Annotated in this window: 46 protein-coding genes and 3 pseudogenes; 28 read left to right on the plus strand and 21 right to left on the minus strand. The window is 71.7% G+C overall.

Annotated elements, in window-relative coordinates:
• A partial coding sequence (locus Cco03nite_RS30280; RefSeq protein WP_203696290.1) for a phosphoenolpyruvate carboxykinase (GTP) occupies window positions 1-1,143 on the minus strand: 1,143 nt, incomplete at its 3' end.
• Window positions 1,144-1,236: 93 nt separating this feature from the next.
• Here Cco03nite_RS30280 and Cco03nite_RS30285 point away from each other — a divergent pair.
• The 5 genes and pseudogenes from Cco03nite_RS30285 to Cco03nite_RS30305 form a co-directional block, all read left to right on the plus strand.
• A complete protein-coding gene (locus Cco03nite_RS30285) occupies window positions 1,237-1,500 on the plus strand; it encodes an ArsR/SmtB family transcription factor (protein ID WP_275412087.1) in 264 nt (87 codons plus the stop codon).
• 337 nt (window positions 1,501-1,837) lie between these two features.
• Window positions 1,838-2,065, plus strand: a complete 228-nt coding sequence (locus tag Cco03nite_RS30290) for an SHOCT domain-containing protein (protein WP_203696378.1) — start codon at window positions 1,838-1,840, stop codon at window positions 2,063-2,065.
• Window positions 2,062-3,546, plus strand: a complete 1,485-nt coding sequence (locus tag Cco03nite_RS30295; RefSeq protein ID WP_203696292.1) for a multicopper oxidase family protein — start codon at window positions 2,062-2,064, stop codon at window positions 3,544-3,546. The genes Cco03nite_RS30290 and Cco03nite_RS30295 overlap by 4 nt, the downstream gene beginning before the upstream one ends.
• 124 nt (window positions 3,547-3,670) lie before the next feature.
• A pseudogene (locus Cco03nite_RS30300) lies at window positions 3,671-3,763 on the plus strand (universal stress protein); the annotation flags it as partial.
• Window positions 3,764-4,145: 382 nt separating this feature from the next.
• Window positions 4,146-4,337: pseudogene (locus Cco03nite_RS30305) on the plus strand (SDR family oxidoreductase); the annotation flags it as partial.
• Between the two features lie 123 nt (window positions 4,338-4,460).
• Here Cco03nite_RS30305 and Cco03nite_RS30310 read toward each other — a convergent pair.
• The 8 genes from Cco03nite_RS30310 to Cco03nite_RS30345 all read right to left on the minus strand — a co-directional run bounded on the left by Cco03nite_RS30310 (window position 4,461) and on the right by Cco03nite_RS30345 (window position 14,395).
• Window positions 4,461-5,105 carry a hypothetical protein gene (locus Cco03nite_RS30310; RefSeq protein WP_203696294.1) on the minus strand — a complete coding sequence of 215 codons (645 nt, stop codon included), beginning with the start codon at window positions 5,103-5,105 and terminating at the stop codon, window positions 4,461-4,463.
• A 351-nt stretch (window positions 5,106-5,456) separates the two neighbouring features.
• Entirely contained in the window at window positions 5,457-6,428 is a 972-nt protein-coding gene (locus tag Cco03nite_RS30315) for an Acg family FMN-binding oxidoreductase (RefSeq protein WP_203696296.1), read from the minus strand.
• A 144-nt stretch (window positions 6,429-6,572) separates the two neighbouring features.
• Window positions 6,573-7,583, minus strand: a complete 1,011-nt coding sequence (locus Cco03nite_RS30320; RefSeq protein ID WP_203696298.1) for a zinc-dependent alcohol dehydrogenase — start codon at window positions 7,581-7,583, stop codon at window positions 6,573-6,575.
• 132 nt (window positions 7,584-7,715) lie between these two features.
• The gene (locus Cco03nite_RS30325) at window positions 7,716-8,903 is read right to left on the minus strand and encodes an ABC transporter ATP-binding protein (protein ID WP_203696300.1); all 1,188 of its coding nucleotides are present in this window, start codon (window positions 8,901-8,903) and stop codon (window positions 7,716-7,718) included.
• A gap of 182 nt (window positions 8,904-9,085) precedes the next feature.
• A complete protein-coding gene (locus tag Cco03nite_RS30330) occupies window positions 9,086-9,727 on the minus strand; it encodes a response regulator (protein ID WP_203696301.1) in 642 nt (213 codons plus the stop codon).
• A 37-nt stretch (window positions 9,728-9,764) separates the two neighbouring features.
• Window positions 9,765-10,769: an Acg family FMN-binding oxidoreductase gene (locus tag Cco03nite_RS30335; RefSeq protein WP_203696303.1), complete on the minus strand. Its 1,005-nt coding sequence runs from the start codon at window positions 10,767-10,769 to the stop codon at window positions 9,765-9,767.
• A 362-nt stretch (window positions 10,770-11,131) separates the two neighbouring features.
• Entirely contained in the window at window positions 11,132-12,004 is an 873-nt protein-coding gene (locus Cco03nite_RS30340) for a universal stress protein (RefSeq protein ID WP_203696305.1), read from the minus strand.
• Window positions 12,005-12,034: 30 nt separating this feature from the next.
• Complete coding sequence (locus tag Cco03nite_RS30345) at window positions 12,035-14,395, minus strand: phosphoketolase family protein (RefSeq protein WP_203696307.1); 2,361 nt, start codon at window positions 14,393-14,395, stop codon at window positions 12,035-12,037.
• Between the two features lie 228 nt (window positions 14,396-14,623).
• On the opposite strand from Cco03nite_RS30345, the gene Cco03nite_RS30350 reads away from it, so the two are divergent.
• The 4 genes from Cco03nite_RS30350 to Cco03nite_RS30365 all read left to right on the plus strand — a co-directional run bounded on the left by Cco03nite_RS30350 (window position 14,624) and on the right by Cco03nite_RS30365 (window position 20,326).
• Window positions 14,624-17,170, plus strand: coding sequence for a cation-translocating P-type ATPase (locus Cco03nite_RS30350; RefSeq protein ID WP_203696309.1), 2,547 nt, complete (start codon window positions 14,624-14,626; stop codon window positions 17,168-17,170).
• A gap of 22 nt (window positions 17,171-17,192) precedes the next feature.
• Entirely contained in the window at window positions 17,193-18,092 is a 900-nt protein-coding gene (locus Cco03nite_RS30355) for a universal stress protein (RefSeq protein ID WP_203696311.1), read from the plus strand.
• 33 nt (window positions 18,093-18,125) lie between these two features.
• Window positions 18,126-18,560 carry a CBS domain-containing protein gene (locus Cco03nite_RS30360; protein ID WP_203696313.1) on the plus strand — a complete coding sequence of 145 codons (435 nt, stop codon included), beginning with the start codon at window positions 18,126-18,128 and terminating at the stop codon, window positions 18,558-18,560.
• 86 nt (window positions 18,561-18,646) lie between these two features.
• Complete coding sequence (locus Cco03nite_RS30365; protein WP_203696315.1) at window positions 18,647-20,326, plus strand: sensor histidine kinase; 1,680 nt, start codon at window positions 18,647-18,649, stop codon at window positions 20,324-20,326.
• Here Cco03nite_RS30365 and Cco03nite_RS30370 read toward each other — a convergent pair.
• Window positions 20,323-20,964, minus strand: a complete 642-nt coding sequence (locus tag Cco03nite_RS30370) for a response regulator (protein ID WP_203696388.1) — start codon at window positions 20,962-20,964, stop codon at window positions 20,323-20,325. The two genes, Cco03nite_RS30365 and Cco03nite_RS30370, sit on opposite strands and share 4 nt — an antisense overlap.
• Window positions 20,965-21,097: 133 nt before the next feature.
• Here Cco03nite_RS30370 and Cco03nite_RS30375 point away from each other — a divergent pair, with 133 nt between their 5' ends.
• Window positions 21,098-22,078, plus strand: coding sequence for an Acg family FMN-binding oxidoreductase (locus Cco03nite_RS30375; protein ID WP_239167785.1), 981 nt, complete (start codon window positions 21,098-21,100; stop codon window positions 22,076-22,078).
• Window positions 22,079-22,091: 13 nt separating this feature from the next.
• Window positions 22,092-23,030, plus strand: coding sequence for a universal stress protein (locus tag Cco03nite_RS30380; protein ID WP_203696317.1), 939 nt, complete (start codon window positions 22,092-22,094; stop codon window positions 23,028-23,030).
• 584 nt (window positions 23,031-23,614) lie between these two features.
• Here the strand turns inward: Cco03nite_RS30380 and Cco03nite_RS30385 are convergent.
• The 4 genes from Cco03nite_RS30385 to Cco03nite_RS30400 form a co-directional block, all read right to left on the minus strand.
• Complete coding sequence (locus Cco03nite_RS30385) at window positions 23,615-24,379, minus strand: sulfite exporter TauE/SafE family protein (protein ID WP_203696319.1); 765 nt, start codon at window positions 24,377-24,379, stop codon at window positions 23,615-23,617.
• Window positions 24,376-24,960 (minus strand): rhodanese-like domain-containing protein, encoded by a 585-nt coding sequence (locus Cco03nite_RS30390; RefSeq protein ID WP_203696321.1) that lies wholly within the window; start codon window positions 24,958-24,960, stop codon window positions 24,376-24,378. The genes Cco03nite_RS30385 and Cco03nite_RS30390 overlap by 4 nt, the downstream gene beginning before the upstream one ends.
• A 30-nt stretch (window positions 24,961-24,990) precedes the next feature.
• Complete coding sequence (locus Cco03nite_RS30395; protein ID WP_203696323.1) at window positions 24,991-26,319, minus strand: MBL fold metallo-hydrolase; 1,329 nt, start codon at window positions 26,317-26,319, stop codon at window positions 24,991-24,993.
• Window positions 26,320-26,444: 125 nt separating this feature from the next.
• Complete coding sequence (locus Cco03nite_RS30400) at window positions 26,445-26,714, minus strand: metal-sensitive transcriptional regulator (RefSeq protein ID WP_203696325.1); 270 nt, start codon at window positions 26,712-26,714, stop codon at window positions 26,445-26,447.
• Window positions 26,715-27,041: 327 nt separating this feature from the next.
• Between Cco03nite_RS30400 and Cco03nite_RS30405 the strand changes: the two genes are divergently transcribed.
• The 5 genes from Cco03nite_RS30405 to Cco03nite_RS30425 all read left to right on the plus strand — a co-directional run bounded on the left by Cco03nite_RS30405 (window position 27,042) and on the right by Cco03nite_RS30425 (window position 30,452).
• Window positions 27,042-28,166, plus strand: a complete 1,125-nt coding sequence (locus Cco03nite_RS30405; RefSeq protein WP_239167786.1) for an ABC transporter permease — start codon at window positions 27,042-27,044, stop codon at window positions 28,164-28,166.
• Window positions 28,163-28,894: an ABC transporter ATP-binding protein gene (locus Cco03nite_RS30410; protein WP_203696327.1), complete on the plus strand. Its 732-nt coding sequence runs from the start codon at window positions 28,163-28,165 to the stop codon at window positions 28,892-28,894. Before Cco03nite_RS30405 ends, Cco03nite_RS30410 begins: the two co-directional genes overlap by 4 nt.
• 15 nt (window positions 28,895-28,909) lie before the next feature.
• Window positions 28,910-29,509: a TetR/AcrR family transcriptional regulator gene (locus Cco03nite_RS30415; RefSeq protein WP_203696329.1), complete on the plus strand. Its 600-nt coding sequence runs from the start codon at window positions 28,910-28,912 to the stop codon at window positions 29,507-29,509.
• A 36-nt stretch (window positions 29,510-29,545) separates the two neighbouring features.
• A complete protein-coding gene (locus Cco03nite_RS30420; RefSeq protein WP_239167787.1) occupies window positions 29,546-30,007 on the plus strand; it encodes a substrate-binding domain-containing protein in 462 nt (153 codons plus the stop codon).
• Between the two features lie 106 nt (window positions 30,008-30,113).
• Window positions 30,114-30,452 (plus strand): hypothetical protein, encoded by a 339-nt coding sequence (locus Cco03nite_RS30425; RefSeq protein WP_203696331.1) that lies wholly within the window; start codon window positions 30,114-30,116, stop codon window positions 30,450-30,452.
• A gap of 92 nt (window positions 30,453-30,544) precedes the next feature.
• Here Cco03nite_RS30425 and Cco03nite_RS42965 read toward each other — a convergent pair.
• A pseudogene (locus tag Cco03nite_RS42965) lies at window positions 30,545-30,661 on the minus strand (MmyB family transcriptional regulator); the annotation flags it as partial.
• A 311-nt stretch (window positions 30,662-30,972) separates the two neighbouring features.
• Here Cco03nite_RS42965 and Cco03nite_RS30435 point away from each other — a divergent pair.
• Window positions 30,973-31,569 carry a MauE/DoxX family redox-associated membrane protein gene (locus Cco03nite_RS30435; RefSeq protein WP_203696332.1) on the plus strand — a complete coding sequence of 199 codons (597 nt, stop codon included), beginning with the start codon at window positions 30,973-30,975 and terminating at the stop codon, window positions 31,567-31,569.
• 227 nt (window positions 31,570-31,796) lie between these two features.
• Here Cco03nite_RS30435 and Cco03nite_RS30440 read toward each other — a convergent pair whose 3' ends face one another.
• A complete protein-coding gene (locus Cco03nite_RS30440) occupies window positions 31,797-32,009 on the minus strand; it encodes a hypothetical protein (protein WP_166379032.1) in 213 nt (70 codons plus the stop codon).
• Between the two features lie 117 nt (window positions 32,010-32,126).
• Here Cco03nite_RS30440 and Cco03nite_RS30445 point away from each other — a divergent pair, with 117 nt between their 5' ends.
• Together Cco03nite_RS30445 and Cco03nite_RS30450 are read left to right on the plus strand one after the other, a co-directional pair.
• A complete protein-coding gene (locus tag Cco03nite_RS30445) occupies window positions 32,127-32,648 on the plus strand; it encodes a S26 family signal peptidase (protein ID WP_203696334.1) in 522 nt (173 codons plus the stop codon).
• A gap of 33 nt (window positions 32,649-32,681) precedes the next feature.
• Window positions 32,682-35,483 (plus strand): AfsR/SARP family transcriptional regulator, encoded by a 2,802-nt coding sequence (locus tag Cco03nite_RS30450; protein ID WP_203696336.1) that lies wholly within the window; start codon window positions 32,682-32,684, stop codon window positions 35,481-35,483.
• Here Cco03nite_RS30450 and Cco03nite_RS30455 read toward each other — a convergent pair.
• Window positions 35,480-37,339, minus strand: a complete 1,860-nt coding sequence (locus tag Cco03nite_RS30455; RefSeq protein WP_203696338.1) for an ABC transporter ATP-binding protein — start codon at window positions 37,337-37,339, stop codon at window positions 35,480-35,482. The two genes, Cco03nite_RS30450 and Cco03nite_RS30455, sit on opposite strands and share 4 nt — an antisense overlap.
• Entirely contained in the window at window positions 37,336-37,881 is a 546-nt protein-coding gene (locus Cco03nite_RS30460; protein ID WP_203696340.1) for a TlpA family protein disulfide reductase, read from the minus strand. The genes Cco03nite_RS30455 and Cco03nite_RS30460 overlap by 4 nt, the downstream gene beginning before the upstream one ends.
• A 233-nt stretch (window positions 37,882-38,114) precedes the next feature.
• Here Cco03nite_RS30460 and Cco03nite_RS30465 point away from each other — a divergent pair, with 233 nt between their 5' ends.
• Complete coding sequence (locus Cco03nite_RS30465; protein WP_203696342.1) at window positions 38,115-41,075, plus strand: AfsR/SARP family transcriptional regulator; 2,961 nt, start codon at window positions 38,115-38,117, stop codon at window positions 41,073-41,075.
• Between the two features lie 257 nt (window positions 41,076-41,332).
• Here Cco03nite_RS30465 and Cco03nite_RS30470 read toward each other — a convergent pair whose 3' ends face one another.
• A complete protein-coding gene (locus Cco03nite_RS30470) occupies window positions 41,333-41,878 on the minus strand; it encodes a hypothetical protein (protein ID WP_203696344.1) in 546 nt (181 codons plus the stop codon).
• A 317-nt stretch (window positions 41,879-42,195) separates the two neighbouring features.
• On the opposite strand from Cco03nite_RS30470, the gene Cco03nite_RS30475 reads away from it, so the two are divergent.
• Window positions 42,196-42,897, plus strand: a complete 702-nt coding sequence (locus Cco03nite_RS30475; protein WP_203696346.1) for a hypothetical protein — start codon at window positions 42,196-42,198, stop codon at window positions 42,895-42,897.
• 144 nt (window positions 42,898-43,041) lie between these two features.
• Window positions 43,042-44,667: a pectate lyase family protein gene (locus Cco03nite_RS30480; RefSeq protein WP_239167788.1), complete on the plus strand. Its 1,626-nt coding sequence runs from the start codon at window positions 43,042-43,044 to the stop codon at window positions 44,665-44,667.
• Window positions 44,668-44,729: 62 nt separating this feature from the next.
• On the opposite strand, the gene Cco03nite_RS30485 is transcribed toward Cco03nite_RS30480, so the two are convergent.
• Window positions 44,730-46,031 (minus strand): cytochrome P450, encoded by a 1,302-nt coding sequence (locus tag Cco03nite_RS30485; RefSeq protein WP_203696353.1) that lies wholly within the window; start codon window positions 46,029-46,031, stop codon window positions 44,730-44,732.
• Between the two features lie 295 nt (window positions 46,032-46,326).
• On the minus strand, window positions 46,327-47,763 hold the full coding sequence (locus tag Cco03nite_RS30490; RefSeq protein WP_203696355.1) for a condensation domain-containing protein: 1,437 nt from the start codon (window positions 47,761-47,763) through the stop codon (window positions 46,327-46,329).
• Between the two features lie 145 nt (window positions 47,764-47,908).
• Here Cco03nite_RS30490 and Cco03nite_RS30495 point away from each other — a divergent pair, with 145 nt between their 5' ends.
• The 6 genes from Cco03nite_RS30495 to Cco03nite_RS30520 all read left to right on the plus strand — a co-directional run.
• A complete protein-coding gene (locus Cco03nite_RS30495; protein WP_203696357.1) occupies window positions 47,909-49,378 on the plus strand; it encodes a class I adenylate-forming enzyme family protein in 1,470 nt (489 codons plus the stop codon).
• Window positions 49,375-52,239 carry a non-ribosomal peptide synthetase gene (locus Cco03nite_RS30500; protein WP_203696359.1) on the plus strand — a complete coding sequence of 955 codons (2,865 nt, stop codon included), beginning with the start codon at window positions 49,375-49,377 and terminating at the stop codon, window positions 52,237-52,239. The genes Cco03nite_RS30495 and Cco03nite_RS30500 overlap by 4 nt, the downstream gene beginning before the upstream one ends.
• Complete coding sequence (locus Cco03nite_RS30505; RefSeq protein WP_203696361.1) at window positions 52,236-52,469, plus strand: acyl carrier protein; 234 nt, start codon at window positions 52,236-52,238, stop codon at window positions 52,467-52,469. Before Cco03nite_RS30500 ends, Cco03nite_RS30505 begins: the two co-directional genes overlap by 4 nt.
• Window positions 52,466-53,782, plus strand: a complete 1,317-nt coding sequence (locus tag Cco03nite_RS30510) for a condensation domain-containing protein (RefSeq protein ID WP_203696363.1) — start codon at window positions 52,466-52,468, stop codon at window positions 53,780-53,782. Before Cco03nite_RS30505 ends, Cco03nite_RS30510 begins: the two co-directional genes overlap by 4 nt.
• Window positions 53,775-54,950 carry a macrolide family glycosyltransferase gene (locus tag Cco03nite_RS30515; protein WP_203696372.1) on the plus strand — a complete coding sequence of 392 codons (1,176 nt, stop codon included), beginning with the start codon at window positions 53,775-53,777 and terminating at the stop codon, window positions 54,948-54,950. Before Cco03nite_RS30510 ends, Cco03nite_RS30515 begins: the two co-directional genes overlap by 8 nt.
• A 201-nt stretch (window positions 54,951-55,151) precedes the next feature.
• The coding region (locus Cco03nite_RS30520) for a hypothetical protein (protein WP_203696374.1) at window positions 55,152-55,415 on the plus strand (264 nt) is incomplete at its 3' end.

Genomic DNA, 55,415 nt, shown 5'->3' on the forward strand with positions numbered 1-55,415 from the left:
CGGTGTGCCGGAGTCGGGGGTCCAGTCGTTGCCGTGCCAGTCGGTCAGGTGTGCCGGCGGGGTGCCCATGCCCTCCCACCACACGTCGCCGTCGTCGGTCAGCGCGACATTGGTGAACAGCGAGTTGCCCTGCGCCAGGGTCCGCATGGCGTTGGGGTTGGTGGTGTCGTCGGTGCCGGGCGCGACGCCGAAGAACCCGTACTCCGGATTGACCGCGTACAGGCGGCCGTCGTCGCCGAAGCGCATCCAGGCGATGTCGTCGCCCAGGGTCTCGACCTTCCAGCCCGGGACGGTCGGCTCGAGCATGGCGAGGTTGGTCTTGCCGCACGCGGATGGGAACGCCGCGGCGACGTAGTGGACCTGCTGCTGCGGGGAGGTGAGCTTGAGGATGAGCATGTGCTCGGCCAGCCAGCCCTCATCGCGGGCCATCACACTGGCGATGCGCAGGCTGTAGCACTTCTTGCCCAGCAGCGAGTTGCCGCCATAGCCCGACCCGTACGACCAGATCTCGCGGGTGTCGGGGAAGTGCGCGATGTACTTGGTGTCGTTGCACGGCCACATCACGTCGGCCTGCCCGGGCGCGAGTGGGGCGCCGACCGAGTGCAGCGCGGGCACGAACTCGGCGTCGTCGCCCATGGCGGCCAGGACGGGGGCGCCCATCCGGGTCATGATCTTCATGCTGGCCGCGACGTATGCCGAGTCGGTGATCTCCACGCCGAACTTCGGGTCCTCGGCGTCCAGGGGTCCCATGCAGAACGGGATCACGTACATGGTCCGCCCGGCCATGCAGCCGCGGTACAGGTTGCTCATCAGCTGCTTCATCTCGGCCGGAGCCATCCAGTTGTTGGTCGGCCCGGCGTCAGCCTCGTCCACGGAGCAGATGAAGGTGCGCTGCTCAACCCGGGCCACATCTGAGGGGTCGGTGCGGGCCCAGAACGAGTTCGGCTTGACTGCGGGGTTGAGCCGAACGAGGGTGCCGACGGCGACGAGCTGTTCGGTCAAGCGCTTCCACTCGTCGTCGGAGCCGTCGCACCACACCACCTGCGCCGGCGTGGTCAGCGCGGCCACCTCGGCCACCCACGCCACCAGCCGCGGATGGGTAGTCGGGGCAGGGGACAGGCCGGCCGTCGTTGCCACAGTCATCGATCTCGTGCCTTTCTGCCTGAGAGCGTCCGTGCCGCAGCCCTCAATTAGTTGCTTACTTTAGCAACTCACTATGTCGTGTAGGTCCTCGAACTGCTCGCCGAGAGGGAGCACTCGGTGGGGGAGATGCTGCCGGAGGTCGGCCTGGAGTCCGCCCACCTTTCCCAGCAGCTGGCCGTCCTGCGCAAGATGAACCTGGTCGTGACCCGCAAGGAAGGCTCGACCGTCTACTACTCCCTGATCAGCCCCCAGGTGGCCGAGCTGCTCGCTGTCGCCCGCCGGATCCTCACCGAGGTGCTGGCCAACCAGGTCGAACTGCTCGACGATCTGCGTGTGGCGCAGGCCGGCGTCCGCTAGGCCACGCGGCACACTCTTTCGCGCCACCCCTGGCCGGGCCGGGCGTGTCAGGCAGGCGTCCCATCTCTCGTGCCTGCCCGACCCGCCCGGCCCATTCTCGCGCCATCAACCCCGGAGCAACGCGGTCGCCATCGGGGTTCAGGCCATTGCTGCGGCTGGTGTACGCGAGTCAGCCGCGCCGTCGACCGGAATCTTGCACGGGCCACCTGGCACTGCGGTCGGGACCAATGGCACGGGTCGAGAACCCCATCGAGTACGTAGCGTTGACAGTGCCTGGCCTGCACGGTTTGGTTTCAGCGTTGGTGCCGGCCTCGCCACTGGGAGAGGGGTGTCGGCGATGATGGGCAATGGGATGGGATGGATGTGGATCTGGCCAGCCCTGATCGTGCTCGGCTTGCTGGTCTTGGGCTATCTGGCGCTGATGGTCACACAGACCCGGCCCTCCGATGCGGTGACCCCACCTCACCCGGACCGCTCACCGGCCCGGACCATCCTCGATGAGCGCTACGCCCGAGGTGAGATCGGCGACGAGGAGTACCGGCGTCGAAAGGGCGATCTACCGTGACCGCCCGGCCGATCAGTCGCCGCCGGGCTCTCGGCCTGGCCGGGCTTGGCGCGGCGAGCGTCATGGCAGGGATGACCGGCTGGATCATCGACGCGGGACTGCCGGTGAGGGGCGGTCGCCTTTCACCGGCCGAGACCGGCGAGCCATTGCGCCAGCCCGAGGTGGTGGTCGGCCGGGATGGAATTCTGAGTGTGCGTCTGGCCGCCGCCGCGGGGGTGCGGCTGGCGGGCCTCGACACCTCGGCGTGGGGGTACAACGGGACCTCGCCGGGACCGACGTTGCGCGTACGGCCGGGTGACCTGCTGCGAGTACAGCTGGTCAACCAGCTCGGGCAGCCGACGAACCTGCACACCCACGGGCTGAAAGTGTCGCCGCAGGCCAACGGCGACAACCCGTTCATCGCCATCGACCCCGGGGCGGAATTCGACTACGAGATCAGGATTCCGCCAGATCATCCACCCGGCACGTTCTGGTACCACCCGCACCATCACGGCAACGTCGCCGACCAGATCTTTGCCGGCCTCGCCGGCGCGCTCCTGGTCGAGGGCGGCCCCGACCTGCCTGTCAGCAGCGACCGGGTGCTGCTGGTCACCGACACCACGCTGGACGCCGGCGGCCACGTCGTGCCGGCCGACGCCATGGCCAGGATGCAGGGCAGGGAAGGCGACCTGGTGCTGGTCAACGGTCAGCACGAGCCGGTCATCGCGGCCTCTGCGGGCAGCGCCGAACGGTGGCGGGTGATCAACGGTTGCGTCTCGCGGGTGCTGGCCCTGCGGCTTGACGGCCACCGGCTCACCCAGATCGCCCTCGACGGCAGTTTCCTCGCCGCACCCATCGACCGTGATCAGGTGGTCCTCGCCCCGGGAAACCGTGTCGACGTGATAGTGCGCCCCGCGGCCGACGGCCGGTTCGCGCTGCTGGCCGTACCCTACGACCGCGGCAGCGCCACCATGATGGGCGGTATGGCCGCCACGGGTGGCCAACGCGGTCCAGTCATCCTCGCGACCCTTGTCGTCACCGGCTCGACCGGCTCCACACCGCCGCTGCCCACGGCACTGCCTGCGCCGACCGGGCCGCATGGCCCGGTCGCCCGACAGCGCCGGCTCACCCTCGCCATGGGGATGGGCACCGGGATGCGGATGGGCATGGGTATGGGGTTCACGATCGACGGACGCACCTTCGAGGCCGGCCGCGACGACCAGATCGTCACGCCCGGCACGACCGAGGAGTGGACAGTGGTCAACACCAGCCCGATGGATCACCCATTCCACCTGCACGGGTGGCCCTTCCACGTCATGGATCCGAGCGTATCGACGCCACCGGCCACGACTCTGCAGGACGTCGTCCTCGTGCCGGCATACGGCCAGGCCGGCCTGCGTATCCCGTTCACCGGTCACTCCGGACGCAGCGTCTACCACTGCCACATCCTCGACCACGAAGATCTCGGCATGATGGGCACCGTCAACGTCCGTGACCATTAGTGGCCTGTCGCGTGACGCTGCCGCCGCAGGCGGCGGTGGCCGGCTTCGGTGCGGTCACGCAGCGGCCCTGGGCCGTGGACGGGATGCCGGGCATCCGGCCGCGTGTCACCGCGAGCCTGACCGCCGCGGCGGGTTCACCGGGATGCTGCTCGGCTCGGTCAGCCACGCTCTGGTCCATCATTCGTCCTGCCCGGTCGTGGCCGTTCACGATCACTGATGCCGCAGCGGCGTCCGGTGTCGGCGGCCGACGCCGGAGCTGTGCTTCAGATGGCCGACTGTGGTGTGCTGATCGCCAGGGTCGAACGCATGTCCGCCGGCACCGTGCGGCAGCGACCCGCGTCGGCGACACGGTTGACCCGGATGTCGGCGTGGTCGATGCGTACGGACAGTGTCGCATCGGGGCGGGCGGCCTGCTCGTACTTCGATTGACCTCGAGCCTGACACCGCATTTCGGTCTAGAGACCAGGCAAGGACCTGCCGTATCGCAAGGGAGTGCGAGCGTGGCGGGGTGGCCACCGGAGCATATCGACGCCACTGCCAAGCATGATTCACCTGCCTCGTTCATGTGAACTGCTTGGCCCTACCGAGCTGCGGAGCTCGACGTGACCAACCGAGACAGCACCCGCTCCTTCGTCGAGGGCGCACACCACCGATACGGGCGCATCGACGTCCTGGTCAACAACGCGGGCGTCATGTCCTTGTCCACGCTCGACGCGCTGCGGGTCGACGAGTGGGATCAGATGATCGACGTCAACCTGCGCGGCACCATGTACGGCATCGCGGCCGCGTCTGCTCTCATGCTGTATACGTCCCGGTGGACAGTCCCTGGCCGACCTGGCAAACGGAACTGCTGGGCATACACGCGTTCGTGGGGCGGTACGCCTTCCGGCGGGCCGCCCCACGAGGTGGAACTGTCAGGCGTTGATCTGCTCCCGGTCAGGAACCGCTTCGATCGGCGCGAACGGCTGCGTGCGGGGCGTGATCCAGGCGTGGAAGAACCCGGCGACCGACAGCAGGAACATCACCAGCGCCGCCAGGTAGGCCACCAGCGCCGCCTGCCCGGCCTTGACGCCGAACTCGCTGAACCCGTAGGTCGTCAGCAGCAGCCCGCGCAGGGTCTCACCCTTGAACATGGTCTCGCGCTGGGCGGTGACCTCGGCCAGCTGCTGCTGCAGCGCGGCCAGGTTCGGGTCGTTGTTCTTGGCCGCTTCGGCGACCTGGGCCCGGAGCTGGCTCTGCGGGACGCCGAGGTCGGCGTAGGTCTTGCCGCCGGCGGTGTTCTTCAGGTGCAGGCCGATGAACTGCAGGGCGTACACCTCGGCCTGCTTGCCCGTGGTGAGTTTCTGCCCGGCGTACTCGACCAGTCCGGGCTGCTCGCGCTCGTCGGGGGTGAGGGTGTCGAGGGTCTTGAAGGTGATGTTCTGCTCGGCCAGTTGCGAGGTGACGTAGTCGGTGGCGAAGTTCGCGTTGGCCGTGAGCACGACGCCGGCGACGGTCAGCAGGATGGCGATGACCACACCGCCGAGGCTGAACATCAGGTCGAGGGTCCTGCGCTTCATGGTCGTCTCCTTGGGGGGATCGTTGTCTGCATCAAGAATCCCGTGCGTCCCTGCTGTCACAGCAGAGTTGGAGGACCTGTCGTCTCGGGACCAATGACCTGCTGTCGCACTGCCGTCAGGCCTGTGGCCGGTGCCGCTGCGGCTGTGTCGTCCGGGCTCGACACGGGGCGGCGCGAGGCCGCGGGCGCCGGGGACTCAGGTGGCGACGGCACATTCGACGCGGACGCCACCCTGATTGCTGCGCGGTTCTCGAAGTCCGGTACCAGTGGTCGGCCGTGCGGCCGTGGTTGCCGGAAGGGTCGCGGTGGCGCTGTGTTCAGGCCGGGGCCGCGGGCTTCGCGCCAAGAGCGGTCACGGCTCGTCGATGACCTCTGCCAGTTCACGGCGGGGCGTGGGGTAACCAGCCCGGCCGGTGCCGACCCGCAGCACCATCTGGGGAATCTCACAGCGGTCCAGGGCGAGTCGCAGCCTGTCCCGCTCGGCGGGGTCCTCGATCGGCTGCGACAGCATAGAGGCGGCCAGGCCGGAATCGGTGATGGTGAGCAGGACCCGTTGCAGGGCGATGCCGGCCCGGAGCTGGTCGGCCGGAGTGTCACCGCCGGTGCCCAGCACGACCACGAGCGGGTCGGGGTCGAAGTCGCCGCCTGGAACGGCTTCACGGTGGCCGTAGGCGCGACGCGGCAGCAGATCGCCGGTCTGCCGGGCCGGACCGCCGGCCGGTGCGGGCACCCCGTCGCGGTCGTCGCGGTCGGGTCGGGTCCAGGCGTGCAGTTCCTCCTGGTAGGCGCCGTCGGCAGCCAGTACGGCGTCGGCTGCGCGGACGATCTCTGAGATGACCTCGACGCACGCGGGGCCGCTGAGGATGTCGGCCCAGGCGCCCTCGGCGCGTGCGGCGTCAACGATCTGCACCTGGGCGTGGACGGGGACCGGTGCGGGATAGAAGGGCTCCCGGTTGCTGAACCGACGCTCGATCGCGGCGAACAGCGCCTCCTCGGCCGGGGTCGTCTGCCAGGCCGCCGTCGGGGTGAGCCGCGCGAGCAGCTGCGGACTGCTCGGCTCGGGCAGCAGCTGCACCCGTGCGGCCAGGCCCATGGCGGTCAGCGCAAGGCGGGCGTTGAGGGTCGCGGCGCCGCAGGCGATGCGTGCGGCCCAGCCGGTGGGGTCGGCGACCGGCAGGCACCGGGCCGGGTCGAGATGTATCTCGATCGCGCCGCCCCGGTTCCGGAAACGCCATGGCTGGCTGTTGTGCAGGGACGGGGCGCGTACGGCGGCGGCGACGACGTCGCGGAACGCGGTGTCGGTCAGGGTCAGCGCGGTGGTCATGACGATCTCCTGAGTTAGCCCCGGTGGCCGGTCTGGAGGCCCGTCCTGATCCTCCACGGTGCCCGGCTGCCGGGTGGGCGTTTCCGGCGCGTTCGGCGTAAGCAACCGGGCGGGCCGCGTTGTGGCGGCCCGCCCGGCTGTGTGTCAGAGGCGGAACACGATCCTGGCGGTGACGGTCGAGGCGAGGACTTCCTCGATGGCGTCGTTGATCTCGTCGAGGTCGCGGATCTCGTACTGCACGGTGGTGCGTCCAGCGGCGTGCAGGGCGAACACCTCGGCGAGGTCGGCCCGGGTGCCGACGATGGAACCGATGATCGTCAACCCGCCCAGGACGGTCTCGAACACCGGCAGGCGCATGATGTTGTCCTTGGGCAGCGACACCAGTACGAGGCGGCCGCCGCGGCGCAGGCTGGCGTGGGCCTGCTCCAGGACGGTGGGGCTGGCGGCTAGCACGACGGCGACGTCGGCGCCGCCCAGAGCATGGATCGCGGCGACGGGGTCGGTGCGCGCGGCGTTGATCGTGTGGGCGGCGCCGAGCTTGCGGGCCAGGGACAGCTTCTCCTCGGTGACGTCGACGGCGATGGCGTCGCCGCCGAAGATCTGCGCGTACTGCTGGGCGAGGTGCCCCAGCCCGCCGATGCCGAAGATCGCGACCCGCTCCGTCGGCCGGACGCCGGCGACCTTGATCGCCTTGTAGGTGGTCACGCCGGCGCAGGTGAGCGGTGCGGCGTCGAACGGGCTGACGCCCTCGGGGACCTTCACGACGTGGCGGGCGTACGCGACAGCGAACTCGGCGTGGCCGCCGTCGATGCCGTAGCCGGTGTTGCGCTGCGACTCGCACAGCGTCTCGCGTCCGCTGACGCAGTACTCGCAGGTGCCGCAGCTGTAGCCCAGCCACGGCATCGCGACGCGGTCGCCGACGGCGACCTCGGTGACACCGCGGCCGAGGCGTTCGACGATGCCGACGCCCTCGTGGCCGGGGATGAACGGCAGCGACGGTTTGACGGGCCAGTCGCCGCGGGCGGCGTGGATGTCGGTGTGGCACAACCCGCTGGCCTCGACCCGGACCAGGACCTGGTCGGGGCCGGGCTGGGGGATGGGCACCTCGCCGATGGTCAGCGGGGCGGCGAAGTCGGTGACCACGCAGGCGCGCATGACAGCTCCTTTCCTCATCACCTCTCGGTGGCTTCACCGTTGAGCCTCGTCCGCCGCAGGGTCCCGGTCATGAGACCGTCGACCTGTTCAGCGGGACCTTCGTCCCGATCACGGGCGCGTTGCGGCTGACGGTCACGCGGCTGCGACACCGGCCTCGGCCGGGTGCAGGGCCATGCCGGTGGCGGCGTCGAACAGGTACGCCTGCGCCAGGTCCAGGGCGAGGGTGAGTTCGTCGCCGGCGGTGACGGCGACATCGGGTTCCAGGCGGGCGGTCCACATGGCGGTGAGTTCGGTGTCGGCCGGTCCGGTGCCGGCGCGGATCACTTCGGGCACCGGGAACGGTGGCAGGAACAGCACATTGGTCTCGTCGCCGAGGGCCTCGACCGTGATCGCGGCCACCGCGACATCGGTTTGGCCGGGGGTGTGCGCGGCGAGTCCCAGGGCGCTCGGCCGCAGCCCGACGACGACGTCGTGTCCGGCTTCGGTGTCCAGCCCGGCGAGCCTGTCCAGCAGCACGGCAGGAACAGGCCAGCGGTGTGTGCCGAGGGCCAGGACCGGTCCGTCGGTGCCCGGTTCGACCCGGCCGAGAGCGAGGTTCATGGCGGGAGAGCCGATGAAACCGGCGACGAACACGTTGACCGGGCGGTGGTAGAGCTCCTGCGGGGTGCCGACCTGCTGGATGCGCCCGTCGTGCAGCACCGCGATGCGGTCGCCGAGGGTCATGGCCTCGACCTGGTCGTGGGTGACGTACAGGGTGGTGGTGGCGTCGTGCTGGTGCAGGCGCATCAGCTCCCCGCGCATGGCCACCCGCAGCTTCGCGTCGAGGTTGGACAGCGGCTCGTCCATCAACAGGACCTTGGGGTGGCGGACCATCGCACGGCCCATCGCGACGCGTTGACGCTGTCCGCCGGACAGGGCTGAGGGTTTGCGGTCCAGCAGGGTCTCCAGCGCCAGGACGTGGGCGACCCGTTCGACCTGGGCGGCCGCCTGCTCACGGGGCGTGTGGGACATGCGCAGGCTGAAGCCGAGGTTCTCGGCGACGGTCATGTGCGGGTACAGGGCGTAGCTCTGGAACACCATCGCGATGTCGCGGACCTTCGGCGGCAGGTAGGTGACGTCGGTTCCGTCGATGCTGATGCCACCAAGGTCGGGGTCTTCGAGCCCGGCGATCAGCCGCAGCAGGGTGGATTTGCCGCAGCCCGACGGGCCGACGAGGACCAGGAACTCGCCGTCGCCGACGGTGAGGCTGACTTCGTCCAGGACGGGGCGGGTCGCGTTGGGAAACGTCTTGCTGAGCCGGTCGATGACGACGGTGGCCATGGGGTGTCACCTCTGTTCGGTACCGCTTGTGGCGGCGTGGGGGTGGAGGGTGCAATGCCACACTGGTCCTGCTTGGACAGTGCGGGCAGGGCCGAAGGTCTCCTGTCGGTGCGTCCTTGTGCCCCCGCCGACCGTTGCCGGGCGGCGCTCGGTGGGGCGCTGTCGAGGACCGCGTCAGCAGGTCAGAGCCGCGGGCCGCCGAGTACCCGCACAGCGAGGACCGCAGCTTGGGTGCGGCGTTCCAGGCCCAGCTTGGCCAGGATGCTGGTGACATAATTCTTGATCGTCTTCTCGGCCAGGAACATCTTGTCGGCGATCTCGTGGTTGGTCAGACCGTCGGCGATGTGGCCGAGGATGCGCCGCTCCTGCTCGGTGAGCTGTGCCAGCTCCGGCGGAGTGCGCACGCCACGGCGGATGCGTTGCAGGACCTGCGCGGTGACGGCAGGGTCGAGCAGCGACTGCCCGGCGGCGACGCGGCGCACGGCGTCCAGCAGATCGGTGCCGCGGATCTGTTTGAGGACATATCCGGCGGCGCCGGCCACGATCGCGGCGAACAGCGCCTCGTCGTCCTCGTACGACGTCAGGATCAGCCCCTGGATGCGGGGATCTGTCGAGCGGATGTCGCGGCAGACGTCGATGCCGTTGCCGTCGGGCAGCCGGGCGTCGAGGATCGCGACGTCGGGGTGCATCGCGGGAATCAGCCGGGTGGCCTCGACAGCCGACCCGGACTCGCCGACGACTTCGATGTCGCCGGCTTGCTGCAGCAGGTCGATGAGCCCGCGGCGGACCACTTCGTGGTCGTCGAGGACGAAGACTCGGATCATGGCGGGTTCCTGTTCCGGCCGCCGGTGCTCAGGCGGGTCACTGGTCGGTCTGGTCGATGGTGGCGGTGGCGTCGAACGGCAGCCGTGGCGTGTGTCCCGGCAGGGCGTGCTCGGGGTCGGCGACGCCCAGGCGCAGCACGAGGTAGGGATACGCGAGGTTGGACAGGATGCGGCGCATCATGGCGCGGGTGCCGTCGATCTCGATGACCTGGCTGAAGGGCAGCACGGCCAGCCCTTGCACGGTGGCGTGCAGCCACACCGCCGACAGGGCCTGACCGGCCCGCAGCCACGCGGCGCGGTCGTCCTCGCTGCCGAACAAAACGACGTAGGTCGAGGCCTTGTCGTGGCCGCCGCCGACCGTGAGGGTGCCGCGGGTGCCGAAATCGCGCTCACCGACGTCGGTCTCGGGCCGCCGGTCGGGGATCACCTCGGGAGGTAGCCCGGTGCCGGCGGGCCGTCCGGGGCCGGTCCACCGGTGGGTCTCGGCGAGGACGGCGGGTTCGGCCGCGGCGGCGTCCTCGGCGTGCGAGACCGCGACAACGAGGTCGGTGACCTGGTCCGGGGTCAGCCGGTGCAGGTGGACGCCGACAGCGTCGGCGATCCGGCGCAGCTGCTCGACTTGCTCTGCGGTGACCGGGACGTCGACGGTGGGTCGTCGGTCGGTGTGCCGCAGCTGCAGGGCCTGCACAAGTCGCATCGCGTGCGCGGTCACGGGAATGTCGCCCGTGATGGTGACGGTCGCCAGATGCTCCGGCCGGGCCGGGTCGGGCAGCGGGCGTACGGCGACGTCGTAACCCTGGGCGTGCAGGGCAGCCTGGGCGTGGTGCAGGGCTGCCCCGCAGCTGAGCAGCAGCATCCGCTCGTCGGGGTCGGTGCCGGGCAGCGCGCGCGTGGTGTCGGAGTACAGGTCGAGCCGATCGGGGTGGATCTGCCAGTGCCAGGGCTGGGTGTTGTGGATCGAGGGCGCGCGCCGCGCCGCGTCAGCGGCCTCGGCGTAGGCCGCCGCCACAGGACGGCGGTGCTCGCCAGCGAGCGTGGTCATCGTCTGCCTCCAAGAAGTCGTCTCGTCCAGTGCACCCTGTGTGCCTGGGGCGAGGCCAGGAGCTTAGGGTCCTTCCAGCCGGGACTTTCGGCCCTGCCAACGATTTACCGGCGGGCCGGACCACGTGCCGCGCATCGGCGGTATCCGGTTGCAGGAGCGTCTCGCTGGCCCAGCCCAGATGCGCCAGGGCAACGCGGGCGTGGAAGACGGCCGCACCGCATGACGGGCGCAGCGCCCCGCCCGTCGGGATCGGCGATGGGCAGCTGCCGGCCCGGGTCGGCGTAGACGTCGATGGTGTCGATGCCGAGACGGAATCGTCACGGCTGGGTGTCGCACCGGCGCGTCAGCCACGGCCAGCGCAGTCAGCGGATGACGGCCACCGGGCAGTGGGCGTGGTGCAACAACGCCTGACTGACCGAGTTCAGCAGCACGCCCGCGGCGCCGGCGTGCCCTCGGCTGCCGACCACGACGAGCCCGGCCTCGGCGGACTCGCGGACCAGCGCGGAGCCCGTCGCCGTGGTGCGGATCAGCCGCCGGACCACCCGCACCTGGGGGTAGCGGTGCCGCGCTGCGGCCAACGCGCCATCGAGCAGCAGCTGAGCTGCGACCTCCGGTGCCGACGGGTCGTGCTCGCCGCACGGATCACCGCCAGGCGCATCCGTCGACGCCCAGCAGTGCACTGCCACCAGCTCGACGCCGCGCGCGTGGGCGTGCTCGAACGCTGCCTCGACAACCTCGGCGCCGGCCGGCGCGGCGTCGACGCCGATCAGGACCGGGGCGTCGGCTGCGGGCCGCCCGTGCCCAGGTGGGCGGATGACGAGCACGGGACTGTGCGTGTGGGCGGCGACCTGTGCGCTGACCGAGCCCAGCAGCAGCTCGGTGAAACCACCGACGCCGCGGCAGCCGACCACGGTCAGCCGTGCGGTCCGGGACGCCTCGATGAGCGCCGGCGCGGGATGGCCGACGACGACACGGGTGTCGACGTCCAGGCCGTCGTGCGCGCCGCGCAGCCGGGCGGCCTGCCGTTCGAGCAGGTCCCGTGCTTCGGGCAGGGCCGCGGCGTAGGCGTTGAGCCACGGGCTGGGCCCGAACGCCGGCGGGCTGGCGAACGCGTGCACCAGGCTCAGGCCGCAGCCGGCCCGGCGGGCCTCGGCGAGCGCGGCCTCGACGGCCGGGGCGGTGCCGGACAGGTCGTCGACTCCGACCAGCACCCGCCCCGTGACGTCCATGGACATGATGTCCCCCCTTCCTCGGTGACGGCCGGTTCAGCGGCGCGTCGGGGTCCAGTCGCGGATCTCGGGCAGGTCCTGGCCGGTCTCGCGAATGCAGGCGGCGTGCTCGGTGCGCTTGTCGACCATCGCCTGGCGCAGCGCGGCGGCCTTGCGGGCCAGGCCGGGCACCCGGTCGATGACGTCGACGACCAGGTGGAACCGGTCCATGTCGTTGCGGACCAGCATGTCGAACGGTGTGGTGGTGGTGCCTTCCTCCTTGTAGCCGCGCACGTGCAGGTGCTCGTGTCCGCGGCGGCGGTAGGTCAGCCGGTGGATCAGCCACGGGTAGCCGTGATAGGCGAACACGACGGGCCGGTCGGTGGTGAAGATGGCGTCGTACTCGGCGTCGGGCAGCCCGTGCGGGTGCTCGGTCTGCGGCTGCAGCCGCATCAGGTCGACGACGTTCACCACGCGTACCCGCAGCTCGGGCAGGTGCTCGCGCAGCAGGTCCGCGGCGGCGAGGATCTCCATGGTGGGCACGTCGCCGGCGGCGGCGAGCACGACGTCGGGGTCGCCGCCGTCGTCGGCTGCCCAGGGCCAGATGCCCAGGCCGCGGGTGCAGTGCGCGACGGCCTCGTCGATGTCGAGGAACGTCGGCGCGGGCTGCTTGCCGGCCACGACGACGTTGATGTAGTCGCGGCTGCGCAGGCAGTGATCGGCCACGCTGAGCAGGGTGTTGGCGTCCGGGGGCAGGTACACGCGGATGACGTCGGCTTTCTTGTTGACGACGTGGTCGATGAAGCCGGGGTCCTGGTGGGAGAACCCGTTGTGGTCCTGGCGCCACACGTGCGAGGTCAGCAGGTAGTTCAGCGACGGGATCGGCTTGCGCCAGTCCAGTTCGCGGGTGACCTTCAGCCATTTGGCGTGCTGGTTGAGCATCGAGTCGACGATGTGGACGAACGCCTCGTAGCAGGAGAACAGGCCGTGCCGGCCGGTGAGCAGGTAGCCTTCCAGCCAGCCCTGGCAGGTGTGCTCGGAAAGGATCTCCATGACCCGTCCGTGCGGGTCGAGGTGCAGGTCGGTGTCGACGGTGCGGGCGTGCCAGGCCTTGCCGGTGACGTCGAGGACGGCGCCGAGCCGGTTGGACTCGGTCTCGTCGGGGCCGACGATCCGGAAGTTGCGGTAGGCGGCGTTGGCGGCCATCACGTCGCGGACCCAGGAGCCCAGCACTCTGGTCGGTTCGGCAAGCGGGCCCGGCTTGACGGCGTACGTCCGGAAGTCGGGCAGTTCCAGGTCGCGGACCAGACGGCCGCCGTTGGTGTGCGGGTTGGCGCCCATGCGCAGCTGCCCGGTCGGCAGCCAGCCGACGACCTCCGGGCGTGGCGCGCCGGTGGCGTCGAACAGCTCGTCAGGCCGGTAGGAGCGCATCCAGTCGGCGAGCATGGCCAGGTGGTCGGTGTCGTCGCGGGCGGCCGACAGCGGCACCTGGTGGGCTCGCCAGGTGCCCTCGACCGGCAGGCCGTCGACCTGCTTCGGGCCGGTCCAGCCCTTCGGCGTGCGCAGCACGATCATCGGCCAGCGCGGCCGGTCGGCGAGCTCGCCGGTGCGTGCGGCGGCCCGGATCGCGGCGATCTCATCGCAGACCGTGTCGAGGGTCGCGGCCAGCAGCTGGTGCACCGTGGCCGGGTCGTCGCCTTCGACCAGGTAGGGCTTGTGGCCGTAGCCGGTCAGCAGCGCGGTCAGCTCGTCGTCGGAAAGCCGGGCCAGCACCGTCGGGTTGGCGATCTTGTAGCCGTTGAGGTGCAGGATCGGCAGCACCGCCCCGTCGCCGACCGGGTCGAGGAACTTGTTGGAGTGCCACGACGCGGCCAGGGGGCCGGTCTCGGCCTCGCCGTCGCCGATGACGCACGCGACGAGCAGGTCGGGATTGTCCAGTGCGGCACCGTAGGCGTGGGAGAGGCTGTAGCCGAGCTCCCCGCCCTCGTGGATGGAGCCGGGGGTCTCCGGCGCGACGTGGCTGGGGATGCCGCCGGGAAACGAGAACTGACGGAACAGCCGGCCCATGCCTCGCTCGTCGAGGCTGACGTGCGGATACGTCTCGCTGTAGGTGCCCTCCAGCCAGGTGTTGGCGACCAGGCCGGGGCCGCCGTGGCCGGGACCGGTGATGTAGATGGTCTCCTGGCCGCGGGCGGCGATGATCCGGTTCAGGTGCGTGTAGAGGAGGTTCAGGCCGGGCGTGGTGCCCCAGTGCCCGAGCAGGCGCGGCTTGACATGTTCGGGCAGCAGCGGCTCGGTCAGCAGCGGGTTGGCCATCAGGTAGATCTGCCCGACGGACAGGTAGTTGGCGGCTCGCCAGTGCGCGTCGATGCGTGCGAGCTCCTGCGCGCCCAGCGGGGCGCCCTGTGCGATATGCATGTTCGTCAGCGTGACTGCTGTGACCGGTGGGGTGTAGGGGCTGCCTGCCCTGCCGGTTCGGGACCTTCGGCCCCCTCCGCGGCCTTCGGGCTGGCCGGGGACGGGGCACGCCGTCGGCGCGGTCACCAGGTCGGGACTTTCGGCCCGGGCATCGTGCCCCAGGGGCCTGTGCGCGTCGGGGCGATCTGCTCTGTGCCGCAGGTACGCGTCGGCGAGAGCCTTGGAACCATGGCCCTCACCGAGACACCCGCCACATTCGCCGGGCAGAGGCTGGCCGGCCTCACCGCCGGCGAAGCCGGGGCACGGCTGGCGCAGGACGGCCCGAACGCCGTCGCGCCCCCACACCCGCCCCGTCTGCTGCGGCGGGTAGTGGCGCAGCTGGCCGACCCGCTCGTGTCGCTGCTGCTGGTAGCCGGGGCGGTGACCGGCATTCTCGGGGACTGGGCCGACACGGCGATCATCGCCGTGGTCGTGTGCCTCAACACCGCCATCGGGGTCGCGCAGCAGGTCCGCGCGGACAAGGCCGTGGCCGCGCTGGACACCCTCACCGCGCCGACCGCCCGGGTCACCCGCGACGGCGCCGAACTCGTCGTGCCCGCCGCCGACCTGGTCCGCGGGGATGTGGTGCGGGTTGAGGCCGGGGACATCGTGCCCGCCGACCTGCTGCTGCACGACGCGCACCGGTGCCAGGCCGACGAAGCGGCCCTGACCGGTGAGTCCGTGCCCGTGACCCGCGACGCGGGCGACGAACTGTCCGCGGGCACGGTGCTGGTCACCGGCCGCGCCGCGGGCATCGTGGTCCGCACCGGCGCGCGCAGCGCCCTGGGCCGCATCGCCGAGCTTGTCGCGACCACCCATGCCGGGCCGACCCCGCTGCAGAAGCGCCTCACCCGCCTCAGCCGCGTCCTGGGCGCGCTCGCGGTCGCGTTGTGCCTGGTCGTGTTCGCCGCAGGGCTGGCCGCAGGCAGGCCGCTGCTGTTGATGGCCCTGACCGCGGTCAGCCTGGTCGTCGCCGCGGTCCCGGAGTCGCTGCCCGCCGTGGTGACCCTTTCACTGGCGCTGGGCGCCCGACGGATGGCCCGCCGCCGGGCGATCCCACGCAACCTGCACGCGGTCGAGACGATGGGGTCGGTGACCGTCGTCGCGTCCGACAAGACCGGCACCATGACCGAGGGCCGTATGACCGTGCGCCGGGCCGTCACGCCCGGCGCCGACGTCGCGGTCACCGGCATCGGCTACGAACCCGCCGGGCGGATCTCCGGCACCGCCTCTCCGCTGCCGCAATCGTTGCTCGATCTGGCCCGCGCCGGAACGCTCTGCTCCGACGCGGCAGTCCTGGCACCGGCACCCGACCGGCCGGCCTGGACCGCAGTCGGCGACCCGCTCGAAGCCGCCCTGGTCACGTTCGGGGCTCGCTGCGGCCTGGACCCCGACGCGGTGCGGGCGAACGCTCCCCGCTGGGCTGAACACCCGTTCGATCAGGCCACCCGGCAGATGACCACCGTCCACCGCGACGGCGACACCTACCTGACCATCTGCAAGGGCGCACCCGAAAGCGTCCTCGGCGCGCCCGTGGTCGACCCGGCGGACCCGCACCTGGCCGCCACCAGGCAGGCCGCCGCCGACCTGGCCGCCTCAGGTCTTCGCGTGCTCGCCATCGCAGCAGGCACCACCGCCGAGCCGACCAACCCGATCGCGCCCACCGGACTTCGGCCCCTCGGCGTCATCGGCATCGAAGACCCCCTGCGGCCCTCCGCCGCCACGACCGCCGCCGAGTTCACCCAGGCCGGCATCCGCCTCATGCTGATCACCGGTGACCACCCCGGCACCGCCGCGCACATCGCCGCCCAGGTCGGCATCTGGAACCCCGGCGACCCGATCGCCACCGGCGACCAGCCGGAGCAGGCCCACCGGGTGCGGGTGTTCGCCCGCACCCAGCCCGAGCAGAAACTCGACATCATCGCCGAACTGCAGCACCACGGCCACGTCGTGGCGATGACCGGCGACGGCGTCAACGACGCCCCCGCGCTCACCCGCGCCGACATCGGCGTGGCCATGGGCGGCGGCACCGAGGTGGCCCGCCAGGCCGCCGACCTCGTCCTGGTCGACGACAACCTTGCCACGGTCGGCCACGCCGTGGCCGAAGGCCGCCGCGTGTACGACAACATCCGCCGCTTCCTGCGCTACGGCCTGGCGGGCGGGGCCGCCGAACTGGCCGTCATGCTCATCGGCCCGCTGCTCGGATTGGGCCTGCCCCTGCTGCCCGGCCAGATCCTGTGGATCAACTTGCTCACCCACGGCCTGCCCGGCGTCGCACTCGGCGCCGAACCCGCCGAACCCGATGTGCTGCGCCGCCCGCCTCGCCCACCGGACGAGCAGATCCTCGGTGACGGCCTGCTGCGCGACGTCCTGGCCCTCGGCGCGCTGCTGACCGCCGTCACCCTCGGCACCGGCCTGTATGCCGCCGCCGCCGGCTGGCCGTGGCAGAGCATGGTCTTCGTCGTGCTCGGCCTCGCACAGCTCGGCATCGCCCTGGCATCACGCGCCACCCGACCCCGCGGGACCCGCTGGGCCAACCCTGGCCTGCTTGCCGCCGTGGCCCTGTCCGCACTCGCCCAGCTTGCCGCAGTCGCGATCCCGGCCCTGCGCGCCCTGCTCGGCACAGCACCGCTCAACGCCACCCAGCTCGCCTTCTGCGCCGCGGCCGCCCTGCTGCCCGGGACGCTCGCGCTCATCTGGCGGACAGCCCGCCGGCGCCGCCGCAACCGTCGATAATCCATACGGACAGGAGCCACTCATGGACAGCCAGGAACGGCAGACACGGCGTGACATCGTGGTGGGCGTCGACGGGTCAGCCGCCGCGCTGTCGGCTGTGCGGCTCGCCGCGCATGAGGCAGCCCGCCGCGGCCGCAACCTGCGGATCGTGCACGCGTTCATCTGGCCGCTGATGCACGTCAACGTCGGCGCATCGCAGGCCGTGCCCGAAGGCGGCCTACAACACGACGCCGAACGCCTGCTCGCCGAAGCCGCCGCGACCGCCACCGCGGCGCAGCCGGACGTCACCGCTGTGACCGACCTCGTCACCGGCGCCCCCGCGGCGGTGCTCCTGACCGCCGCACGCGACGCCGAACTGCTGGTCCTCGGCGACCGCGGCCTCGGTGGCTTCACCGGCCTGCTGCTGGGCTCGGTCGCCGTGCAGGTCACCGCACACAGCACCACACCGGTCCTCGTCGCCCGCGGTGAGCAACACGCAGGTGGCCCGATCGTGGTGGGCGTCGACGACTCGCCTGCCGGCGCGGCGGCGATCGAGGCCGCGTTCGTCGCCGCGGAGCAGCAGCAAGCCGAACTGCTGGCCGTACGCACCTGGACCTACCCGGCGATGGCCACGCTCTACACGCCGCCGGTGCCGGTCGACTGCGGACCGGTCGAGGACGCAGAGAGGCTCGTCCTGGCCGACGCCTTGGCCGCATCTTCGGCGCGCCACCCCAAGGTCGAGGTGCGTGAGCAGCTGGTATGCGGCCGGCCCGGTCGCACGCTCGTGCAGTTCAGCGAGCTGGCGCAGCTGATCGTCGTCGGCGCCAGAGGGCGCGGCGGATTCGCAGGTCTGCTACTGGGCTCGGTCAGCCAGCAGGTCCTGCACCACGCTGCCTGCCCCGTCCTGGTGGTTCCGGACCCGCGACAGGATCGCACGCCGTGACCGTTGTCGCCTGAACACGGGGGAGCGAGCAACATGTCCACGACCTCAGATCCGGCCCGCCCGGCGACCACGCCGCAGGGCCTGCCGCAACTAGCAGTACGCGAGGTGATGACCACGCACCCGGTGCAGGTGGCCGCCTCGGCGACCCTGGAAGACGCCCTGGCTGCGATGGCCGGCACCAAGCTGCGTCACCTGGTCGTCGTCGACGGCGCCGGGCGGTGCGCCGGGGTGATCAGCGACCGGGCGATCGTCGCGGCGTGGGCCGCCGAACCCGGGTGCCTGTCCGCGCGCCGCGTGTCCAGCGTGCTGGACAGCACCCCGGCCGCCGTCGACGCCGACGCCGCGGTGGTCGACGCGGCCCGGCTGATGTGCGGGACCCATGTCGACGCCGTCGCGGTCGTCGACCGCCGCGGCTGCGCCGTCGGCATCATCACCGGCAGCGACCTGGTCACCCTGCTCACCCGCTGACAACGACCGCAGCACGGCGAACCGGCGGCGGGAAGCGGCCGCATCGCGACCGGGCACGGCCGCACCCCGACCGGGGCCATAGCATCATGGCTGTGGAAAACCAGTGGGCATCGCTCGGCCTGACGCCTCTGTCCCGTGTCCAACTCGACGAGCTCCTGCAAGAGCTGCTCGACCGCGTGTCGGAGGTCATGGCCAGCCGCGAGCGGCTGCGCAGCCTGCTCGACGCGGTCGTCGGCATCGGCACCGACCTGGACCTCCGTTCCACCCTTGAGCGGATCGTCGTGGCCGCGTGCCGGCTGGCCGACGCCAAGTACGGCGCGCTGGGGGTGCTGGGCTCCGACGAACGTCTGGTCGAGTTCATCACCCACGGCATCTCCCCGGAACAGCATGCCGCCATCGGCGACCTGCCCACCGGCCACGGCGTGCTGGGCCTGCTGATCAGCCACCCGGAGCCGGTGCGGGTGCCCGACATCTCCACGCATCCGCGCTCGGTCGGGTTCCCGGCCAACCACCCGCCGATGCACAGCTTCCTCGGCGTCCCGATCCGCATCCGCGACCAGGTGTTCGGCAACCTGTACCTGGCAGAGAAGCGCAACGCGGCCGAGTTCACCGACGACGACCAGGAGATCACGATCGCGCTGGCCGCGGCCGCGGGCGCCGCGATCGAGAACGCGCGCCTGTACGCCGTAGCGCAGCGGCGCCAGCGGTGGCTGGCCGCCACAGCGGAAATCATCAACTCGCTCGGTGAGGACACGTCGACCGCCGAAGCCCTGCAACTGGTCGCCCGCCGCACCCGCGAGGTCGCCGAAGCCGATCTCGTCGCGGTCCTGCTGCACGATGAGGACAACGCTGCCCTGACCGTCGCCGTCGTCGACGCCGCCGAACCCGTGCCCGGCCTAACCGGGGCCGTCCTGCCGGTGGCCCAGACCGGATTCGTGCCGGTGCTCGCCAACCAGCAGGTCGTGACCCTCGACCGGCTCGGCAAGGCAGCGCCCTGGCCGGTGGCCGTACCTGACATCCGCGGCGTCGCCGCGCCGTTCGCCGCCGGGCAGGGCGTGCTGCTGGTCGCCTACACCGGCGCAGCGCGCGCCGACGACGAGCTGCTGCTGACCGCCTTCGCCGGGCAGGCCGGGCTGGCGCTGCTGCGCGCCCGCGCCCGCGAGGACCGCGAGCAGCTGCTCGTGCTGTCCGACCGCGAGCGCATCGCCCGGGACCTGCACGACGTGGTCATCCAGCGGCTGTTCGCCACCGGTCTGCAGCTGCAGACCGTCGCTTCCATGGCGACCGCCCGCCCGGAGCTGGCGACCCGCATCGGGTCGGCGGTCGACGCCCTCGACAGCACCATCCGCGACATCCGCGGCGCGATCTTCGAGCTGCGCAGCCCCGCCGGGCAGTCACTGCGCTCCGAGCTGCGCACCCTCGTCGACGGCGCGGCCGAGTCGCTGGGGTTCCGGCCCGACCTGGTACTCGACGGCCCGGTGGACAGCGCCGTTCCCGACGAGCTGCACGCCGACCTGCTCGCCGTCATCCGTGAGGCGCTGTCCAACGTGGTACGCCACGCACACGCCGGACGGGTCCTCGTGGCGATCGCGGTGGACGGCGGCCGGCTCAGCGCGTCCGTCACCGACAACGGCGCCGGCGGCGCCACGCCCCGCGGTGGTCTGCTCAACCTCGCCGAGCGCGCGGCACTGCACGGCGGGCAGCTCAGCATCGAACCCGGCGACCCGGTCGGCACCGTCCTGCGGTGGAGTGTCCCGATCAGCTAGCGGGGCGGCTGACCGGTCAGCTTCACTGCGAACACCGCGGCCTGCGTGCGTCGTTCCAGGCCGAGCTTGGTCAGCAGGCTGGACACGTAGTTCTTGACCGTCTTCTCGGCAAGGAACATCTGCGCCGCGATCTGCCGGTTGGTGAGCCCGTCGGCCACATATCCGAGGATCTTGCGTTCCTGGTCGGTCAGCGACTTGAGCTGATCAGGTTCGTGTTTCGGGTTGCGGATGCGTTCCAGGACGCGCTGCGTGACGGCCGGATCCAGCAGCGATTGACCGGCCGCGACCCGGCGTATCCCGTCGACGAGATCGGTGCCCTTGATCTGCTTGAGAACATAACCCGCGGCACCGGCCATGATCGCGGCGAACAGCGCCTCGTCGTCCTCGTACGACGTCAGGATCAGGCCCTTGATGTCCGGGTCGACCGACCGAACATCACGGCAAACGTCGATGCCGCTGCCGTCGGGCAGCCGCCCGTCGAGCACCGCGACATCGGGCCGCAGCGCAGGAATGCGCCTGGTGGCCTCGGCCGCTGAGCCGGATTCGCCGACCACCTCGATGTCACCGGCGGCTTCGAGCAGGTCGCGCAGGCCGCGACGGACCACCTCGTGGTCGTCGAGCAGAAAGACACGGATCACACCCGCATCGTCCACCTGCCCCGACTCGGCGGGGAAGGGACCAAAGACCCCTCCGCAGACGGGACCCCCGCCCCTGCGGCGCCGGGCCCGCCGGCACTGACCTCGCCCGCTGCCGCGGGCGGACAGTGAAGTCATGGCAGCAGACGAGACGAGCCGCGCACAGGCGCTGTACGACGCGGCCCGCACCGCGCTCGCCGCGCCGTCCATCTTCAACACCCAGCCGTGGCGCTGGCAGGCCGACACCGAGGTGCTGCGCCTGTACGCCGACCGCCGGCGTCAGCTGCCCACCGCCGACCCGCAGGGCCGGCTCCTGACCGTGAGTTGCGGGGCCGGCCTGCACCACGCCCGCACCGCCCTGGCCGCCGCCGGATACGAAGCCGGCGTGCGCGAACTGCCCGAACCCGCAGACCCGGACCTGCTCGCCGAGATCCGGATCACCGGCCCGCACGAGCCTGCCCTGGCCGAACTGCAGGCCTTCGCCGCGATCACCCGCCGGCACACCGACCGGCGGCCGTTCACCACCCAGCCGGTCGCCGACGCCACCTGCCGGGCACTGATCGCCGCCGGAGAAACACAGCACGCCCACGTCCACCTGGTCGGCCTCGAACAGGTCGCGGTTCTCGCCCTGGCCGCGGTCCGCGCCGGCGCCCTGCAGCTGTCCGACCCCGGCTATCTCGCGGAACTGGCCGACTGGACGCACCGGCCACCGTGGAGCGGCGAAGGCGTGTCCACCGAATCGACCGTGCACGCAGTCCCGCGGCGGGTTCCGATCCGCGACTACGCGCCATTCGGCGGGCAGACCATGCACCCCGGCCGCGACACCGACGCCGGGGCCCGCTACCTGATGCTGTTCACCGACGAGGACACCCCTGCCGCCTGGCTGCACGCCGGACAGGCGCTGTCGGCGGTGCTGCTCACCGCGACCGTCCACGGTCTGGGCAGTGCCCCGATCAGCGACGTCACCGAAGTCCCCAACACCCGCGACGAACTGCGCCGCCTGCTGCCCGGACTCGGTGAGCCGCAGGTCTGCGTACGCGTCGGCTACGCGCAACCCCGCATGCCACCGCCGACCACGAGGCGGCCCTACGAAGAGTCCATCAACCTCGCACCCTGAACAGGAGACCGACATGACCGCCCACCGGCCGATCCTCGTCGGCGTCGACGGCTCGCCGTCCAGCCTCGCCGCCGCTTCCTACGCAGCCGACCTCGCCGTGCGCCGCCAGGCACCCCTGCACCTGGTGTACGGCTACCTCAGCCCCCTGTTCGGCTACGGCACCGCAGGACTGGCCGAGCCGTACTACGACGAAGCCGACACCCGTGACGCGATCGACCGCAGCCTTGCCGACGCCGTCGACACCCTGCGCAAGCAGCACCCCGAGATAGGCGAGATCCACGCTCGGCAGATCACCGGCGGTCCCGCCCCGGTCCTGATCGAGCAGTCCCGCACCGCCGCCGTGACCGTGGTCGGCTGCCGCGGCGTCGGCGGGTTCGCCGAACTGCTCCTCGGCTCCGTGTCGGCGCAGGTGGCCGCCCACGCCCACTGCCCCGTCATCGTCGTGCGCCCGCCGGTGCCCGACACCCCGATCGAGCCGGGCCCGGAACAGCCCGAGCCTCTCGCCGCCCACGGGCCGGTCGTCGTCGGCGTCGACGGATCGCCCGCCGCGCAAGCAGCCCTGACCTTCGCCGCCGAAGAAGCCATCAGCCGTGACGTTCCGCTGGTTGTCGCGCACGTGTACTGGCCCCAACCCTGGCTGCAACTCGTCGCGGACGAGACCGCGGCGCAGGCCGAAGCCGAACGCGCCGCCGAAGACCGGGCGCAGCGGCTGCTCGCCGACGCGACTTCCGCACTGATCACCACCCACCCGCAACTGAAACTCGAAACCCGCGCCATCCGCAGCCTCAACAGCGAATACAGCCTCGTCGAAGCCTCCCGCGGCGCCACGCTCACCGTCGTCGGCTGCCGCGGCCGGGGCGGCTTCGCCGGACTGCTGCTCGGGTCCGTCAGCGGAGCCCTGGTCCACCACGCCCACAGCCCCGTCGCGGTCATCCACCCCACCGAACACTGACCTGCGCAGGCGGGCCGATCCTCGGCCCGCCTGCGCAGGGCGCCCCGACCCCGCAGGCCGGCGGGTGGCAGGTAAGACGCTCCGGCCACCCGCCGTCTCGGGTACCGGCCTGGACACATCCGTTCGCACCCGGAGGCAGCGTCATGAACATCGCAGCACGGCCCCAACACCACCCGTCAGCCCAGCCCGCCGGTATCGACCTGCACCTGCGGGCCCAATGGAGCGCACTCACCGCGCCCACCGAACCTGCCGTGGAGTTCACCTCCGACATGGCCGCCGACCTGCCTGCGCGACCCGCTGCTGGCTCAACCAGGCCATCGCTCCCGGCACACCGCTGCGTCAGGCGGCGATCGTCCGGCAGCACGGCCAGATCAGAATCGGCGGGTGGCACGACTACGAAGCCGATTGGCAGCCGCTGATTACGGCTCGCCGGCACATGCTGTGTTCCTTTCGCCTTCTTCTCGCTGGGACCCAATACCCTGGGGGGTATTGTGTGGGCGGTTTGCCGCCACGGGAGACGGTGTGGCAGGCCTTCGAACCGTGCTTCGACGCACAGGCGATCCGGAGTCGGCTGTCGCCGTCGGCTATCCGGCGAGCTGGCCGGCGAGGACTCCGACGCCCATGACGACGACGAACCAGCCGAACCCTCGGCGCAGCAGGCCGGGGTCGATCCGCCCGGCCAGGCGGCCCCCGGCGAGGCTGCCCAGGACGGCGACGGCGGTGACGGCGGCGGTCAGCCGCCAGTCGATGGTGACGCTGTGCAGGTATCCGCCCACACCGGCGAACGACTTCATGGCGATGACGAGCAGAGAGGTGCCCACGGCGACGGGCATCGGCAGCCCGCCGAGCAGCACCAGTGCCGGCACCACCAGGAATCCGCCGCCCGCGCCGACCAGGCCGGTGACCAGGCCGACGACAACGCCCTCGGCCAGGATCTTCACCACTGGCGACCGCGCTTTCTGGTGCGGGGCGGGCGCGGTCGTGCCGCGCCGGGAGCGCAGCATCGCTATGGCGGTGATCAGCATCATCAGCGCGAAGGCGATCAGCAGTACGGTGCCGGGGATGTACTGGGCGACCCGGCCGCCCGCGTAGGCGCCCACCATCCCGGCGGCGCCGAACAGTGCTCCGGTGCGCCACTGCACCCGGCCTGCCCGGGCGTGGGTGATCAGCGCGACCGCGCTGGTCACACCCACCACGACCAGCGACATGGCGATCGCGGACTTGGGTTCGACTCCGGCGAGGTAGACCAGCACGGGAACGGTGAGGATGGAGCCGCCACCGCCGAGCAGGCCTAACGTCAGGCCGATCGCGACCGACGCGGCCAGAGTGAGGGCGAGCCCGGCGCTCATCGGCCGGTCCTGTCACCCAGTCCGGCGAGTGCCTGTCGCACGTCGGTGCGGCTCGCCGGCCGGTTGTAGGGCAGCTTGGACAGCATCATTCCCATGGCGCAGGTGTCGGTGAGAGCGGCGAACGTGAGTCCGGCGCCGATGAACGCGGCCAGGTAACGTGCCGCGGGCAGCCAGATGCCGACGATGATCGACGCGAGGACGATGCCTCCGGCGGCCAGGCGCACCTGCCGCTCGAGCGACCAGCGCTCGCGGCCGCGGACCACGGGCGCGCCTGCGGCGATCCACGCGTTCATGCCGCCGGTCATCACGGTGGCGCCGGTGGCGCCTGCCGCGGCGAGCCTGCTCTGGCATTGCCCGGCGCGGTTGCCGGACTGGCAGACGATGACCATGGTGCCGCCGGCGGCGGAGACGATGTGCTGCAGGTGGGCGTCGACCTGGTCGAGGGGCAGGTTGATGGACCCGGCGATGTGCGCGGTCTCGTACTCGCCGGGCGTGCGCACGTCGACGAGCAGCGCGTCGGGGTTGGCGGAGAGCAGCGCCCTGGTCGATACGACATCGATGGTGGTGGCGGTCGGGGTCATGGATGGCTCCTTCTGCGGTTGACGGGTTGGTCAGGCGGCCAGCGTGGCGACGACGTCGGGCACGCCCGCGCCGGTGAGTGCGACGGGTTGGTAGCCCTCGCGCAGCAGCAGGGTCGCGGCGATGGCGGCGCGGCGGCCGGAGCCGCAGGCGACCAGCACCGGGCGGCCGCGGTCCAGTTCGGCGGGGATGCCTTCGGTGACGAGGTCGGGCAGGAACCGCCGCACCGTGCCGTCGAGGGACACGGCGGCCTGCTCGCTGGGCATGCGGACGTCGAGCACCTGCGCTCTGTCGGCCCTCACCCGGTCGGTGAACGCCGGAAGGTCGAGCAGCTCGAAGTTCGCCGATGCGGCGCCGCCGAGCTCGTAGACGACTCCGCGGACGGTGTCGATGCCGATCTGCGCCAGCTGGGTGACCGCCTCGGTCACGTCCTGACCGCGCTGTGCCGCCAGCACGATGGGTTCCTGGTAGGGCAGCAGCCATCCGGCCCAGGAGCCGAAGTCGATGCCCAGCTCGATGCCGATCGCGCCCGCCAGGTGCCCCGCCGCGAGGGCAGCGCGCGGCCGGATGTCGACCACATGCGCGCCGGCGGGCACGTCGTCCAGGGCCAGCTCCGCGACGGTCATCGCAGGCATGGGCGGCACGCCGAGCGTGTTCGCCGGTCCCATGTGCTGGTAGAAGGCCGGGATCGGCATCGGCGCGGCCATCAGCCGCCGGGCGAAGTCCTCGGCGTCGCCGACCGCGAGCAGCGGGTTGGTGTCGACCTCCGCGCCGATGGTGGAGGTGTACCGGCCCGCGCCCGAGGAGGTGCAGAACGAGCCCTCACCGTGGGTCGGCAGCAGTTGGACGTCGCGGGGCAGGCCTGCCAGGCGGTGCAGCGAGCCGTACTGCAACTTCGCGAGCGTGTGGGCGCGCGGTGCGCCGAGCAGGTCGGGGCGTCCGGCGGAGGCCACGAGCAGGCTGCCGCCGGAGAACACGGCCACCGGCTCTCCGTCGATGAGCACGAGGTAGCTGGTGTGCTCCGGGGTGTGGCCGGGGGTGTGGATCGGGCGCAGGTTCAGGCCCCGCCCGCCCTTGATGTCCTCCAGGTGGAAGGCGGGGGTATGCGGATAGGCGGCCGCTGCGGCTGCGGGCAGTACCAGCTCGGCACCGGTGCGCAGGGCGGCCTGCTCGCCGCCGGAGACGTAGTCGTTGTGCAGGTGGGTCTCCAGCACGAACCGCAGCTGCACGTCGCGTTCGGCGGCCGTGGCCAGGAATCGGTCGATGTCGCGCTGCGGGTCCACGAGGACGCCCCGGCCCTCGTGCGTGAGTAGGTAGGTCTGGTCGCCCAGTCCGGGCGTCCGGAACGAGATGATCTCCATTGCTCCTCCTTCGATTAGATACCCCAGGGGGTATGTAACCAGCAGATTTCCGTTACCTTGAATACCCCCGGGGGTATCTATCGAGCCGAAAGAAGCCGACACCGAGCCCGGTGTCGGCTAGTGGATCAGGCCAGAGCCAGGAACAGCTTCTCCAGCTCGTCCTCGTTCATCGGCGGCTGCTCGCCGCGCTCGCGGGCACGCTGGCAGTGCCGCAGGCCGGAGGCGACCAGCTTGAACCCCGCCCGGTCCAGTGCCTTCGACACCGCGGCGAGCTGGGTGAGCACCTTCTCGCACTCCTCACCCTCCTCGATCATCGAGATCACGCTGGCCAACTGGCCCTGGGCACGCTTGAGTCGGTTCAGGGCGTCGCCCGCGAGTGCTTCGTTCAACCGCATCACCCGAACATACCCCCAGGGGTATGACGCCGCCAACTCTTCTGCGGACCGGCGACGGGCCTGCAGCTACGGCGGGCTATGCGATGGCGGCCAGGAGGCCGCCCACGATGCAGCCGATCCCGCCGCTCCGCGCTCCGGCTCCGGTGACGTGCTGGGCGGTCTCGAAGTCTCCGCGGCGTGCTGCCTCAAGCACCGTGGCTGAATCGGCGGCGGCGGGGGTCACCTGCGGCGGGCGGGGGCCTGAGGGCGTTGAGGCCGCCCGCCGGTTAAGTTGCCGACATCGTGTCGGTAAGATGCCGACATGATGTCAGTAAAGTGTGCTGGACGGTGCCTGTGTTCCTAGCCGTCCGCGAGCTCCGCTTCGCCCGTGCCCGCTTCACGCTGATGGGCGCCGTCATCACCCTCATCGCCGTGCTCATGGTTCTGCTCTCCGGCCTGTCCCACGGCCTGGTCCGCGACGGCGTGTCCGGGCTGCAAGAACTGCCGGTCACTTCGCTCGCCTTCAGCCACGGCGTCGCGCGCGACGCCGCATTCACCCGCAGCGTCATCAGCCTCGACACGGTGGAAAGCTGGTCCCGGCAGCCCGGTGTCACCCAGGCCGCCCCCTTCGGCAGCGCCCTCATCAACGCCCGCAGCAGCTCCGGTGTCGAAATCGACCTCGCGCTGTTCGGGGTCGAGCCCGGCTCCTTCCTCGCGCCGAAGGCCGCCACCGGATCCCCGCTGGGCACCGCCGACGGCATCGTGGTCAGCCGCACCGCCGCCGACGCCGGCCTGCGGCTCGGTGACACCGTGACCGTGGACCGGCTCGGCACCCGACTTACCGTCGTCGGCGTACTGGCCGAACAGCACACCTTCGGCCACGTCGACGTCGCGTACCTGCCACTGGCCGCATGGCAGGCGATCCATGCAGGAGCAGGGCCCGGCGAGCCCGTCCCCGACCGGGCCCGCCAGGAGATCACCGCGGTCGCGGTCCGGGGCACCGGCGTCGACCTCGCCGCGGGCGACGCCGCCGCGGGCACCGAAAGCATGACCCTGTCCGAGTCGTACGGCGCCTCACCCGGCTACACCGCCGAAACGTCGACGCTCACCCTCATCCAGTTCTTCCTCTACCTCATCTGCGCACTCGTCGCAGGAGCGTTCTTCACCGTCTGGACCATCCAGCGCAAACACGAACTCGCCGTGCTGCGCGCCCTCGGCGCGCCCATCGGCTACCTGCTACGCGACGGGCTGGCGCAGGCAATGGTGCTGCTACTGGCTGCGGCCACCGTCGGCATCGGCGCCGGAATCGGGCTCGGCTCCCTCGTCGGTGAAGGAGTCCCGTTCGCACTGGACGTTCAGGCCGTCACGGTCGCCGCCGCGCTACTGGTAGGCCTGGGCCTCACCGGAGCCGCAGTGGCCATCGCCCGCATCGCCGCGGTCGACCCCGCGACCGCACTGGGAGGAAACCGATGAACACCCACACCGAGACCACCCGGCAAGCCTCCCGCCCCGACACTCCTGGCCCCGCGCACCAGGACGGCCTGATCATGCGGGACGTGACCATGCTGCTCGGCGACGGCGAGGACACCGTACGCGCCCTTGACAGCGTCCACCTGACCGTGGCCGCGGGCGAATTCGCGGCCATCGTCGGCCCCTCCGGATCCGGCAAGTCCAGTCTGCTGGCGGTGGCCGGCGGGCTGGCCGCGCCGGACTCGGGGACGGTGACCATCGCCGGACGGCCGATGACGGCAGCTTCCCGCCGCGCCCGCACCGCGCTGCGGCGCGACCTGGTGGGCTTCGTCTTCCAGTCCGGCAACCTGCTGCCCGCGCTGACCGCCATCGACCAGCTGCGCCTGCCGACCCGATTCGCGTCACCAGGCGCGGTCGGGCGCGACCCGATGGACCTGCTGACCGAGGTCGGCATGGCCGGCAAAGCCGACCGGCGGCCCCACCAGCTCTCCGGTGGCGAACGCCAGCGAGTCGGCATAGCCCGCGCGCTGGTCACCGGGCCGCGACTGCTGCTGGTCGACGAGCCCACCGCGGCGCTCGACCAGGCGCGCAGCCGCGACATCGTGCAGATGCTCGCCCGGGAGACCCGCCAGCACGCAGTCGCCACGGTGATGGTCACCCACGACACCGAGGTCCTGCAGTACTGCGACTCCGTCTACGAGATGATGGACGGTGCACTGAGCAAGAAATGACCGCAGGGAGGGCGCGTGCCGAAGATTCAGGCGGCCACGGTCGCCGAGCACCGCTCGCTGCAGCGCCGCGCTCTGCTCGACGCCGCCCGCGACATCCTCGCCTCCGGAGAACCCGAATCGCCGAGCCTGTCCGCTGTCGCGCAGCGGGCAGGCCTGGCGCGATCCAGCGTCTACCAATACTTCAGATCACGCGAAGACCTGCTCGAAGCCGTCATCGCCGACATGTTCCCCCGCTGGTCGGGCTTCGTCGCCCAGCGCATGAACAGTGCGACGGCCGCAGCCGAGCAGGTCCTGGCGTACGCCGACGCCAACTTGGAACTGGTCGCCCAAGGCGAACACGCCGTCATGCGCGGCCTGGCCATGGCCGCACCAGGCGCAGCGCTGGCCGAATCCAGCAAGGTACTGCACGAGCAGCTGCGCGTACCGCTCGTCGAGGCGCTCACCCGATCAGGAGCAACGCAGCCACAGCACATGGCCGAGCTGATCCAGGCAGTGGTGCGGGCAGGATCCCAGATGATCGAAAACGGGGTGCCGTCGGACGACGTTCGAGACCTCGTCAAACAGATGCTCGAGCCGTACCTGCGCGCTTCCGGCATGCCCCGGTTCGAAAAGTAGCCCTGGCCGCCTCCGCCCAGCGCCCCGTCGGCGCTCATGTCGTACCGCCGCTGCTGGGACCGATCGTGGTGGCCATATGGCCAGCGCGATCTCCTGACATCTCGCCTCGCGTCAGCGGTCGACCCGCTGTCGTCGGCGATCGGCGGTGGGCAGTGCCGGGGAGGAGCAATCACCCTGCGTCCCGCAGCCAGCGGGCAACGGGAGTCCGCCGATCATCACATCGACGCGGACAGCAGATCGCACACAGACGTCGGCGTCGCCGGCTGCGACGACAGCTCCTGGGCGACCCGCACCCAGCCTCCGCTGTCCACCGTGCACCAGCCGGCGCGCGAGTTCGGCCGCGACGCGGCCGAACTCGTCCACTGCCGGCTCCTCGGCGAGCATGACCTGCCGCGTAGCGTCATGCTGACTCCCCGGTCGTCTGGCGGCACTCCGTCTGAACCGCCGGGCAGCGCCCACCGGCGGCCCTCACGACCCCTGGCGACAAACGATGCGTGAAACGACGCAAAATCCAGAACGGGCGAGCGCTGTCGCGAGCCTGCGGACACGATGAATCCGTGGCCGACGCAACCGCGGTCCGCCAGCCAGCTTTCGGGAGGCCGTCATGGGCATCGAGGAGAAGATCAGCAACCTCACCCGCCGGTACGCGGGACGTTCGATGGAACTTGTCGGAAAGATCTCGCACAACACGCGATGGCAGCTCGCGGGCTACACCATCTGGTTGACCGCCTGCGACGACGCGGCGCGCGAAAAGGCCAAGGACCAGGCCAAGGCGATGGAGGCGGTATCGGCCTACCTGCCGGCATTCCCATCGGGGCCGCAGCCTTTCGGCGCGTCCGTCGCCTCGCTCGATACCGCCGACCTCGGTCGACCGCTCACCAGCCCGAAGATCGACGCCTGGCCCGACGTGCAGGGCGTGCCGGACGGTCCGGCAGGGCGATGACTGCCTCGCGCAGCGCCCCCGGCGACGACGACACCGCCCGCCCGCCGGGCGTCCTGGAGAACGTGTGGGACTGTCCGCGACCACTTGGTGCCGCTGACCGACTCGCGTACGTCGTGCCGGGCCCACAGCCGCCGGAACTCTGCGCTGCGGATGCTCAGCTCGCCGATGATCACGGTGGCGCGGGGATGGGTGGGGTCAGGATCGCTGATGTCCGACTATGGAATCAGCAACGGTACGTGGTGGTCGTCGAGTTCGGCCGGACAGCTCGCAGATCGCACATGGTCAATGGCGGTGTCGTACATGGAGGTGTCGCCGCCTACCCACAGGCAATGCTTCCGGTGTAGCGTCACTCGCTGGAAGCTTTTGTCAGCGCGGCTGCATCAACGTCGTCTGTGAGCGTGGGCCTGCGGCAGCTGCTTTCAAGGCTGCCGATCAGTCAATCGGCTGGCCTCAGGCCGGCACGGCCCGATCTGGCGCCACCCGAACGGCTCGGTTCCTGCCACGGCTGGGAGGTATGACGGTGCGATACGTCCTGCTCGGATGCGTCGTGTGTCTCGGTGTGGTGTTCGCGGTCTCCGCGATCAGCAAGCTTCGCAGTCGGGCCTCGTACGCGGCCTTCGTCGCCTCGACGCGCGAGCTGCTGCCACGAGCCTGGCCGCCGGCGGCTCATGTCGCACTGATCGTGGTCGTCGCTGAAGTGGTGATCGTGCCGCTGTTGTTCTCGGCGCCGACGGCGGGACTGACCGTTGCCGCCGTGCTCCTGCTCGCCTTCAGCGGCGCCATCGTGCTGGCGGTGCGACGGGGTGTGCGCACGTCCTGTCGCTGCTTCGGCTCGTCGACAAAGCCATTGGCTCGGATGCACGCTCTGCGCAGCGGTGTTCTTGCCGCGCTGGCGGTCACCGGGGCTGTCCTGGCCGGGCCGGTGGGGGCCGCGAACATCATCACCGGGCTGCATCCCGCCGGTACGGCGACCACCGTGCTGGCCGCGGGGGTCTTCGCGGCTCTCATGATCATGTTTGATGACCTGGTCGGACTCTTCGCGCCCACGGCCACCCCGGCCGCACGGGCGAGCATGCCTGCCGCTGTCGGGCAACGGCGCACTTCGGAAGAGATCTGAATCCCGATACCGGGTGCCGATCTTGCGGTGGACGGACTCGTTGACCTTATCCCGGAGAGTCGGGCTGACCTGGCCGTTGAGCTCCTGTGCGGCCCTTGCGAAGTCGAACCCCGACGGCCGGCACACCAGCACACATGGCCGGCCGCCCCCTCGCCGCGAAAGCCGTGAGCCGTGCCTCCGGCAGCGTGGTGGGGCGGAGTACACGCCGCCACCACGCCGTACCCCGGCTAGTTGCAGTTGTAGTAGTTGCTGGCGCAGCCGTTGTAGACCTTGTAGCAGTTGTACCCGTCGTAGGCGTAGCAGTAGCGGTAACCCTGCGTCCGTGTCCCGCTGCAGTAGCAGCCGGTCACGTAGCACGGCGGGCACGCCGCTGCCGCGTCGGCCTTCGGCACGACGAAGGCGGTCATGCGGTCGCTGATACGCTCGATCAGCTTGATCATTGAAGCTCCTTCCGTTCGGGTGGCTGACGCTAACGCCGCGGCGTACATGAACCGTCCGATCGTGCTACGCATCGAGGAATGTATCTGTTTTGTAGGTCGCGGCGGCATGCTGGGCCGATGTGGACCATCGCCGGTGCGGGATTGCTGATCGTCACCGTCTGCGTCGTGCTGGTGATCCGGCGGATGCGCGGGCGGCTGACCGTGGTGAGGGTCCACGGCCAGAGCATGACGCCGGCGCTGCACCCGGGCGACCGCGTGCTCGTCCGCCGCACTGGCCTTGACGGCGTACGCAACGGTGACGTGGTCATGGTGGCGCGCCCGTCGCCGGCGGACAGCGCCACCTGGACCGTGCCGGGCGTGGCGAAGTCCGCCGTCGTCGCCGATGACGCCTGGGCCGGCGCGACCGGCGACTGGCTGATCAAGCGGGTGGTCGCCGTCCCGGGCGACGAGGTGCCGCGGGAGACGGTGGAGGCGCTGCGCCACACCGCCGACCAGGCGGTGCCCCCCGGCCGGTTCGTCGCGGTCGGCGACAACGCCGAGCTCAGCTTCGACTCCCGGACCTGCGGTTACTTCACCGACGAGCAGCTGTGGGGCCTGGTGGTCAAGCGGCTCGAACCGGTCGTGCCACCGCGTGCCTAGTATCGACCTTGGCAACGTGATCGGGAGGCGTGAATGGGTTGGGAGTTCCGCCTGCTCGGCCCGTTGGAACTCAGGCGGGACGGGGCCGCCGTCGCCGCGGGCTCGGTCAAACAGCGGATGCTGCTCGCCTCGCTGCTGCTCGACGCCAACCGAGTCGTGTCCGTGGACCGCCTCGTCGCGACCCTGTGGGAACGCGATCCGCCCACCTCGGCCGTCGCGAACATCCGCACCTACGCCTCGCAGCTGCGCCTGACGCTGACCGACGGCAACGGTGACAGCCGGCTCGCCGGCCGCCCGCCCGGCTATCTGCTGACGGCGGCCGACGATGAGCTCGACCTCGCTGTCTTCACCCAGCGCGCGGCGGCCGGGCGGGCCGCGATGAGTCGTGGTGAACTGCGGCAGGCGGTCAGCGCCTTCCGGGAGGCGCTGGCGCCATGGCGGGGCGCGGCGGGCGTGGACACCTGCCGGTCCGGCCTGCTCGCGACGCGCCTTGCCGGGCTGGACCAGCAGCGGCTCACCGTCATCGAGGAGTTGGTCGCGGCCCGGCAGCAGCTTGGCGAGAACGCGCAGCTCATCCCGGAACTGCGGCAGCTCACTTACGAGCACCCGCTCCGGGAGCAGCTCTGGCAGCAGCTCATCGTCTCCCTCTACCGTGCTGGCGACATCGCGGGTGCCCTGGACGCCTACGGGCAGGCCCGCTCCGCGCTCGTGCGCGATCTCGGCGTCGACCCCGGTTCGGAGCTGTCCGCCCTCTACCAGGCTGTGCTCAGCCGCGACCCGACGCTCCTGCCGGAGTCGAGGGCCGCCGACCGGACGGAGATCCGCCCGCGCGAGCTCCCCTCGGACGTGGCGCGCCTCGTGGGGCGGGACCGAGAGGTCGCGATGGCGACAGGCGCGCTGGCGGACGTGTCGGCCATCGCCTTCTACGGCGACGGCGGCGTCGGCAAGTCGGCTCTCGCAGTCCATGTCGCCCACGAGATGGCACCGTCGTTTCCCGACGGTCAGATCTATGTGGACCTGGGCGGATCCGGCACGCAGCCCCAGGCGGCCGTGGACGTGCTGCGACGGGTCATCCGGACGCTCGGTGTACCGGCCGATCAGATGCCGCAGAGTGAGGCGGAGGCGTCGGCTCGCTACCGGTCATTCGTGGTGGAGCGCCAGATGCTCGTGCTGCTGGACAACGCGACCAGCGCGGAGCAGGTCCGCCCGCTGCTGGTCGGCGGGGGCGGCACGGTAGTCATGATCACCAGCCGGCGGATGCTCGCGACGATCGACCGCGCCGTACACATCGAGGTGAACCGCCTCACCGAGCAGGCCGCGGCGCAGTTGCTGGCGGCGGTGTGCGGACCCGAGCGCATCGCGGCCGAGCCGGCGGAGACCGCGCGCCTGACGGTGCTCTGCGACCGGTCGCCGCTCGCCCTGCGCATCGCCGGCGCCCGTCTCGCCGCCCGGCCGCTGTGGAGCATCGGCGAGCTGGTCCGGCAACTCTCCGACGAGCGGAGCCGGCTCGATATGCTCGCCTTGGGCGATCTGGCCGTCCGCTCCAGTATCGAGCTGAGCTTCCGTGCGGTCGGCGGCGACGCCGCGACCCTGCTCGGGCTGCTCGGCCTGGTCCGCATCAACGAGTTCACGCTCACCGCGGTCGCCGCCCTGGGTGACCTGTCGTCCGCGCAGGCGGCGCCGGCCTTCGACCAGCTGATCGAGCAGCGCCTGGTCGAGCAGATCACGCCCGGCCGGTTCCGGATCGGCGATCTGGTCCGGCTGTTCGCCCGCGACCTCGCCGTCGCGGGCCGTCCCGAGGCGCTGCACCGCCTGCTGTGCTTCTATCTCTGCACGGCACGCCGGGCCTGGGAACTGGTACACCCGGCGTTCCGGCCAGCCCGCGACGACGGGTTCTTCGAGACCGTCCCACGGCTGGAGTTCGCCGACGCGCAAGCGGCGACGGCGTGGCTGGATCAGGAGCGGGCCAACCTGCTGACGCTGGCGCGCCAGGTGGCCGACGAGCCCGCCGCCGTCGCCCGCTTCGTGCCGCTCTTGCTCTCCTGCCTGCACCAGTATCTCGCGGCCGACGACAGCTGGGACGACCTGGACGAGCTGGCCCGGCTGTCGCGGGCCGTCGCCGTGCGTGATGCCGCCTGGCATGCCGAGGCGGAGGCGATGGTCTGCCTCGCCGCCGTCTGCCGGGCCCGCGGCATGTTCGGCCAGGCCATCGCCTATCTGGAGCGGGCGGGCGATCTGCGGCGCCGCTTCGGCGACGAGACCGGCGTCGCCGACTGCCTGACGGCGCTGGGTCAGACGCTGATCCGCTCGGGTGACCTCGGGACGGGACTGACCCGGCTCCAGGACGGCGCGGCGCTCTACGACCGGCACGGCCTGCGGCCGGCGGCGAGCCACGCGCTGCACGAGGCCGGGGAGGTCCTGTGCCGCCTGGGTCGTTACGCCGAGGCGGAGACCTCGTTCGAGCAGGCGCTGGCTGTCCGCCGGGCCGAGCGGGACCTCACCGGCGAGGCGATCACCCTGGCCGCGATGGGCATCACCGACTGCCTGCGCGGCAGCGATCAGCGCGCCGTGGGCAGGCTGACCGATGCGCTCGCCCGGTGCCGGGCCACCGCGGCACACCGCCACAGCTGGCAGGCGCTGATGTGGCGCGCCGCGGCGCACCAGCGGCTGGGGCAGAGCAGCGAGATGGCGGCCGATCTGCGGTCGGCCTGGGACCTGTCGCGGTCGTACGGGGACGGGAACCGCGAACGTTTCGCCGCCATGCTGCTGGAGCAGCTCAGCGGGGGCGACGAGGGCGACCTGAAGCACCGCGTGGCGGCCGAGTTCCTGTTCTAATCGCCGCGGCCCGCCGGCTCCGACAGCTGGTAGCCGGTGGCCTGCAACTGGAACAGTTGCGCGTAGGCGCCGTCGGCGGCCATCAGCGTCACGTGGTCCCCCTGCTCGGCGACGACCCCGTCGGCGAGCACGACGATGCTGTCGGCGTCGCGCAGCGAGCCGAGCCGGTGGGAGATGAGCAGGCTCGTCCGGTCCGCCCGGTGCTCCCGCAGCCGCTGGTGCACCTCGAACTCGGCCTGGGCGTCGAGGCCCGCGCTCGGCTCGTCGAGGATCATCAGGTCCCGCTTGTCCCGCAGGAACGCGCGGGCCAGCGCCAGCCGTTGCCACTGCCCGCCGGAGAAGCGGACGCCGGTCTCGGGATCGCCCTGGTCGGACTCGCCGAAGAACATCCGGCTCAGCATCGTGTCGTACCCTCGGGGCAGCGCCTCGACCGCGGCGTGAACGCCCGCCCGCTGCGCCGCGGCGACGAGCACCGGCCGGTCGTCGATGCTCGCGACGTCGCCGAGCCCGATGTTGTCGGCGGCGGTGAGGTCATAGCTCATGTAGTCCTGGAACACGGCGCCGATGCGCGCGCGCAACTCCGTGATCTCCACGTCGCGCAGGTCCACGCCGTCCCATGTGATGGTGCCGCGGTCGGGGTCGTAGAACCGGCAGACCAGCTTCACCAGGGTGCTCTTGCCTGCGCCGTTGAGGCCGACGAGCCCGACCGTCGTGCCGTGCGGAATGATCAGGTTCACCCCGCGCAGCACCCACGGGTGCTCGTCGCTGTAGCGGAACCACACGTCGCGCAGCTCGATGCCGCGCCGCAGCGCGGGAAGTGCGCGGGGGTCGGTGCTCAGCGGCAGGTCCGGCGCGGCGTCGACGACCATCGCGTAGTGGTGGAAGACGGTGAGCTGCTGGTGCGTGTGGGCCACCGACACGATCAGCTGCTGCATCGCGCCCAGGACGCCCGGCACGACGACGAGGAACATGGCGACGTCGCCGACCGTGAGCGCCCCTGCCTGCGCCTGCCGAGCGGCCCAGACCAGGCCCGCTCCGGCGACGATCGCGCTCAGCGCGGCGAGCCCGCCCTGGGTGATCAGCTCGCGGCGGTCCATCCGGCGCTTGGCCCCGAACACCTCCCGCAGTTCGGCCAGCATCCGCCCGCGCAGGAAGCCGCCGGTGCCGAACAACCGGATCTCCTTGGCGGCGTCGACGCTGCCGAGGAGGTTGCGGTAGAAGAACTCGCGCCGCTCGGTCGGGCCCAGGTCCCAGATCATCGCCGCCCGCCGCCGGGAGAGCTGCAGCTCCAGTAGGAGTGTCGGCACCGCCGTCGCGAGGACCGCCAGCGTCATGACGGGGCTGATCACGGCGAGCGAGCCGAGGAAGCCGAGCAGTGTCAGCACACCCCGGGTCACGCCGAGGGAGCCGTCGACCACCTGACCCGGTGCGGCGGCGCCCTGCTGCGCGAGCCGGAGCCGGTCCAGGAAGGCGGGGTTCTCGAAGTAGGCCAGCCCGCTGAAGCGGTCCACCGCGCGGTAGAGCTCATCCTGCGCCAACAGGGCGACGCGCTGGTCGAGCTGCGTCCGCAGGTACTGGGTCAGCTGGGGAAACGCCGCGGTGGCGAGGCCCGCGACCGCGAGACCGCAGGCGACCGCCGTGACCTCGGCCGGCGCCCCGCCGGTGGTGATCAGGTCGAGCAGCGTCTTGGTGAGCCAGGCGGCGGCCACCGGCACCGCCGCCCCGGCGAGGGTGCAGACGGCGTACGAGGCGGTGGTGGCGGCGGCCCCTCGGCGGGCGATGACGGCCGCGAGCCTGCCCGCGCGCAGCAGCTCCCGGCGGCTGGGCGGGGCGGCCGCGGTGAACTCGGTCGTCATACTGCGGCGGGCCGGGGCAGCCCGGACAGCATGGAGCCGCTCGCCACCATCGTCCCGTCGGCGGAGACGAGGCCGACCGCGGGGAAGCCCTTCACGCCGAAGGCGGCCGCGACCGGCCCTTCGTCCTTCTCCAGCACCACCCGTGCCACGTCGGACAGCTGCTCCACGGTCGCGGTCGCCTCGGCGGCCACATCGGCGACGACGACGGCGAAGACCCGGTCCCGGCCACCGAGCTCGGCGGCGTAGGCGACGAACTCGGGCAGGCGCTCGCGGCAGGGCGCGCAGCCGGGCGAGAAGAAGCCGACGAGTGTCCCGTCGGCGAACGAGGCGGTGGAGACCGCCTCGCCGGCGATGGTCACGGCTGAGAAGGAGCCGATCTGCGCGCCCGCCGGGAGGATCAGGTCCGTGGCCGTGGGGCCGGTCGGCATCTTGGACAGCAGCGCGGTGTGCTCGCGCAGGCGGCGGATCATGCCGAAGGCCAGGAGCAGATTGAGCAGGCAGATGGTGGTGACGACGGCGAGAGCGATCCATAGGTATGCCATCCGCGCAGGCTAGCCAGCACGGATACAAGCGACATACAAATCTGATCCAGGTGTGACGATGTTCAGTCCACATTGGCCGCTCCGCCCCGGTAGGATTCAGGTTGGTTGATCAATCGAGGGTTGGTGCAAGGTTGTCCCTGCGGTTTCGGTGTCTCGGCTCACTGGATATCCGCTGCGCGCACGAGTGGCGAACGGTCGCCGGGGGCAAGGCGCGAACACTGCTCGCCATCCTCATGATCCATGCCGGCGAGCCGGTCCCGGTCGGCCGCCTCATCGACGAGCTCTGGTGCGGCACTCCGCCGGCCTCGGCGCGGTCGCTGCTGCGCGGCTATGTCCTGTCGCTGCGGCGAGCCATCGGCCCCGACGGCACGGCGGTCCTCACCGCCGAGGCCAACGCCTACCGCCTCCAGACGGGCCGTGAGTCCGTGGACGCGCACCGGTTCGAGCAGCTCGCCGTGGACGGCCAGGGGGCGCTGCGAGCCGGTGACGTCGACCGGGCGGCCCGCCTCCTCGGTGCGGCCCTGACCCTGTGGCGCGGCCCGGCCTTCACCGCGGTGGCCACCTCGCCGCTCATCGCGGCCTACGCGTCCCGCCTGCACGAGCTGCACCTCGCCGCGCTGGAAGCCCGGATGGAGACGGACCTGCTCGCCGGGCGGGCGGAGGAGCTCCTCGGCCCGCTGCGCCAGCTCATGCAGGAGCATCCCGCACGGGAGCGGATCACCGCCCTGTGGATGCGGGCGCTCAACGCCCAGGGGCGGCGGGCGGAGGCACTCAACTCCTACGTGGATGCACGGCGCAGGCTGGCCGAGGAGTTCGGCATCGAACCGGGACCGCACCTGCGGCAGGCCCATCGCGACATCCTCGCCGAGAACGGCGCCGACGATCCGCCCGTCTCGGACCCGGTGTCGGCCCAGTCGGCCGCCGGCCGAAAGCAGCCCGGTGCGACCCGCGACGCGCCGTGGCAGGCGCCGGCCTCCATCGGCGACTTCACCGGGCGGGACGCGGAGCTCACCTGCTGCCTGAAGGTTCTCGACCAGGAACCGGGCACCGCGATGCACCTGGTCGCGATCTCCGGCCGGGCCGGAGTGGGCAAGACCACGCTCACCACGCGCCTCGCCCACCTGCTGCGCGACACCTACCCGGACGGCCAGCTCTACGCCGACCTGCACGGCGACAGCACGGAGCCGACCGCACCGGGCGAGGTGCTCGGACGCTTCCTGCGGGCGCTGGGCGTCCAGGGATCGGAGATGCCGGAGACCACGGACGAACGCTCGGCCCTGCTGCGTAGCCGGCTGGCCGGGAGCAGGCTGCTGATGCTGCTGGACAACGCCGCCGGCGAGCAGCAGGTCCGGCCGCTGCTGCCCGGCGCCGGCCCCAGCGCCGCCGTCGTGGTGAGCCGCCGACGGCTCTCCGCACTGGATGTCAGCCACTTCGTCGACCTGGAAGTCTTCAACCCGGCCTGCGCACTGAGCCTGCTGGAGCAGATAGCCGGCGCCGAACGAGTCAACGCCGAACCGGCCGCCGCCAGCGCGCTGACCGCATTGTGCGGCCACCTTCCGCTCGCCGTGCGCATCGCCGCCGCCCGCGTCTCGGCGTCGCCCGGGACGTCGATGTCGTGGCTCGTCCAGCAGCTCATGGACGAGCGAAGCAGGCTCGACGAGCTCAGCATCGGCGACCTCGACGTGCGCACCACCATCGCCGCCGGATACCAGGGCCTGTCCGCCGTGGAGCAACGGACGCTGTGCCGGCTGGCCCTGCTCGACGCCGCCGACTTCCCGGCCTGGGCGGTGGCCGCGGCCGCCGATCTCACGACGGCTGAGAACCGCCAGGTGCTGCGCGCCCTGGTCGACCGGCGCCTGCTGGACGAGGTCCGCGTCGACCATGCCGGCCAGCTGCGCTACGGACTCCACTGCCTGGTCCGGATCTTCGCGCGAGAGCCGGCCCGGCAGGAGCCACCGGCAGCACAGCTCGCGGTGATCGAGCGTGCGCTGGACAGCTGGCTGACACTGGCCCAGACCGCCAGTGCTGCGCTGGCGGCCGCGACCCTGGCCGACATCCGGCCGCCCCGCCCGATCACTGCCCGCGGCGACGGGGTCGAAGCCGCCGCCGGCTCCCCAGCGGCGTGGTTCGAGGCGGAACGCGCGGCCATCGCCGCGGCGGTGGCGCAGGCGGCCAGACTCGGCCGGGCCGACCTGTCGTGGGGACTCGCCGCGGCGACACACAGCTTCTACGAGCTGCGTGACCTGTTCGACTACGGCCAGCAAGCCCACGAGACCGCACTCGCCGCCTGCCGTACCGCCGGTGACCAGCTCGGCGAGGCGGTCATGCTGCGCGACCTCGCGGACCTCTACAGTTCCAAACCCGGCTCCGACATCGGGCGCAAGCTCGAGCTCGCCGCCGCCGCACTGCGTCTGTTCCAACAGGTACGCCACACTCAGGGCGAAGCCGACGCGCTCTACCTGTGCGCGACGGTGCATCGGATGCGCGGCGACCACGCCGAGGCGGTCGCGCGGCTGGAGGAGAGCCTCCAGGCTTGCCGCTCAGCGGACTATCACCTCGGCGAGCTGCACGTCTGGCAGCTACTCGGCATCGTGCGCCGGCAGGAGGGGCGCAACGACGAGGCGCTCACCTACGCCACCCGGGCCCTGACCATCGCCCGGGACCTGGGCAGCTCCCGGGATCAGAGCGTCGCGCTGGGCCTGATCGGCATCATCCGGCGCGACCAGGACGAGCCCGACCAGGCCGAGCAGGCGCTGGTGGCGGCGATTGCCATCGCCGAGGAGTCCGGGGATCCGGTGCAGCTGGCCTTCCTGCACGGGCACCTCGGCGCGCTCTATGTCGGCAGCGGGCACCCGCGGGCGCGGCCGGTCCTCGAACGCGGGCTGGAGCTGAGCAGAGCGAGCCGGTCCGTGTTCGGGCAGGCGCTGGCGCTCAACGCGCTCGGCCGGCTCGATCTCGCCGACGGCGACGCGGCCGCGGCACTGGACCGCCTCGGCACATCGGCACAGCTCTACCGCGCGGCGCAGAACACCTACGCCGAGGCCAAGGCCCTCGCCGTCCTCGCGGAGGCTCATCGTCTGGTCGGCGACGCCGAGCAGGCACGGTCCAGTGCCCGCGCCGCCGTGCTGCTCTTCCGGCAGCTGGGCAACGAGACCGAGGCCGACCAGACGGCGCTGCTCGCGGTTGACCGGTAGCGGATGGACCTGCGCCCACGATCGCGCCGCACTCTCCTCGCCGGTCATTCCGGCGGCGTGGTCAGGAGCAGGCACGAACGCCAATCTCCCGACCCGGTCAGGGGTGGGAAAAGAGTCGCGGGATTAGGAACGAACTGGTCCTAATCGTCCTCTAGCGTGCTGGGTATGAGAATTCTGATCGCCGGATCGACCGGCACCGTGACCCGTGCCTTCCGCTGCCTGAGTAGGGCGACGGTCCACGCGATCTCACCCGAGGTTCACGTCTGCGGATCATCGCCGGTGAGCGACCAGGCCCAGCCCGGGTCGGCGTCCAGCGCCTCGGGCTCGGCCAGCGTCGCCTCGTATGCGGCGCGATCGAAGGTGTACGGTCCGATCGGCAGTTCACCCCACTGCTTGCGGTGAGGCTGGACGAATGCCGACCAGACGACAGTGTCCTCGTCGACCCGGATCATGGCCAGCAGCGGCCAGCACTCCCAGTCCCCGCACGAGGCGCAGCCCAACAGGGGCACCCGGCCATCCCACAGGCCCTGCGAGCGGCGATGGTCGTCGTCCGGCTCGCCGAACAGCAACCGCGACGGCGTAGCCAGCTCGGACGCCCACAGATCGCAGTGCTGATCGAGCACGAACCGCCACCTCAGTTCGGGGTGGTCCTCGCTGGACAGCTCTGCCAGCCAAAGATCGCGAGTCGCCTCTGCCGCGAGCAGCCGCAGGTCGTCGCCGTTGACTCGGATACCCCAGCGCCGTCGGGAGGCACCCGGACGACGCGCGCGGTTGGGGTGGGTAAAGAACGCGACCTCATCCACCCGGCAAGCGAACCAGCCCCGTCAGGTCTCTGTCGACCTGAATCGCAGTCGGCAGTGCACATGGTGGCGCCCGAGCAGCTCGAGGCACGGGACCGGCCACCCATGTCGCGACAGGAAGGATCACGAGACGCGGCCTGATGCATGGTGATCAGGTCGCCGGGGCTCGGTGGCTTCAGGCGGCGGAGTCGGATGCGGTCCGCCCGCCGGGTGTGGCAACCTGTCGCCCACAGCGGCATGAGCCCGGATCTCGGAGCGGTTCACCACGCTCGGGAGCGTCACCGCCACCATGCTCGGCAAACGCAGGAAGAGAGATGGCCATGGATGGCAAGAGCTACGCGGCGGCCACCGAGGTGTGCGCGCGGCTCGCCGGCAGGCTGTCCGACGACGCCCTTGGCGCCGTCCGCGATCAATACGCCGCGGGCGAGTGGGCGCTGGCCGACGACACGCTGCTGCTCAATCTTGCGTACGAGAACGTCGGCGTCACCAGCCGGGAGCGGGACCTGATCCGCTCCTTTCTCGGCGACCCGGACAGTCCGGATCTGCGCGAAGTGGGTGTCGTGGCCGAGCCGCCGCTGCCGTACCGGTTCACCGCGACCGGCCCGGCGCGCGGACCCGACCCGGCCCGGGCGGACGTGCTGCTATCCGCCGAAACCGAACGCCACCGCGCTCTGGGCCTGTATCGCGCCTGGCGCGAGCCCCTTGACGGAGCGCCGGACGGAGCGACGTGGGTGTACGTGCTGCGGGTGGCCGAGGACGCGGACGAGCTCAAGACATTCTCGGCCGTGACCTCCCGGCTGTGGACCGGACTGCAGGAGAAGTGGCAGGTGGAGGTCGTCGCCGCCCTTCCGCTGCTGGCTTACCAGGCCGCCGCGCTGGCTGCCGCGCGCCCGGTCCCGAACGGCATGCAGGCCACCTCAGCGGCGGCACGCGGCTGGTGGCTACCGGAAAGCGCTTGCCATAGAATCGTCCCCATCCTGCGAACGGAGGGAAAACCACCCGCGCCGCAAAGTTCACAATAGCTGTCCAATGGGGGCCGGCCGACAGTCGGCCATGGGCGTTTTGCCTTATTCAATGCAACAAAGCTGCAAATCAAGGCCATTGACTGCTATATATACATCTTCCTGTGTTGACGGAAAGCGCATTCCAACACAGGGAGGTCCACAGTGCAGGAAGCGCACGTCCCCCTCCGGCGGAGCAGGCGCACCCGCAGCGCCCTGGCCGCCGCCGTCAGCGTCACCGTCACGGCGCTGGTCCTGACCATCGGCGCGGCGGCCAACGCGGCCACGCTGCTCGCCGACGACTTCAACGATGGCAACGCCACCGGCTGGAGCACCTCGGGCGGCAGCTGGTCGGTGTCGGCCGGCGCCTACTCCCAGTCGAGCACCGGCGCGAGCGCCAAGGCCCTGTCCGGCTCGACGTCGTGGTCCACCGCCACGGTGTCGGCCAAGGTCCGCGCCAACACGTTCAGCAGCTCGGCCTCGCGGGGCATCGGCGTCGCCGCGCGCGTACAGAGCACGTCGAACTTCTACGCCCTCGTGCTCACCCCCACCGCCGTCCAGATCCGCAAGGGCAGCACCACCACGCTGGCCACCGCGCCGTTCTCCGCGGCGGCCGGCACCTGGTACACCCTGTCGCTGAGCGCGACCGGCAGCTCGCTGGTCGGCTCGGTCAACGGCAGCCAGGTGGTGTCGGTCTCGGACGGTTCGTACGCGACCGGCCGTGCCGGTCTGCTCGCCAACTACACCGCGGGCTCGTTCGACGACGTGCTGGCGACCGACGCGGCCGGCCCGAGCCCGTCGACGCCGCCGACCACGCCCGCTTCGCCACCGGCGTCACCGCCCGCCTCACCCTCCGCGCCGCCGTCGCCGAGCACCAGCCCACCGCCGCCCCCGGGCGGGATCGTCGGCTGGGCCACGCAGGCCGGCGGCACCACCGGCGGCGCGGGCGGGGCCACCGTCACCGTGAGCACCTGGGCCGACCTGCGGACCCAGGCCCAGGCCGCGGGCACCCGGACGATCCTGGTCAACGGCATGCTCAGCGGATCGGGCACCATCGAGGTCACCGCGAACAAGACCATCCAGGGTGTCGGCGCGAACTCCGGGATCTCGGGGACCACCCTCAACATCGAGGACATGCACCCGGCCAACGTGATCATCCAGAACCTGAACATCCGCGGGGTGCCCGGCGGCGACGCGATCCAGATCGAGAACGCCACCCACATCTGGATCGACCACAACACCATGTCCAGCACCATCGAGAGCGACGTCGACTTCTACGACGGGATGGTCGACATCACGCACGCCGGCGACTACATCACGGTGTCGTGGAACATCCTGCGCAACCACTGGAAGAACTCGCTGGTCGGGCACTCTGACGGCAACTCCGGTGAGGACGTCGGCCACCTGCGGATCACGTACCACCACAACTGGTTCGACCGGACCTTCGAACGCAACCCGCGGGTGCGCTTCGGCGAGACGGTCCACGTCTACAACAACTACTACTCCAACATCGACAACAACTCGTCGTCGTACGGCATCGCCTCGACCATGAACGCCGGGGTGCTCGTCGAGGGCAACGTGTTCGAGAACGTGGTGCAGGCGTGCTGGTCGGCCAGCGGCTACGCCGACTCCGACCCGGGCCGCCTGGTGGCCCGTGACAACCTGCTCACCGCGTCCGGTCCGTGCGAGACCAACGGCTCCGTCGCCGCCGTGCCCTACGGCTACACCGCCCAGAGCTCCACCACGGTCAAGTCTTCCGTGACCGCCGGCGCAGGCGCAGGCAAGCTCTGATGAAAGGAAGGGCACCTTCACAACGCTATGCGTTGTAGAAGGTGCCCTTCCTTCGCTTGGGCTCAGTGCGCTCCGGTGACGGGGCAGCGGCCGGTCGGGGCGAGCCGGGCGCGCAGGCCCGCCGGGGCGAGCCGGCCGTGGAACCGGGGAGCCGCCGAGGCGGCGTTCGGCGACTCGACGGTGTACGCCTGGGCCAGTCGCGAGGTGGTCAGGGTGAGCTGGCGCATCGCCAGGGCCGAGCCGACGCAGACCCGGGGCCCGGCGCCGAACGGCAGGTAGGCCATCCGGGGCGCGGGCCGCCCGGTCAGCCACCGGCCGGGGTCGAACTCGTCCGGGCGCTCCCACCAGCGCGGATCGCGGTGGATCAGGTACGGGTTCAGCAGCACCTCGTCGCCGGGGTTCAGCGGCCAGTCGGCGAGTGTCGTGGGAGTGCGCGCGGTGCGGGTCATCAGCCACACCGGCGGATACAGCCGCAGCACCTCCTTGACCACCGCCTCGGCCAGCGGCAGCCGGGCCGCGGGCAGCGCGTCGCCCGCCTCGGCGCGCAGGTCGGCGACCAGTTCGGGCCGCAGCGCCAGCTCGCGCACGATGGACACGATCGCGGCCGCGGGGATGCCGTGCCCGCCCATGAGGATGCCGCGCAGCGTGGCCATCACCGTGCCGTCGGGCATCGCCGGGTCGGCGTCGAGCATGAAGTCCAGCAGGTCGCGCGGCGTCGCCGGCCGGATGTCGGCGCGCCGCCGCCGGACCAGGCCGGTCAGCGTGCGCACGGTGTGCCGGTGCACCCGGAAGAAGCGGCGGTGCCGGGGCAGCGGCAGCCAGGCCGGGAACTGGTACGACGACGCGGTGAACGGCTCGGTGATGTCGAGGTTGTCGGCGAGCAGCTCCGGCAGTCCCGCCGCGTCGCGGCCGAAGCAGTATTCGGCGACGGCGTACGCGGTGAATGCGCGGGCCAGCGGGAGGACGTCGACCTCGGCTGCGGTGGCGGGCCGGGCGAGTTCGTCGAGGAGCTCGACGGTGCGGGCGTCGGCGGCAGCGGCGGCGGTGTGGTTCAGCCCCGGCCACACCGTACGGCGCGCGGACATCCAGGCTCCGGCCTCGGCGGCGGCGTCACCCAGGTCGGGCCGGGCGTCGAACGGCGCGAGTTCGGTCAGGAAGTCGGTGTTGGTGCGGGCGAGCACGTCGTGGGCCGTGCCGGGATCGGTGACGAAGACCGTGCGCTCGTCGAAGGCGAACACGTCGCCGTACTCGCCGTGGGTGCGGCGCAGGAAGCCGATGCGGTCGTCGTCGTAGGCGGGCGTGTTTCCCATCAGCCAGTGCCCGCGCGGCCCCGGTGGCCGGTTGCGCTGCTCGGCCTCTGCCATCGGGGTCTCCAGCGGTCGCAGGTCCCCGGATCGAGGTCCTGCGACCGGGGTTTCGGGAGTTGGTCGGCCTACTCGGGGTAGTTGTAGAACCAGTACGGGTACCGGCCGCTGACCTGGGACCTGCCCATCAGGCGAGCGGCGACGTGGCGGAGCGCACGCACCATGGAGAACCTCCTATATAGAGAGGTGTGTATTGCTGTGCATCGTTTCACGCGCGGCGACCGGGCGCAACGGGCTCGGCGGCCGGTCTGTTGTGCCTGTTCATCGAACAGCGAGGCGGCCCACCCGACGTCGTTCACGCGGCGGCCGCGGGCCGCGTCCACGGCCAGGGCAGCGCGCCGAGCGCCGCGTCGACCAGCAGCCGTTCGACGTCGCGCAGGAAGCGCTCGGCCACGTCCGGGGGCAGGTGGGCGGTGTCGCCGGTGACGGCCAGGCCCATCCCGCCGGGCGCGTCGATCACCTCCACCCGCATCAGCCAGGTGAACGTGTCCAGTCCCTCGGCGACCGCGAAGCCGCTCCGCGCCACGGCGGCCCGCAGCGCGGCCTCGTCGAGGTCCTCGCCGGACGCCTCGGCCTCGGGCGCGAGGCGGATGTCGTTGAAATAGCAGTGCTTGTTGACCCCCCTGGCGTACGGCAGCCCAGCGGCCTCGTGCGCCGCCGCCATCCGCTCGGGGTCGTAGTAGGCGTGCCGGTAGGCCTCGACGGCCGCGTGCCAGACCCGGGGCAGCGCGGCGTTGAACGACGGCCGGTCCGCGAGGTCGATCACCAGCAGGCCGAGCTGGTTGAGCTTCGAGATCGCCTCCCGGTACTCGTCGGCCGAGCGGTTGTTGACCATCGTGTAGATCCCGCAGGTGTCCTGGCCGGACCAGGCCGAGATGACCCCGGCGACCGCGGCGAGCAGCACCGTCGAGCTGGACACCCGCTCGCGCCGCGCCACGGCCCGCGCGGCCGCGTCGGCGGCCTGCGATGTCAGCACGCAGCGCTGGAAACGGGGCGACTGGACTGGTCCGACGGCGGGCAGGGTGTCGGCGGGCAGCCGGTGGTGGCTGTCGAGCCAGTAGCGCACGGCCCGCTCGCAGCGCCGCCGCAAGCGCTCGCCGTCCTCCAGCCGGGCGATGTCGGCCGACTGCGCGGGCGGCGCGGCGGGCGCCTCGCCGCGTACCAGCAGCAGGCGCAGGTCCCGGAGCACGAGTTCGGCGGCCCGGAAGTCGACGGTCGTGTGGCTCAGCACGACGACGATCTGCTGCACCTGTTCGTTCGCCACCAGCAGGGCGAACCGCTGGGGCCACTCCCGGTCGTGCTCGAACGGGTTGGCGGCCAGCTCGGTGGCCACCTGCTGGGCGAGCGCCGCGCCGCCGTCGCCGCGCGGTTCGGCCAGCGGGATCACCAGCACCGGCTGCTCGCCGGAATCGGCAACGACCTGGCGCAGCTGCCCGCCGACCTCCTGCACACGGGTGCGCAGCGAGCTGTGCCGGGAGACTAGGGCCCCCACCGCGCGCAGTGCCGTCGGCACGTCGAGCACGGTCCGGCGGGGTGCGGCGACGACCCGGCGCAGGCTGAACATGGCGTGGCTGGCGCCGTGGCGGCGGATCGCGATCCACAGCGCGCGCTGGCCCCAGGTGAGCGGCGCGCCCGGGTCGGCCGGCCCGGCGAAGGGGGCGGTCGCCTGCGTGGCGTACGCGATCATGGCGGCCGGTGCCGCGGCGACGGTGGAGCGGCCGTGGGTGGACATCATGACAGCGTAGGGCGTCGATGGCGGAAAGCGCTTTCCTCCGTTCGGCCGATCCCTGGCCGCCGCCCCCCGATGCAGACTCGGGTCGACACATGCGGGCGAGATGCCGATCCCCGCTCCAGGTCGCGTTAGGAGACGTTCTCCCATGCCCGGGATCGGCGAACCACCGCTTCAACCATGTCGGACAGTCCCCGGACTGCTGACGTGGCGTCGTGCCCGCAACCCCGCCGACGTGGCCATCGAGGTCGCCGGCGTCGACACGCTGACCTTCGAGCAGTGGGACCGCGACGCGGCCGCGCTCGCCTCCGCGCTGCGGAGTAGGGGAGTCACCGCGGGCGCGGCGGTCGGCCTGGTCTTCGCCGGCCGTGACTGGACGAGCTTCGCCGTCGCGTACTGCGGCGTGCAGCGCGCGGGCGCGGTCGCCGTGCCGCTGCCCGACCAGCTCCCGCCCGCCCGGCTGTCCCAGCTGCTCGCGGCCTGCGGAGCCGACCTCGTCATCAGCGGCCGCGCCGAGGTCGACGCGCTCGTCGCGGCGGGCACACCGGACCCCGCCGACGACGCCCGCTCCGGCGCGATCGCCCAGATCCTGTTCACCTCGGGCACCTCCGGGCGGCCCAAGGCGGTCGCCGCGACCCACGCCAACCTCACCGACGGCGTACCCGCGCACCCGAAGCGGCTGGCGCTGGCCCACTCGCGGCGCTTCCTGCACGCCTTCCCGATCGGCACCAACGCCGCGCAGACGATGCTGATCAACGCCCTGACCGCCCGGCCCTCGGCGCTGACCCTGCCGCGGTTCACGCCCCGCCGGTTCGCCCAGCGGCTGCCCGAGGTCGGCACCGTGTTCCTCGTGCCCGCGACGGCGATCGAGCTGCTCGACTCCGGCGCGCTCGACGGCCTCGACCTGTCCGGGGTGAACCTGGTCGGCTCGACCGCCGCACCGCTGCCACCGTCGGTCGCCCTGCGGCTGAGCAGGGTGTTCCCCAGCGCGGCGATCGTCAACCACTACACGTCCACCGAGGCGGCCCCCGCCCACACCAACATGATCTTCGACCCCGCCCGCCCGGACGCGGTCGGCCGGGTCACCACCGGCGCGGTACGGATCACCGACGCCGACGGCGGGCCGCTGCCCGACGGCGAGATCGGCCACGTGTGGCTGCGCTCGCCGCACGCCCGCCGCTACCTCGGCGACGACGACGCCACCCGGGACACCTTCCAGGACGGCTGGGTCCGGATGGGCGACCTGGGCCGGCTGCTCGGCGGCCACCTGTACCTGTCCGACCGCGACAGCGACGTGGTCAAGTCCGGCGCGTACAAGATCTCCACGCTGGAGGTGGAGGCCGCGCTGCACGAGCACCCCGCCGTCGCCGCGGCCGCGGTCGTCGGCGTGCCGCACCCGGTGCTCGGCGCACGCCTCGCGGCGGCGATCGTGCCCCGCCCCGACGCGGGCGAGGTCGGCCTGCCCGGCATCCGCGCGTTCCTCGCCGAGCGGCTCGCCGACCACCAGCTGCCCGGCGACCTGCTCGTGCTCGATCAGCTCCCGCGCAACGACGCGGGCAAGGTCCTCAAACGACAGCTGGTGAAACTCTTCCCAGCCGGCACCGGAGGTGGCGCGTGAATCCGATCAGCCACGGCGTGTGGTTCACCGAGCAGGCGGCGGTGGCGGGCACCGCGTACCACATGGCGCTCGGGGTGTGGTTCGACGGCGAGCTCGACCGGCACGCCCTCGGCGAGGCGTGCGCCGCCGTCGTGGCCAGGCATCCCGTCCTGGCCTGCGCGGTCGTCCTCGACGGCGACCTGCCCCGGCTGGTTCCCGCCGCCGAGAAGATCACGCTCAGCGACGCACCCTACAGCGACGCGCGCCTGCGTGAGGAGATCGCCCGGCCGTACGACCTGAGCCGCGGCCCCCTGGCCCGGTGCACGCTGCTGCGCGAGACCCCCACCCGCCACCTGCTCCTGTTCACCGCCCACCACCTCGTCTTCGACGGCATGTCCAAGGACCTGCTCCTCGACGACCTCGCCGCCGCCTACCGCGGCACGGACCTGCCACCGCTGCCCGACCTGGCCGCCGCCGAACCGGGCGAGCAGGCCGTGCAGGCCGCCCGCGCCTACTGGGCCGAGCACTGGACCGGCGCCGGCGAGCCCGTGCTGCCCGACCTGACCGGCGCCCCGGCCGCCGCCGAACCCGGGCACACGGTCGAACTCACGATGCCGCCCGTCGACGTCGGCGGCCTCACCCGGTTCGAGGTGCTGCTCGCCGCGATCCACGTGCTGCTGGCGCGGTACGGCAACACCGGCATGCCGGTCGCGGTCGGACTGTCCACCCGCGACGAGGACACCGCCGCGCGGATCGGCCTGCACGTCAACGAGCTGCCCATCGGCGTCGCCCCGGCGCGCGGCCGGTTCCGCGACTACGCCCACGACCTGCGCTCACGGCTGCGCGAGCTGTACCGGCACCGCACCGTGCCCCTGGCCCAGGTCGTCGGCGGGCTGCGGGCCGCGCCGTCGCTGACCGCGGTCTCGGTCGGCTACCGGCGGCGCGGCCCCGCACCCGCCTTCCCCGGCCTGCCCACGGACGTGCTGTGGTCGCTGTTCCACGGCGCGGCGCGCAACGCCCTGCACATCCAGATCGTCGACGGACCCGACGGCGACCTCGCGGTCAGCCTCCAGCACAGCCCGGCCCACCTGCCGACCGCCGCCGCACACCGCATCGGCCAGCACCTGCGGACTGTGCTGGCCGCCGTCGCCGCCGACCCGGACACCGACGTCGCGACCATGGCGGTCATGCCCGCGGCGGAACTCGCCACCGTCCTGCACGGCTGGAACGACACCGCCCGCGAGCAGCGCGGCACCGTCGCCCAGCTGTTCGCCACCCAGGCCCGGCTGCGCCCGGACGACATCGCCGTCGTCGACGGCGACCACCGCCTCACCTACGCCGAACTGGACCACGCCGCCGCCGAGCTGGCGACCAGGCTGCCGGGACCCGGGGCGCTCATCGCGATCCGGCTGCCCCGCGGCCGGCAGGCGCTGGTGGCGATGCTGGCCGTGATGCGCGCCGGATCGGCGTACGTGCCGGTCGACCCGGCCTACCCGGCGGCCCGGCAGGAGCTGATCCTCGCCGACGCCCAGCCCGCCCTGATCCTCGACGACCTCGCCGCCGTACCGGCCGCGTCGCCCGGCGGCGAGGTACCCGCCGGCACCGCGTACGTCATGTACACCTCCGGCACCACCGGCCGCCCCAAGGGCGTGGTCGTGCCGCACACCGCCCTGGCCAACCTGCTGCTCGGCATGGCCGAGACGGTCGGCAGCAGGCCGGGGGACCGGTGGCTCGGACTCACCCCGCTGTCGTTCGACATCTCCGGGCTGGAGCTGTTCCTGCCGCTGGTCACCGGCGGCCGCCTGGTCATCGCCGGCGAGGCGGGCGGCCTCGACGGCCGGGCCGTCAACGCGCTGGTCGAACACGAAGGCGTCACGCACGTCCAGGCCACCCCGTCGGGCTGGCAGGTGCTGCTGGAGGCCGGCTTCGACGGCCGGGCCACGGTCACCGCGCTCGCGGGCGGCGAAAACCTCCCCCTCGACCTGGCCCGGCGGCTGCGCGCCAGGGTGTCCCGGCTCGTCAACGTGTACGGCCCCACCGAGACCACCATCTGGTCGACCGCCGAGGACATCCCCGCCGATCCCGACACCGTCACCATCGGCCGCCCGATCGCCAACACCCGCATCTACCTGCTCGACGACGCCGGAAACCCACTGCCCGTCGGCGTATGGGGCGAGCTGTGCATCGGCGGCCACGGCGTCGCCGACGGCTACCTGCGCCGCCCCGACCTCACCGAGCAGCGCTTCCGCCCCGACCCCTTCGGCGGCGGGCGGCTCTACCGCACCGGCGACCGGTGCCGCTGGACGGCCGACGGCCGCATCGCCTTCGGCGGCCGCACCGACAGCCAGGTCAAGGTGCGCGGGCACCGCATCGAGCTGGAGGAGATCGAAACCCACCTGCGCGAGCACCCCGCGGTCGCCCAAGCCGCCGTCGCACTGCGCGGCGGCGAACTGGCCGCCTACCTCGTGCCCCGCGGCGACACCCTCGACACCGCCGACGTGCGCCGCCACCTCGCGACCCAGCTGCCCGCGGCCACGGTGCCGACCTCGTGGACGGTGCTGACGCACCTGCCCGTGACACCCAGCGGCAAACTCGACCGGGCCGCGCTGCCCGAACCGGCCCCGACCCGCGCCCCGGCGAGCCCACCCGCCGCCGAAACCGACGACCTCGTACGCACCTTGCAGGGCATCTGGCAGGACGTGCTCGGCGTCGACGACATCGGCCCCGACGAGGACCTGTTCGACCTCGGCGGGCACTCGCTGACCATCACCCGGATCAACGTGCGCATCATGCAACAGCTCGGCCGGGACGTGCCGCTGGAGGTCTTCTTCGACACCCCGACGATCGCCGACATCGTCGCCTACCTGCGGGAGCGACCGTGACCGCCGAACTGAGCGGGCGGCTGGCCGCGCTCGTCCATGACGTCACCGGCGGATCGGTCACCGCCGACCAGGCCCTGACCGGCGGCTCGCTGCGCACCCTGGGCCTGGACTCGCTCGGCGCGCTACGGCTCATCGACGCCATAGACCTCGAGTTCGGCGTCGAGATCGACCTCGGGTCCGGGTCGGACACCCTCGACGCGATCACCAGAATGGTGGCTGACCGGCTATGAGACACCTGCCGCTGTCCGCGCTGCAACAGCGCTTCTGGTACCTGTGCACCGCCTACCCCGGCGACGCGTCGCCGATCCTGGTGCTCAACTGGCGGCTGCGCGGCCCGCTCGACGTGCCCGCCTGGCAGGCGGCCGTCAGCGCGGTCGTCGACCGGCACGAGAGCCTGCGCACCGGCTTCGTCCACCGCGACGGCGAACCCGTCCAGGTCGTCCTGCCACCCGCCGGGATCGACACCGAGCTCGTCGACCTCAGCGGCCTGCCGGAGGACGAGCGCGACACCCGGGCCGCCGAGCTGCTGTCGGCCCGTACCCACCGGCTGCTCGACCTCACCGCCGACCCGCTGGTCGGCTCCTGCCTGCTGCGCCTGGCCGACGACCACCACGTCTGGTGCTTCACCATGCACCACCTGCTCGCCGACGGGGCGTCGCTGCGCATCGTCGGCCGCGAGATCCGCGCCGGCTTCGCCGCCGCCCTCGACGGGGCCAAACCCGACCTGCCCGACCTGGAGCTGCAGTACGGCGACTTCGCGCTCTGGCAGGCCGAACAGGACCAGGCCGGCGACCTCGCGTACTGGCGCGAGCGGCTGGCCGGGGCGCCGCAACTTCAGCTGCCGACCGACCTGCCGCGCCCGGCGGAGAAGTCCGCGCACAGCGCCGAGCATCTGCACCAGATGAGCCCGGAGCTGGCCGGTGCGGTTGTCGAGCTGTCGCGCAGCGCCCGCTGCACCCCGTTCATGGTGCTGCTGGCCGCGCTGCAGGTGCTGCTGCGCGAACGCAGCGGCCAGGACGACTTCTGCGTCGGCACCCCCGTCGCCGGGCGGGTGCGCGCCGAGTTCGAGCCCGTCGTCGGGCTGTTCGCGAACACCCTCGCGCTGCGCGCCGACCTGACCGGCGATCCCGCCTTCGCCGAGCTGCTCAAACGTACGCGCACCACGGTCATCGGCGGGTTGCAGCGGCAGTCGGCGCCGCTCGGGCGGGTCATCGCGGCGCTCGGCGTGCCCCGCGAACCGGGCCGGACCCAGCTGTTCGACGTCGTGTTCAGCATGCGCAACGACACCCCGGCCGCGCTGACCCGGCTCGGGCCGGTCGAGGTCGAAGGCTTCCCGCACGGGCACGCCAAGGTGCTGCACGACCTCGTGTTCGACATCTGGCGGCTCGACGAGACGGGGCTGCGCGCCGGGATCCGGTACGACACGGCCCTGTTCCGGCCCGACACCGTCGAGGCGATGGCCCGGCGGTACGAGCAGATCCTGTCCGCCGTGGTCGCCCGGCCCGGCGACCGCCTGTCCGAGCTGGTGGCATCCCATGGGTAGGCACATCGCGTTCTTCAACATCCCCGCCATCGGGCACGTGTTCCCGACCCTGCCGGTGGTGGAGGAGCTGACCCGGCGCGGGCACCGGGTGACGTACTGCACGACCGAGGAGCGGCGGCCGGTGGTCGAGGCGGCGGGCGCGGTCGTGCGGCCGTACCGGTCGCTGCGCCCGGCGGACCACGATCCGACGCTGTGCGCGCCCGCGCGTGACGGGTACATCAGCCATACGCTGCTGGCGTTCCTTGAAGAGGCCGAGGCGACGTACGCGCAGCTCGCGCCGCTCTACCGCGACGACCGGCCCGACCTGGTGGTGTTCGACCGGATGGCGTTCGCGGGGCGGGTGCTCGCCGCCCGGCTGGACGTGCCCGCCGTCCAGCTGTGGCCGATGCTGGTGTCCAACGAGCACTGGTCGATGGGCCAGGCCCTGGCCGCTTTCGACCCCGCCGACCCGGTGCTCGGCATCTACCAGTCCCGGCTGGAGGCGTTCCTCGCCGAGCACTGCCCGGTGCTGGACCCGGCGCAGTTCCTCACCCCGCAGCCCGAGGCGCACCTGGCGTTCTACCCGCGTTCGTTCCAGTACGCGGGGGAGCTGTTCGGGCCCGGGTACCGGTTCGTCGGGCCGTGCCTGCGGAGTACGCCGCTGCGGTGGTGGCCGCCCCGGGACCGTGACGTGCTGCTGGTGACGCTTGGCACCGTCTACAACAACCGGCCCGACTTTTATCGACACTGCGTCGAGGCGTTCGGCGGCACCGACTGGCATGTGGTGCTCGCCGTCGGCGAGCGCATCGACCTCGGGGCGCTGGGACGTACGCCGGGCAACGTCGAGGTGCGGCGGTTCGTGCCGCAGCTCGACGTGCTCGCCCACGCCACGGCCATGATCTGCCATGCGGGTATGGGCGGGGTCATGGAGGCGATGAGCGCGGGTGTGCCGGTGCTCGCCGCGCCGCAGACGCTGGAGCAGGAGGCCAACGCGCTGCGCGTGGAACAGCTCGGACTCGGCACCCGGCTGACCGCCGAGCACGCCGACCCCGGCGCGCTCAGGATGGCGATCGAACTCATGGTCAAGGACCCGACCATCATGGACGGCGTCGACCACATGCGCCGCGCGATCACCGCTGCCGGCGGCACGCCCCGAGCAGCCGACATCATCGAGCAATTCGTGCTCTAACCGCTGTGTGTCGGCGACCCATCGTGGTCAGAGAAGCCTGTATCGGGTGCGAGTCGCGGGGTTTCACCAGATCCTCTGGAGGGTGCCGCGGCCTTCGGGCAGTGGAGGAATCCGGACTCCCGTGTAGCGGGGCAAGGACAGCCGATCCGTCGCTAGGCGGACCGGCGGCCGCTGTCGGACCACACCGCTACGGTGGCTGCCGTGAGCACGCAGACGGGCCAGGCCGCCGGGCATGCCCGGTACACCTATCGGCTGCGTGCGTCGTCCGCCGCCGAGAAGCTGCTCAACAGCGAGTGGGACCGCTGCCGGTGGATCTGGAATGAATGCGTCGCCAAATCGCAGGCCGTCCATGCTCACAACCGGGCGCGTCCCGCAGACAAGCTGACCTGCGGCCCGGCGCAGCTCGACAAGATGCTGACCGAGGCCCGCAAGACCACGCCCTGGCTCGCGCAGGGCTCGTCGGTT

Origin of the sequence: Catellatospora coxensis (genome assembly GCF_016862635.1) — a bacterium.
Taxonomy (GTDB): Bacteria; Actinomycetota; Actinomycetes; order Mycobacteriales; family Micromonosporaceae; genus Catellatospora; species Catellatospora coxensis.

What these genes read in the sequence shown, in the direction of transcription:
- Cco03nite_RS30290 (WP_203696378.1), top strand. Translation starts at nt 1,838, where the DNA reads ATGATGGGCAATGGGATGGGATGGATGTGGATCTGGCCAGCCCTGATC.
- Cco03nite_RS30310 (WP_203696294.1), bottom strand. Translation starts at nt 5,105, where the DNA reads ATGAAGCGCAGGACCCTCGACCTGATGTTCAGCCTCGGCGGTGTGGTC.
- Cco03nite_RS30315 (WP_203696296.1), bottom strand. Translation starts at nt 6,428, where the DNA reads ATGACCACCGCGCTGACCCTGACCGACACCGCGTTCCGCGACGTCGTC.
- Cco03nite_RS30320 (WP_203696298.1), bottom strand. Translation starts at nt 7,583, where the DNA reads ATGCGCGCCTGCGTGGTCACCGACTTCGCCGCCCCGCTGACCATCGGC.
- Cco03nite_RS30325 (WP_203696300.1), bottom strand. Translation starts at nt 8,903, where the DNA reads ATGGCCACCGTCGTCATCGACCGGCTCAGCAAGACGTTTCCCAACGCG.
- Cco03nite_RS30330 (WP_203696301.1), bottom strand. Translation starts at nt 9,727, where the DNA reads ATGATCCGAGTCTTCGTCCTCGACGACCACGAAGTGGTCCGCCGCGGG.
- Cco03nite_RS30335 (WP_203696303.1), bottom strand. Translation starts at nt 10,769, where the DNA reads ATGACCACGCTCGCTGGCGAGCACCGCCGTCCTGTGGCGGCGGCCTAC.
- Cco03nite_RS30340 (WP_203696305.1), bottom strand. Translation starts at nt 12,004, where the DNA reads ATGTCCATGGACGTCACGGGGCGGGTGCTGGTCGGAGTCGACGACCTG.
- Cco03nite_RS30345 (WP_203696307.1), bottom strand. Translation starts at nt 14,395, where the DNA reads ATGCATATCGCACAGGGCGCCCCGCTGGGCGCGCAGGAGCTCGCACGC.
- Cco03nite_RS30350 (WP_203696309.1), top strand. Translation starts at nt 14,624, where the DNA reads ATGGCCCTCACCGAGACACCCGCCACATTCGCCGGGCAGAGGCTGGCC.
- Cco03nite_RS30355 (WP_203696311.1), top strand. Translation starts at nt 17,193, where the DNA reads ATGGACAGCCAGGAACGGCAGACACGGCGTGACATCGTGGTGGGCGTC.
- Cco03nite_RS30360 (WP_203696313.1), top strand. Translation starts at nt 18,126, where the DNA reads ATGTCCACGACCTCAGATCCGGCCCGCCCGGCGACCACGCCGCAGGGC.
- Cco03nite_RS30365 (WP_203696315.1), top strand. Translation starts at nt 18,647, where the DNA reads ATGGCTGTGGAAAACCAGTGGGCATCGCTCGGCCTGACGCCTCTGTCC.
- Cco03nite_RS30375 (WP_239167785.1), top strand. Translation starts at nt 21,098, where the DNA reads ATGGCAGCAGACGAGACGAGCCGCGCACAGGCGCTGTACGACGCGGCC.
- Cco03nite_RS30380 (WP_203696317.1), top strand. Translation starts at nt 22,092, where the DNA reads ATGACCGCCCACCGGCCGATCCTCGTCGGCGTCGACGGCTCGCCGTCC.
- Cco03nite_RS30385 (WP_203696319.1), bottom strand. Translation starts at nt 24,379, where the DNA reads ATGAGCGCCGGGCTCGCCCTCACTCTGGCCGCGTCGGTCGCGATCGGC.
- Cco03nite_RS30390 (WP_203696321.1), bottom strand. Translation starts at nt 24,960, where the DNA reads ATGACCCCGACCGCCACCACCATCGATGTCGTATCGACCAGGGCGCTG.
- Cco03nite_RS30395 (WP_203696323.1), bottom strand. Translation starts at nt 26,319, where the DNA reads ATGGAGATCATCTCGTTCCGGACGCCCGGACTGGGCGACCAGACCTAC.
- Cco03nite_RS30400 (WP_203696325.1), bottom strand. Translation starts at nt 26,714, where the DNA reads ATGCGGTTGAACGAAGCACTCGCGGGCGACGCCCTGAACCGACTCAAG.
- Cco03nite_RS30410 (WP_203696327.1), top strand. Translation starts at nt 28,163, where the DNA reads ATGAACACCCACACCGAGACCACCCGGCAAGCCTCCCGCCCCGACACT.
- Cco03nite_RS30420 (WP_239167787.1), top strand. Translation starts at nt 29,546, where the DNA reads ATGTCGTACCGCCGCTGCTGGGACCGATCGTGGTGGCCATATGGCCAG.
- Cco03nite_RS30425 (WP_203696331.1), top strand. Translation starts at nt 30,114, where the DNA reads ATGGGCATCGAGGAGAAGATCAGCAACCTCACCCGCCGGTACGCGGGA.
- Cco03nite_RS30440 (WP_166379032.1), bottom strand. Translation starts at nt 32,009, where the DNA reads ATGATCAAGCTGATCGAGCGTATCAGCGACCGCATGACCGCCTTCGTC.
- Cco03nite_RS30445 (WP_203696334.1), top strand. Translation starts at nt 32,127, where the DNA reads ATGTGGACCATCGCCGGTGCGGGATTGCTGATCGTCACCGTCTGCGTC.
- Cco03nite_RS30450 (WP_203696336.1), top strand. Translation starts at nt 32,682, where the DNA reads ATGGGTTGGGAGTTCCGCCTGCTCGGCCCGTTGGAACTCAGGCGGGAC.
- Cco03nite_RS30455 (WP_203696338.1), bottom strand. Translation starts at nt 37,339, where the DNA reads ATGACGACCGAGTTCACCGCGGCCGCCCCGCCCAGCCGCCGGGAGCTG.
- Cco03nite_RS30460 (WP_203696340.1), bottom strand. Translation starts at nt 37,881, where the DNA reads ATGGCATACCTATGGATCGCTCTCGCCGTCGTCACCACCATCTGCCTG.
- Cco03nite_RS30465 (WP_203696342.1), top strand. Translation starts at nt 38,115, where the DNA reads ATGATCCATGCCGGCGAGCCGGTCCCGGTCGGCCGCCTCATCGACGAG.
- Cco03nite_RS30475 (WP_203696346.1), top strand. Translation starts at nt 42,196, where the DNA reads ATGGATGGCAAGAGCTACGCGGCGGCCACCGAGGTGTGCGCGCGGCTC.
- Cco03nite_RS30485 (WP_203696353.1), bottom strand. Translation starts at nt 46,031, where the DNA reads ATGGCAGAGGCCGAGCAGCGCAACCGGCCACCGGGGCCGCGCGGGCAC.
- Cco03nite_RS30490 (WP_203696355.1), bottom strand. Translation starts at nt 47,763, where the DNA reads ATGTCCACCCACGGCCGCTCCACCGTCGCCGCGGCACCGGCCGCCATG.
- Cco03nite_RS30495 (WP_203696357.1), top strand. Translation starts at nt 47,909, where the DNA reads ATGCCCGGGATCGGCGAACCACCGCTTCAACCATGTCGGACAGTCCCC.
- Cco03nite_RS30510 (WP_203696363.1), top strand. Translation starts at nt 52,466, where the DNA reads ATGAGACACCTGCCGCTGTCCGCGCTGCAACAGCGCTTCTGGTACCTG.
- Cco03nite_RS30515 (WP_203696372.1), top strand. Translation starts at nt 53,775, where the DNA reads ATGGGTAGGCACATCGCGTTCTTCAACATCCCCGCCATCGGGCACGTG.